General features: G+C 61.1%; 58 protein-coding genes (1 of these 58 running past the window's edge). 42 read left to right on the top strand and 16 right to left on the bottom strand.

Annotated features, from left to right (window positions below):
• Positions 1 to 492 carry the 5' portion of an allantoinase PuuE gene (gene puuE, locus FHS09_RS18275; protein ID WP_183462592.1) on the bottom strand. It extends 420 nt beyond the left edge of the window, so only the first 492 of its 912 coding nucleotides appear in the window; it begins with the start codon at positions 490 to 492; its stop codon lies beyond the left edge, outside the window.
• Between the two features lie 179 nt (positions 493 to 671).
• Here puuE and FHS09_RS18270 point away from each other — a divergent pair, with 179 nt between their 5' ends.
• The 14 genes from FHS09_RS18270 to FHS09_RS18205 all read left to right on the top strand — a co-directional run bounded on the left by FHS09_RS18270 (position 672) and on the right by FHS09_RS18205 (position 17,263).
• On the top strand, positions 672 to 2,057 hold the full coding sequence (locus tag FHS09_RS18270; protein ID WP_246395121.1) for an adenosine deaminase family protein: 1,386 nt from the start codon (positions 672 to 674) through the stop codon (positions 2,055 to 2,057).
• Positions 2,058 to 2,319: 262 nt separating this feature from the next.
• The gene (locus FHS09_RS18265) at positions 2,320 to 4,713 is read left to right on the top strand and encodes a TonB-dependent siderophore receptor (RefSeq protein ID WP_183462588.1); all 2,394 of its coding nucleotides are present in this window, start codon (positions 2,320 to 2,322) and stop codon (positions 4,711 to 4,713) included.
• Positions 4,714 to 4,880: 167 nt separating this feature from the next.
• Entirely contained in the window at positions 4,881 to 5,642 is a 762-nt protein-coding gene (locus FHS09_RS18260; RefSeq protein ID WP_183462586.1) for a DUF3450 domain-containing protein, read from the top strand.
• A complete protein-coding gene (locus FHS09_RS18255) occupies positions 5,639 to 7,048 on the top strand; it encodes a MotA/TolQ/ExbB proton channel family protein (RefSeq protein WP_183462584.1) in 1,410 nt (469 codons plus the stop codon). The genes FHS09_RS18260 and FHS09_RS18255 overlap by 4 nt, the downstream gene beginning before the upstream one ends.
• 1 nt (position 7,049) lies before the next feature.
• Positions 7,050 to 7,577: a MotA/TolQ/ExbB proton channel family protein gene (locus FHS09_RS18250; RefSeq protein WP_183462582.1), complete on the top strand. Its 528-nt coding sequence runs from the start codon at positions 7,050 to 7,052 to the stop codon at positions 7,575 to 7,577.
• 116 nt (positions 7,578 to 7,693) lie between these two features.
• The gene (locus FHS09_RS18245; protein ID WP_183462579.1) at positions 7,694 to 8,104 is read left to right on the top strand and encodes an ExbD/TolR family protein; all 411 of its coding nucleotides are present in this window, start codon (positions 7,694 to 7,696) and stop codon (positions 8,102 to 8,104) included.
• 14 nt (positions 8,105 to 8,118) lie between these two features.
• Positions 8,119 to 8,790, top strand: coding sequence for an energy transducer TonB (locus tag FHS09_RS18240; RefSeq protein ID WP_183462577.1), 672 nt, complete (start codon positions 8,119 to 8,121; stop codon positions 8,788 to 8,790).
• A 1-nt stretch (position 8,791) separates the two neighbouring features.
• Positions 8,792 to 10,021: a tetratricopeptide repeat protein gene (locus FHS09_RS18235; protein ID WP_183462575.1), complete on the top strand. Its 1,230-nt coding sequence runs from the start codon at positions 8,792 to 8,794 to the stop codon at positions 10,019 to 10,021.
• 121 nt (positions 10,022 to 10,142) lie between these two features.
• Entirely contained in the window at positions 10,143 to 11,216 is a 1,074-nt protein-coding gene (locus tag FHS09_RS18230; protein WP_183462573.1) for a purine nucleoside permease, read from the top strand.
• Positions 11,217 to 11,220: 4 nt separating this feature from the next.
• Complete coding sequence (locus tag FHS09_RS18225) at positions 11,221 to 12,780, top strand: gamma-glutamyltransferase family protein (protein WP_183462571.1); 1,560 nt, start codon at positions 11,221 to 11,223, stop codon at positions 12,778 to 12,780.
• A gap of 113 nt (positions 12,781 to 12,893) precedes the next feature.
• The gene (locus FHS09_RS18220; RefSeq protein ID WP_183462569.1) at positions 12,894 to 13,718 is read left to right on the top strand and encodes a sulfite exporter TauE/SafE family protein; all 825 of its coding nucleotides are present in this window, start codon (positions 12,894 to 12,896) and stop codon (positions 13,716 to 13,718) included.
• A gap of 7 nt (positions 13,719 to 13,725) precedes the next feature.
• Positions 13,726 to 15,015, top strand: a complete 1,290-nt coding sequence (locus tag FHS09_RS18215) for a pyridoxal-phosphate-dependent aminotransferase family protein (protein WP_183462567.1) — start codon at positions 13,726 to 13,728, stop codon at positions 15,013 to 15,015.
• Positions 15,016 to 15,020: 5 nt separating this feature from the next.
• On the top strand, positions 15,021 to 16,043 hold the full coding sequence (locus FHS09_RS18210) for an adenosine deaminase (protein ID WP_183462565.1): 1,023 nt from the start codon (positions 15,021 to 15,023) through the stop codon (positions 16,041 to 16,043).
• Positions 16,040 to 17,263 carry an allantoate amidohydrolase gene (locus FHS09_RS18205; protein WP_183462563.1) on the top strand — a complete coding sequence of 408 codons (1,224 nt, stop codon included), beginning with the start codon at positions 16,040 to 16,042 and terminating at the stop codon, positions 17,261 to 17,263. The genes FHS09_RS18210 and FHS09_RS18205 overlap by 4 nt, the downstream gene beginning before the upstream one ends.
• Here FHS09_RS18205 and FHS09_RS18200 read toward each other — a convergent pair.
• The 7 genes from FHS09_RS18200 to xdhA all read right to left on the bottom strand — a co-directional run bounded on the left by FHS09_RS18200 (position 17,260) and on the right by xdhA (position 25,433).
• Positions 17,260 to 18,447, bottom strand: coding sequence for a urate hydroxylase PuuD (locus FHS09_RS18200; protein WP_183462561.1), 1,188 nt, complete (start codon positions 18,445 to 18,447; stop codon positions 17,260 to 17,262). The genes FHS09_RS18205 and FHS09_RS18200 overlap by 4 nt on opposite strands.
• Before the next feature lie 112 nt (positions 18,448 to 18,559).
• A complete protein-coding gene (gene guaD / locus FHS09_RS18195; protein ID WP_183462559.1) occupies positions 18,560 to 19,873 on the bottom strand; it encodes a guanine deaminase in 1,314 nt (437 codons plus the stop codon).
• Entirely contained in the window at positions 19,874 to 20,206 is a 333-nt protein-coding gene (gene uraH, locus FHS09_RS18190; RefSeq protein ID WP_183462556.1) for a hydroxyisourate hydrolase, read from the bottom strand. It lies immediately after the preceding gene.
• A gap of 10 nt (positions 20,207 to 20,216) precedes the next feature.
• Entirely contained in the window at positions 20,217 to 20,705 is a 489-nt protein-coding gene (gene uraD / locus FHS09_RS18185) for a 2-oxo-4-hydroxy-4-carboxy-5-ureidoimidazoline decarboxylase (protein WP_183462554.1), read from the bottom strand.
• A 102-nt stretch (positions 20,706 to 20,807) separates the two neighbouring features.
• Positions 20,808 to 21,659, bottom strand: coding sequence for a xanthine dehydrogenase accessory protein XdhC (xdhC, locus tag FHS09_RS18180; RefSeq protein ID WP_183462552.1), 852 nt, complete (start codon positions 21,657 to 21,659; stop codon positions 20,808 to 20,810).
• Positions 21,656 to 24,010 (bottom strand): xanthine dehydrogenase molybdopterin binding subunit, encoded by a 2,355-nt coding sequence (xdhB, locus tag FHS09_RS18175; protein ID WP_183462550.1) that lies wholly within the window; start codon positions 24,008 to 24,010, stop codon positions 21,656 to 21,658. Before xdhB ends, xdhC begins: the two co-directional genes overlap by 4 nt.
• Positions 24,003 to 25,433 (bottom strand): xanthine dehydrogenase small subunit, encoded by a 1,431-nt coding sequence (gene xdhA / locus FHS09_RS18170; protein WP_183462548.1) that lies wholly within the window; start codon positions 25,431 to 25,433, stop codon positions 24,003 to 24,005. Before xdhA ends, xdhB begins: the two co-directional genes overlap by 8 nt.
• A 424-nt stretch (positions 25,434 to 25,857) precedes the next feature.
• On the opposite strand from xdhA, the gene FHS09_RS18165 reads away from it, so the two are divergent.
• Positions 25,858 to 26,529 (top strand): TetR/AcrR family transcriptional regulator, encoded by a 672-nt coding sequence (locus FHS09_RS18165; protein WP_183462546.1) that lies wholly within the window; start codon positions 25,858 to 25,860, stop codon positions 26,527 to 26,529.
• 327 nt (positions 26,530 to 26,856) lie between these two features.
• On the opposite strand, the gene FHS09_RS18160 is transcribed toward FHS09_RS18165, so the two are convergent.
• Positions 26,857 to 27,024, bottom strand: a complete 168-nt coding sequence (locus tag FHS09_RS18160) for a hypothetical protein (protein ID WP_183462544.1) — start codon at positions 27,022 to 27,024, stop codon at positions 26,857 to 26,859.
• 61 nt (positions 27,025 to 27,085) lie between these two features.
• On the bottom strand, positions 27,086 to 27,343 hold the full coding sequence (locus FHS09_RS18155; RefSeq protein ID WP_183462542.1) for a hypothetical protein: 258 nt from the start codon (positions 27,341 to 27,343) through the stop codon (positions 27,086 to 27,088).
• 71 nt (positions 27,344 to 27,414) lie between these two features.
• Between FHS09_RS18155 and FHS09_RS18150 the strand changes: the two genes are divergently transcribed.
• From FHS09_RS18150 to FHS09_RS18050, 21 genes are all read left to right on the top strand, one after another.
• The gene (locus FHS09_RS18150) at positions 27,415 to 28,140 is read left to right on the top strand and encodes a beta-ketoacyl synthase chain length factor (RefSeq protein ID WP_183462540.1); all 726 of its coding nucleotides are present in this window, start codon (positions 27,415 to 27,417) and stop codon (positions 28,138 to 28,140) included.
• Complete coding sequence (locus FHS09_RS18145) at positions 28,130 to 28,915, top strand: lysophospholipid acyltransferase family protein (RefSeq protein WP_183462538.1); 786 nt, start codon at positions 28,130 to 28,132, stop codon at positions 28,913 to 28,915. Before FHS09_RS18150 ends, FHS09_RS18145 begins: the two co-directional genes overlap by 11 nt.
• Positions 28,912 to 29,172, top strand: a complete 261-nt coding sequence (locus FHS09_RS18140; protein ID WP_183462536.1) for a phosphopantetheine-binding protein — start codon at positions 28,912 to 28,914, stop codon at positions 29,170 to 29,172. The genes FHS09_RS18145 and FHS09_RS18140 overlap by 4 nt, the downstream gene beginning before the upstream one ends.
• Positions 29,173 to 29,185: 13 nt before the next feature.
• Positions 29,186 to 29,434, top strand: coding sequence for an acyl carrier protein (locus tag FHS09_RS18135; protein ID WP_221192105.1), 249 nt, complete (start codon positions 29,186 to 29,188; stop codon positions 29,432 to 29,434).
• Positions 29,435 to 29,442: 8 nt separating this feature from the next.
• Entirely contained in the window at positions 29,443 to 29,994 is a 552-nt protein-coding gene (locus tag FHS09_RS18130; protein ID WP_183462535.1) for a COG4648 family protein, read from the top strand.
• A 4-nt stretch (positions 29,995 to 29,998) separates the two neighbouring features.
• Positions 29,999 to 31,693, top strand: coding sequence for an ApeI family dehydratase (locus FHS09_RS18125; RefSeq protein ID WP_183462532.1), 1,695 nt, complete (start codon positions 29,999 to 30,001; stop codon positions 31,691 to 31,693).
• Positions 31,686 to 32,426, top strand: coding sequence for a glycosyltransferase family 2 protein (locus FHS09_RS18120; protein WP_183462530.1), 741 nt, complete (start codon positions 31,686 to 31,688; stop codon positions 32,424 to 32,426). Before FHS09_RS18125 ends, FHS09_RS18120 begins: the two co-directional genes overlap by 8 nt.
• A complete protein-coding gene (locus FHS09_RS18115; RefSeq protein ID WP_183462528.1) occupies positions 32,423 to 33,346 on the top strand; it encodes an LpxL/LpxP family acyltransferase in 924 nt (307 codons plus the stop codon). The genes FHS09_RS18120 and FHS09_RS18115 overlap by 4 nt, the downstream gene beginning before the upstream one ends.
• Positions 33,343 to 34,905, top strand: coding sequence for an HAL/PAL/TAL family ammonia-lyase (locus FHS09_RS18110; protein ID WP_183462526.1), 1,563 nt, complete (start codon positions 33,343 to 33,345; stop codon positions 34,903 to 34,905). The genes FHS09_RS18115 and FHS09_RS18110 overlap by 4 nt, the downstream gene beginning before the upstream one ends.
• Positions 34,895 to 35,326: an acyl-CoA thioesterase gene (locus FHS09_RS18105; protein ID WP_183462524.1), complete on the top strand. Its 432-nt coding sequence runs from the start codon at positions 34,895 to 34,897 to the stop codon at positions 35,324 to 35,326. Before FHS09_RS18110 ends, FHS09_RS18105 begins: the two co-directional genes overlap by 11 nt.
• A gap of 227 nt (positions 35,327 to 35,553) precedes the next feature.
• Positions 35,554 to 36,054: an outer membrane lipoprotein carrier protein LolA gene (locus tag FHS09_RS18100; protein ID WP_183462522.1), complete on the top strand. Its 501-nt coding sequence runs from the start codon at positions 35,554 to 35,556 to the stop codon at positions 36,052 to 36,054.
• Positions 36,055 to 36,086: 32 nt separating this feature from the next.
• Positions 36,087 to 38,381: an MMPL family transporter gene (locus FHS09_RS18095; RefSeq protein WP_183462520.1), complete on the top strand. Its 2,295-nt coding sequence runs from the start codon at positions 36,087 to 36,089 to the stop codon at positions 38,379 to 38,381.
• Between the two features lie 50 nt (positions 38,382 to 38,431).
• A complete protein-coding gene (locus FHS09_RS18090; RefSeq protein ID WP_183462517.1) occupies positions 38,432 to 39,511 on the top strand; it encodes a class I SAM-dependent methyltransferase in 1,080 nt (359 codons plus the stop codon).
• Positions 39,512 to 39,640: 129 nt separating this feature from the next.
• Positions 39,641 to 40,186: a DUF3261 domain-containing protein gene (locus FHS09_RS18085; protein WP_183462515.1), complete on the top strand. Its 546-nt coding sequence runs from the start codon at positions 39,641 to 39,643 to the stop codon at positions 40,184 to 40,186.
• Positions 40,187 to 40,199: 13 nt separating this feature from the next.
• Entirely contained in the window at positions 40,200 to 41,375 is a 1,176-nt protein-coding gene (locus FHS09_RS18080) for a beta-ketoacyl-ACP synthase (RefSeq protein WP_183462513.1), read from the top strand.
• A 5-nt stretch (positions 41,376 to 41,380) separates the two neighbouring features.
• Entirely contained in the window at positions 41,381 to 41,860 is a 480-nt protein-coding gene (locus FHS09_RS18075; protein ID WP_183462511.1) for a hotdog family protein, read from the top strand.
• Positions 41,861 to 42,589, top strand: a complete 729-nt coding sequence (gene fabG, locus FHS09_RS18070; RefSeq protein ID WP_183462509.1) for a 3-oxoacyl-ACP reductase FabG — start codon at positions 41,861 to 41,863, stop codon at positions 42,587 to 42,589.
• On the top strand, positions 42,589 to 43,815 hold the full coding sequence (locus FHS09_RS18065) for a beta-ketoacyl-ACP synthase (RefSeq protein WP_183462507.1): 1,227 nt from the start codon (positions 42,589 to 42,591) through the stop codon (positions 43,813 to 43,815). Before fabG ends, FHS09_RS18065 begins: the two co-directional genes overlap by 1 nt.
• Positions 43,816 to 43,987: 172 nt before the next feature.
• Positions 43,988 to 44,521, top strand: a complete 534-nt coding sequence (locus tag FHS09_RS18060) for an acyloxyacyl hydrolase (protein ID WP_183462505.1) — start codon at positions 43,988 to 43,990, stop codon at positions 44,519 to 44,521.
• 84 nt (positions 44,522 to 44,605) lie between these two features.
• On the top strand, positions 44,606 to 44,986 hold the full coding sequence (locus tag FHS09_RS18055) for a putative periplasmic lipoprotein (protein WP_183462503.1): 381 nt from the start codon (positions 44,606 to 44,608) through the stop codon (positions 44,984 to 44,986).
• Positions 44,987 to 45,128: 142 nt separating this feature from the next.
• Positions 45,129 to 45,767 carry a sulfotransferase family protein gene (locus tag FHS09_RS18050; protein WP_183462501.1) on the top strand — a complete coding sequence of 213 codons (639 nt, stop codon included), beginning with the start codon at positions 45,129 to 45,131 and terminating at the stop codon, positions 45,765 to 45,767.
• A 147-nt stretch (positions 45,768 to 45,914) separates the two neighbouring features.
• Here FHS09_RS18050 and FHS09_RS18045 read toward each other — a convergent pair whose 3' ends face one another.
• From FHS09_RS18045 to FHS09_RS18030, 4 genes are all read right to left on the bottom strand, one after another.
• On the bottom strand, positions 45,915 to 46,520 hold the full coding sequence (locus FHS09_RS18045; protein WP_183462499.1) for a hypothetical protein: 606 nt from the start codon (positions 46,518 to 46,520) through the stop codon (positions 45,915 to 45,917).
• A 339-nt stretch (positions 46,521 to 46,859) separates the two neighbouring features.
• Positions 46,860 to 47,258, bottom strand: a complete 399-nt coding sequence (locus FHS09_RS18040) for a YgdI/YgdR family lipoprotein (RefSeq protein WP_183462497.1) — start codon at positions 47,256 to 47,258, stop codon at positions 46,860 to 46,862.
• Between the two features lie 54 nt (positions 47,259 to 47,312).
• Positions 47,313 to 47,810 (bottom strand): hypothetical protein, encoded by a 498-nt coding sequence (locus FHS09_RS18035; protein ID WP_183462495.1) that lies wholly within the window; start codon positions 47,808 to 47,810, stop codon positions 47,313 to 47,315.
• 163 nt (positions 47,811 to 47,973) lie between these two features.
• Positions 47,974 to 49,104, bottom strand: a complete 1,131-nt coding sequence (locus tag FHS09_RS18030) for a GNAT family N-acetyltransferase/peptidase C39 family protein (RefSeq protein WP_183462493.1) — start codon at positions 49,102 to 49,104, stop codon at positions 47,974 to 47,976.
• Between the two features lie 163 nt (positions 49,105 to 49,267).
• Here FHS09_RS18030 and FHS09_RS18025 point away from each other — a divergent pair, with 163 nt between their 5' ends.
• Complete coding sequence (locus FHS09_RS18025; protein ID WP_343057515.1) at positions 49,268 to 50,725, top strand: RimK family protein; 1,458 nt, start codon at positions 49,268 to 49,270, stop codon at positions 50,723 to 50,725.
• A 63-nt stretch (positions 50,726 to 50,788) separates the two neighbouring features.
• On the opposite strand, the gene FHS09_RS18020 is transcribed toward FHS09_RS18025, so the two are convergent.
• A complete protein-coding gene (locus tag FHS09_RS18020) occupies positions 50,789 to 51,670 on the bottom strand; it encodes a LysR family transcriptional regulator (protein WP_183462490.1) in 882 nt (293 codons plus the stop codon).
• Between the two features lie 120 nt (positions 51,671 to 51,790).
• Between FHS09_RS18020 and FHS09_RS18015 the strand changes: the two genes are divergently transcribed.
• A complete protein-coding gene (locus FHS09_RS18015; protein ID WP_183462488.1) occupies positions 51,791 to 52,567 on the top strand; it encodes a ferredoxin--NADP reductase in 777 nt (258 codons plus the stop codon).
• Between the two features lie 182 nt (positions 52,568 to 52,749).
• Here FHS09_RS18015 and FHS09_RS18010 read toward each other — a convergent pair whose 3' ends face one another.
• Complete coding sequence (locus FHS09_RS18010; RefSeq protein WP_343057521.1) at positions 52,750 to 53,550, bottom strand: integron integrase; 801 nt, start codon at positions 53,548 to 53,550, stop codon at positions 52,750 to 52,752.
• A 488-nt stretch (positions 53,551 to 54,038) separates the two neighbouring features.
• Here FHS09_RS18010 and FHS09_RS18005 point away from each other — a divergent pair, with 488 nt between their 5' ends.
• From FHS09_RS18005 to FHS09_RS17990, 4 genes are all read left to right on the top strand, one after another.
• Complete coding sequence (locus FHS09_RS18005; protein WP_183462486.1) at positions 54,039 to 54,395, top strand: hypothetical protein; 357 nt, start codon at positions 54,039 to 54,041, stop codon at positions 54,393 to 54,395.
• A gap of 81 nt (positions 54,396 to 54,476) precedes the next feature.
• Positions 54,477 to 54,806, top strand: a complete 330-nt coding sequence (locus FHS09_RS18000; protein WP_183462484.1) for a hypothetical protein — start codon at positions 54,477 to 54,479, stop codon at positions 54,804 to 54,806.
• A gap of 64 nt (positions 54,807 to 54,870) precedes the next feature.
• Positions 54,871 to 55,275, top strand: coding sequence for a hypothetical protein (locus FHS09_RS17995; protein WP_183462482.1), 405 nt, complete (start codon positions 54,871 to 54,873; stop codon positions 55,273 to 55,275).
• Positions 55,276 to 56,097: 822 nt separating this feature from the next.
• On the top strand, positions 56,098 to 56,873 hold a 776-nt coding region (locus tag FHS09_RS17990; protein ID WP_246395120.1), incomplete at its 3' end, for a reverse transcriptase domain-containing protein.

Below are 56,873 nucleotides of genomic sequence, written 5' to 3'. Positions count from 1 at the left end.
GGTGTACCAGCCAAGCGGGCGCTCGCCGGTCACCCGCTGGTGAATTTCTATGGCGCGGGCTATCTGCTCGCGCTCCTGTTCCTCCGGCATAAACTGGTAGTCCACCCAGCGGTAGCCGTGGCTGGCGATTTCCCACTTCGCTTCCAGCATCGCCTCCACCGCCCGCGGGTTGCGCTCCAAGGCCATGGCCACGCCGTAGACAGTGACCGGAAAATCGAATTCCCGGAACAGCCGGTGCAGGCGCCAGAAGCCGGCGCGGCTGCCGTATTCGTAGAGGGATTCCATGCTCATATGGCGCATGGGATAGGCGCGGGCGCCGATGATTTCCGAGAGAAAACTCTCCGAGGTTTCGTCGCCGTGCAGTACGCAGTTCTCCGCCCCCTCCTCGTAGTTGATAACAAACTGCACCGCGATGCGCGCGCCTCCGGGCCATTGCACCACCGGGGGCTCCGCACCGTAGCCCACCAGGTCGCGGGGGTAGTGGTCGGTCATGGTTGTGTTTATCCTCAGCTGTGGGTTAAGGCTCAATGCAAAAAGCTGTCCATTCGGTTTGAGCTTGGCACAGCGATTGCGACTTGGTACGGCAATTGGGAAACGGATAAAAATGCGGTGATCGACAGAGGGAGAAAAATCCGATGTGGTGCAAGTATATAGGTCGTTTTCTGTGTGCAATGCTTTTTTCTGGTGCGGCAACCGCGGACGACAGCTGGTTCGAAGAGTTCAAACGCGACGCCAGTGACGCGGAACTCTACCGTTTCCTGTACGCCATGCCCAAGGGCGGGGATCTGCACAACCATATTTCCGGGGCCGGCTTCTCCGAGTGGTGGTACCGGCTGGCGCTGCAGCAGGAAGAGCGGGGCTACCGCTATTACACCAAGGTGCGGATCGAAAACTGCCGGGACTACGGCACCAATGAATTCTCCGCGCAGCCCTACCTGCTGCTGTTCCAGAATATCCTCGCCGCTACCTACGACAAGCTCTCCGAATGCGAAAAGCGTGAGTACAAGCCGCTGGCGCAACTGAGCGACGAAGAGCGGCAAGCCTGGCAGAACAGCATCCGCCTGGACAAGCCTCACGAGGGCCGCGACGAATTTTTCCAGACTCACTGGCAGCGCCTGAACGAGCTGTACAAGAACCCCTATATCATCGCCGAACTGATCTACCTGAATATGAAGCACTTTGGCGAAGAGGGCCTGCTGTACTTCGAGCCCCAGGTGGGGGTGCACGGATTCCTGCGCGCAGACGGCGAAGCTTTCAGTCCCGACGAGGTGGCCGCCATCTACCGCGAGCGAATTCGCCGTGCGGACGCGCGGAAGACCGGCGTGGCGGTGCGCTTCCAGAGTTCGCTGCTGCGCTTCCACCCGCGGGCGGAGGAGATTCTCGGTACCCTCTACCGCTTTGTGCACAACAACAGCGATCTCTGGGTGGCGGTGAATATGGTCGGCCGCGAGGACAACGACAAGGGCTACCCGCTGCGCTTCCTGCCGACACTGCGCAAACTGCGCCGGCAGTATCCCGGGGTGAAGCTGTCCATCCACGCCGGCGAGGTGGACGAGCCCAACCGCCACGTGCGCGACACTTTACTGCTGGGCGCCGACCGCATCGGTCACGGCGTCAACCTGATCGATGATCCCGACACTCTGCTGACCATGCGCCACGGGCCTTACCTGGTGGAGATCAACCTGATCAGCAACCTGCTGCTGGAATACGTGAACGACTACGGCGAGCACCCCTTTCCAGAATATCTACGTACCGGCGTGCCGGTGGCCCTGTCCACCGACGACCGCGGCATGTGGGATTCCACCATGACCGATGAATTTTTCGTGGCGGTGAAGGAATTCAACCTCTCCTGGAAGGAATTGGTGCTGCTCGGTCGCAACTCCCTGGCCTACAGCTTTGCTGACGACGGGACCCGCGGGGAGCTGGTGGAAGAGTTCGAGCGCCGCATCGCCGCCTTCGAGCGCCGGGCACAGCGCGGGAACTTCGGGACGCAACGGGAAATACCCGAACCCCGGGGATTTATCTGTGCGCACTATGAACTCTGCGCACTGAACTGAAGTGCATCCGCCCTCCAACATACCGGCCGCCTGATTTTGGTGCCGGCCGACCCTTATAAGTGCGCCGCGATTCCCGTCGCGGCCGCGCAGCAATACTTTCCCGCCTCGGCACTGCCACCCCTCCGTCCACTGTCGCAGGAATTGCGCGCCTCCCCAAAAACATAACCAGTTGGACAGGATTTTGGCACGGTTGTTGCCATACCAAGAGAGATAAAGAGGTAAGCGGGACACTAAACAAAATTCTCTCAAGGGGGAGGGGACCATGAAGCCCACGCAACCAAAACACAACCTGCTCAAGCACAGCCTGCTCTCACTCGCCGTCGCTGCCGGTACCGCCTGGGCTCAGGAGGGAGCGGAAACCGAGGTGGAGCTGGACACCTATATCGCGGAGGAAGAGGTTCAGGACGACCTGGGCCTGCTGCCCACGGAGCCGGTGGAATCCGTATTCGGTTTCGGCAAGACCATTCTGGAGACGCCGCGCGCGGTCAGCAGCATCAGCGCGGACATGATCGAGGCATTCAATATTTCCGATATCGACGACCTGGTGGTGGTATCGCCGGGTGCCTTTACCCAGTCGTTTTTCGGGGTGGCGGGTGCGCTGGATGTGCGTGGCACCGCGGGGGAGGTCTACTTCCGCGGTATGCGCCGGCTGGACAACCCGGGCAACTATCCCACGCCGCTGGCGGCCTCGGACCGCATCGATATCGTGCGCGGCCCGGCCACGCCGATCATGGGCACCGCGAAAATCGGCGGCTACCTCAATTTCGTGCCCAAGTCCGCGCGCGCGGAAACCGGACAGTACCTGGATTCGGCCACCGGCGCCATCAGCGCCAGGACCGGCAGCTGGGACAAGAAAATCGTCAGCGCCGAAATGGGCGGCCCCATGCAGTTGGGCGACAGGGCCTTGGGCTATTACGTCTACGCGGAAACGGAGGACTCCGGCTCCTACTACGACAACTCGGAAACCCAGCAGGACGTATTGCAGGCCTCGTTCAACCTCGACCTGAGCGACAAGTCGCGCATCGAATTCGGCGGCATGTACCACGACTACGACGGCAACCAGGTGGCCGGCTGGAACCGCCTCACCCAGGCGCTGGTCGACGACGGCACCTACGTCACCGGCGATGCCCAGCCCCTGGATGTGGACGGCGACGGTACCATTTCCCACCAGGAGTACGACGCCTGTGCCTGTTCCAATTTCGTCAGCCTGGCCGGCGATCCCAGCGGCAGCATCTCCACGGACGTGGGCCTGGTGCCGGAAACCGTGGGCACCACCAAGCTCGATGGCAACCAGGTACTGGTGGCGGAGGACGATCTGCTGCAGAACGAGGCGCTGACCCTCTACTTCGATTACATCTATACCACCGACAGCGGCTGGACCCTGAGCAACAAGATCTTCTACGACGCCTACGACAACCTGAACGAAAACGCTTACGGCTTTTCCCAGTTCCACGATTCCTACGTGATTGAGGAAAAGTTTATCGCCGAATACGCCTTCGAAAGCAGCGCCGTCTCCGGCAGCCTGCAGCTGTCGCCGTCGATCCGCCACACGGATTTCGAGCACGGCGACGACTTCTTCAACGAATTCTTCGATCGCCGCGATCTGACCAAACCCTCGAGCAGCCTGGACGCACGCCTGCTGGCCACGCGCATCGACCGGGATTACTCGGAATACTACGTGGGCGAGTACACCGACTACGGCTTCGGTGTCATGGCGGACCTCAATTTCGCTCACGGCTTCAGCGCCATTCTCGGTGCCCGTTACGATTCCATCGAAATGGAGAGCACCACCCCCGCTGGCAAAACCCGTTTCGGCGGCGACGAGGATGTGAGCGCGTCGGATACCGAAAACGGCGTGTCCTGGACTACCAGCCTGTCGTGGGACAGTGGCTTTGGCATCACGCCCTATATCACCGCCTCCAAACAACTCACCGTGATCGCCGGCCAGGGTGCCGATATCACCGTGGACAACATTGCCGACGGCACCGCGGTGGACGACTCCAATCTGCAGGAGCTGGGCATCAAGGGCAGTTTCCTCGACGGCCGCCTGTTCATGGCCCTGGCCCATTTCAAGCAGGACCGCACCAGCTTCAACGCCCAGTCCGCCACCACCAACGAATCGGTGGAAACCAAGGGCACCGAACTGGAACTGCGCTATGTGGTCACCGACGCGCTGACCCTCACCGCCGCCGCCACCGATATCGAGATCGTCAACCTGAACACCCAGGAGAACGGCGGGCGCTTCACCTTCCTCGGTGCCGAGGACCTGGCGGAGTGGGGAATAGGGCCGGAGGATATCGCCGGCGGCGCGGTGATCGGCGTCGTCTCCGGCCCGGCGGAAAAAGCCGGGGTGCCGGAACAAAGCTACAGCTTCACCGCCCACTACAAACTCTTCGACTATTACACCGTCAGCGCCAGCTACTTCCACGCCGACGAAACCCCGTCCGGTTTCACCAACGCGGTGATGCTGCCGGCCTACGACCTGGTGAACCTGGGATTCGGTTTCAAAAAGGACGCCTGGTCCGCAGACCTGGCCCTGAAAAACGTAACCGACGAAGAGTACCACCGCTCCAACTTTCCCAACCTGTTCGGCAGCTCGGTGGTACTGCCGGAGAGGCCGTTCAACTGGGAGCTGAGTATGGCCTACAGCTTCTGATATTGGAGATTCGGGACTCGAGACTCGGGACCGCGGAGCTTTCACCTTGGAGCGCTGAAGGCTCCAGCTCCGCAACGGGCCGCAGGCCCGCTCGCTCCCCTCTCCCGCTTGCGGGAGAGGGGCTGGGGGAGAGGGTGCGGGCCGCAGGCTCGCCGTAGGAATTGAATATGTACAAAAATATTTGCACAAAAGTACTGGCTGCCGCACTGGCACTCTTTAGCGCCGCAACGATTGCACAAACCCCAGTCCTCACCGCCCAGGCGGAACAGGACAAGGCCGCCGCGCAAAGCCAAAAGCGCATCGACAAACTCGACGAACAGACCACCGATGCCTTCCAGCAATACCGCGCCGCACTCGCCCGCGCGGAGAGCCTGGATATCTACAACCAGCAGCTGCGCCGCCTGGTGGATTCACAGAAGCAGGAGATCGCCTCGGTTCAGCGGCAGACGGAACAGATCGAAGGCATCGAGACCGGCGCCCTGCCATTTATGATCACCATGACCGACACACTGGCGGACCTGGTTGCGGCGGATGTGCCCTTCCTGCTGGAAGAGCGCGAGGCACGGGTGGCGGCGCTGCGCGGCCTGATCGACCGCGCCGATGTAAGCGCAGGGGAGAAATACCGGCGCATTATGGAGGCCTACACCGTGGAGGCGGAATACGGCCGCACCATCGAGGCCTACCGCGGTGAGCTGGATCTGAGCGGAGAGAGCCGCAGTGTGGATTTCCTGCGCCTGGGGCGCGTTGGGCTTTTCTACCAGACCCTGGACGGCGGTGAAACCGGCCGCTGGAACGCCGGGCTGGAGAAATGGGAACTGCTGGGCGACGACTACCGCCGCAGCGTGCGCGACGGCCTGCGCATCGCCCGCAAACAGGCGCCCCCCGCGCTGCTGAAATTGCCCTTCAATACTCCGGAGGCCGGCCGATGAAAAGAAATATTGTTTGCGTGGCGTGCGCGGCCGCACTGCTATTGATTGCGCCTTTTGCAGCAGCCCAGGGAAGCGGCTCGCTGAACGAGCTGCTGGAAAAAATCCGCGCGCAATCCGGCGAGGAGGCGCAGCGGAACCGCGAACGCGAGGCGAAATTCCGCGCGGCGGCCGAACGGCAGCAGACGTTGCTGACGGAGGCCCAGGCGGAAGTCGCCCGCCAGGAGGCACTGCGGGATTCCCTGCGCGAGACTTTCGACAAAAACGAAGTCCTGCTCGGCGAACTGCAACAGATACTGGAGCGCCGCAGCGGCGACCTGGGCGAACTCTTCGGCGTCTTCCGCCAGACCGCCGACGACACCGAGGCGATGATCTTCGATTCGCTGGCCAGCGCGGAAAAACCCGAGCGCAAGGAAATCGTCTCCGGGCTGGCCGCTTCCACCGAAGTGCCGAGTATCGAACAGATGCAGGCGCTGTGGCAGCTGTTGATCGAGGAGATCGCCCTGTCCGGCACCGTGAGCCGTTTCCCGCATCAGGTGATCGATCCGGCGGGCAACGGCTACGACGCGGAAGTAATGCGCCTGGGCAGTTTCAACCTGGTGGCCGACGACAAATACCTGGACTATATCGCCGACAGCGGCGAACTGGTGGAGCTGGCCCGGCAGCCCGCAAGCTCGGTGCGCGCCGATGCCGCCGCGCTGAGTACTGCCGCTCCCGGGGAAAAGGTCGCTTTCACTGTCGATCCTTCCCGCGGCGCGCTGCTGGGCATGCTGGTGCAATCGCCCAGCATTACGGAGCGCATTGAGCAGGGCGGCACCGTCGGTTACGCGATTATCCTGGTGGGCATCGTCGGCCTCCTGATCGTGTGCGAGCGGCTGCTGCGTCTCATACGTATCGACACGCGCATGAAACGGCAGCTGAAAAACCTGGACAGCGCCGCCGACGACAATCCGCTGGGGCGGATCATGTCCATCTACTACGAAAACAAACACCTGGATATCGAAACTCTCGAGCGCAAAGTTCAGGAGGCGGTGATCACCGATCTGGCGGAAATCAAACGCGGCCTGCCGGTGGTCAAAGTGCTCGCCGCGGTGGCGCCGCTGATGGGGCTGCTGGGCACCGTCATCGGCATGATCGGCACCTTCCAGGCGATCACCCTGTTCGGCACCGGCGACCCGAAACTGATGGCCGGCGGCATCTCCCAGGCCCTGGTCACCACGGTGCTGGGTCTGTGTGCGGCGATACCGCTGCTGCTCACCCACAGCGTGCTCTCCGGCAAGGTCACACGTATCGGCAAATTGATCGGCGAGCGCGCTGCGGGACTGATGGCGGGCAAGGCCGAGGCGGACGCCCTGGCCGCTGCCGCGAGCACAGCGCGCCGGCCGGCACGGGTGCCGGAGGAGGCCTGAGATGGAGGCCCTAACCGCAGCCTTTGTTGGCTTGGGGGACTTTCTCGACAAAGGCGGCGACGTGCTCTGGGCCATCCTCGCGCTGGCCATCTGGCTGTGGTGGCTGATGCTGGAACGCTACTGGTACTTTACCCGCGAGCACAGACCGCTGCTGCACGGCTACCGCGAGCAGTGGGGAAAGCGAAAAGAATACCGCTCCTGGTATGCGCAGCGGCAGCGCCGGCAACTGTTGGCGGAAATCGACTGCGCCATGCACAAAAACCTGCAGCTGATTCCCACGCTGATCGCCTTGCTGCCGATGTTCGGGCTGATGGGCACGGTCACCGGCATGATCCAGGTATTCGACGTGATGGCGCTGATGGGCTCCGGCAACCCCCGCGCCATGGCGGACGGCGTCAGCGCCGCCACCATTCCCACCATGGCGGGTATGGTGGTGGCACTGGTGGCCATCCCCTTCGCGACGGCATTGGAGCGGCGCTACAAACGCGAGCTGCGCGAGGCCAATGCGGCGTTTACACAGACAGGTTGATAAAAACCACCCTGTAGGAGCCTGCTTGCAGGCGAACAGGAACGGAGCTCCGTAGCCTTTCGCCTGCAAGCAGGCTCCTACAGGTGCTATTAGGCTTTTAGCAAGAGAACAACTGCATGTCCGATCCATCCATTTTCTTCCCGGAACAGGAAGAGGAAAACCAGATCGACCTCACGCCCATGCTGGACGTGGTGTTTATCATGCTGATTTTCTTTATCGTCACCTCCACCTTCGTCAAGGAGGCGGGGGTGGATGTGAGCCGGCCGGATGCGGAGACGCGGGTGGTAAGCGAATCCAATGCGATCCAGATCGGCATCACCGCCGCCAACCAGATCTTTATGGACAAGCGCCTGATCGACAAGCGCGCGGTGCGCGCCAATGTGGAGCGCGGTCTGGCGGAAAGCCCCGGCGCCGCGGTGATTATCGTTGCCGACGCCGAGTCGAAGACCGAAACCCTGATCGAGGTGATGGACCAGGCGCGCCTTGCCGGTGCGGAAAATGTATCGGTAGCGGCGGACGAAGGTTGAGAGTGGGGATTGATATGCAGCCTGCCCAATTCTTTCTGCAACCACCGCCCCTGCTAAAACACGCCGCACTGGGGCTGGCCGCGCTGTCCATCGGCCTGCTGCTGTTTTTCGCCATGCAGCTGATGATCCGTGTCGACGGCGTACTCAGCAGGGAGGACAGCAAACGGGCCACGCTCAATTTCGTGCGCGTGGACAGCAGCGATAGCGATGTGCAGACCAAGAAACGCCAGCCTCCGCGGGAACCGCCGCCGCCGGAGACACCGCCGGAAACCCCGCAGCTGGATGCGCAACTCGCCAATGTGGACGCCAGCCTGAATATGAACATGCCCTCCATCGGCATACCGCTCAGCGCCGGCGACGGCCCCTACCTGGGCGCCCTGCAACAGGGGGGCGGCCTCGCGGGTTTCGATACCGACGTGATCCCGGTGGTGCGGGTGCCGCCCGCTTACCCGCGCCGGGCCAAGCTGGCGAAAATCCAGGGCTCGGTCACCCTGGCGGTTACCATCAAACCGGACGGCACTGTGTCCGATGCCGAGGTGCTGCAAGCGAACCCGCCGCGGCTGTTCGACGAGGCGGCGCTGACGGCCATCAAGCGCTGGAAATTCCGCCCCAAGGTGGTGGACGGCACCCCAGTGTCGCAGCGCGCGAAACAGACTATCGAATTCAAGCTGAGTGGGGGCGGCTGATATGCTGAGAAAACTGTTACCGCTCTTATTCTTGCTGTTGCCCCTTTGCGCTTTTTCCGCGGCGGACTCGGTCAGCTCCAAAACCTACAAGGAACTCACCGAAATCCAGGAAATCATGGGGCAGGGCAAAACCGGCGAGGCTTTTTCCCGCCTGAATACCCTGCTCCCGGAAGTGGAAGAGGACAGCTTGGACAAAGCGCTGATTCTGCAAACCCTGGGCTATGTGGAAATGGCCCGGGAGAATTTTCCGCAGGCGATCAGACACCTGAAGGCCTGCCTGGCATTGAACCGGCTGCCGCAAAAGGTAACCTATAACGTCGGTTATATGGTGGCGCAGTTGTACGCCGCCCAGGGCGAATACCGACAGGCACTGGAATTCGCCGAAGATTGGTTTCGGGGCCTTGAAGCGCCGCAACCCTCGCAGACGATTTTTATGGCCAATATCTACGCGCAGACCGGGCAGTACGAAAAGTCCGTGCCCTACGCGGAAAAGGCTATCGCCGCCAGTGGCAATTTTCAGGAAAACAAGCCTCAGGAGAGCTGGTACCAGCTGCTGGCCGCAAATTATTTCGAATTGAAGCGCTACCGCAAGGCCGCGTCCACCCTGGCGCGCATGCTGGAATTCTGGCCGGACAACGCCGGATACTGGGAACAGCTCGCCGGCGTCTACGTGACCCTGGACGATGAGAAGATGGCCCTGGCCACGCTGAAAAGCGCCTTCGCCGGCAATTACCTGGCAAAGGAATCCACCATCAAATCCCTGATACAGTTATCGGTGGCTCAGGGTATTCCCGAACACGGAGCGCGCTTGCTGGAGCGCAGTTTTGAACAGGAACTGCTGCCGCAAAACGAAGACTACCTGAAGATGCTCGCACAGGCCTACGCCGCCGCCCGCGAACGCGACAAAGCGATCGATGCCTACCGCCGCCTGGCGCAAGCCGCCGGAGGCGGAGAGGCCTGGGTCGCCATCTCCAATATCCATGTGGAAAAGGGCGAATGGCCGCAAGCGGAACAGGCTCTGCGCAGCGCGCTGGAGAAAAAGCTCGAATCCCCGGGCAAGGCTCGATTGTTGCTGGGTATCGCGCAGATAGAACAGGGCAAATTCGCCGAGGGCCGGGACTCCCTGCAAAAAGCGCGCGCCGAACCCAAAGTTGCGGCCTCCGCAAACCGCTGGCTGAAATACGCCGAAGATATGCAGCGCCAGGCGGAATGGCTGGCACAAAACCGCTGAGCTCGATTACGCTCCCTGTAGGAGCCTGCTTGCAGGCGAAGGATTCGGAGCACGGAAATGTTCGCCTGCAAGCAGGCTCCTACAGGGCGGTTGATGGATATGTCTTTAATAGGAAATTATCATGCTTAAAAAAATTACTGTTGCATTACTCACCCTCGGCCTCCTCGCCTGCAACGCCGAACACAAAGCCACAGCCCCAGTAGCAAAAAAAGAAACCCCGCTGCCGGTAAAAGTGGTGGTGGTCACAATGTTCGAAATCGGCGAGGACAGCGGCGATACCGCCGGTGAATTCCAGTTGTGGAATGAACGCCGCAAGCTGGACCAGGTGCTGCCCTTCCATGGACATCACGACCTGCACTACAACCCGGAATCGCAGATCCTCGGCATGGTCACCGGCATAGGCACCGCCAAATCCGCCGCCTCGGTAATGGCCCTGGGCATGGACCCGCGCTTCGACCTGAGCAAGGCCTATTGGCTGGTGGCGGGCATCTCCGGCTTCGACCCCGCAGACGCCTCCATCGGCTCCGCCGCCTGGGCCGACTACGTGGTGGACGGCGACCTGGCCCACGAAATCGACCCGCGGGAAATTCCCGAGGACTGGCCGTTCGGGTATTTCGCCCGCGACAGCAAGGGCCCAATGGACAAGCGCCCGGAACCCAGCGGCGAAGTCTTCGCACTGAACAAATCCCTGAGCGACTGGGCCTACGGGCTCACCAAGGATATGAAGCTGCAGGACTTCCCCGGCATGGAGCCTGTCCGCGCGCTCTACACCGAAACGCCAGCGGCGCAGCGCGAGCCGTTCGTGCTGAAGGGGGACAACCTGGCGGCCATGACCTACTGGCACGGCGACCTGATGAACGACTGGGCCAACCGCTGGGTGGACTACTGGACCGACGGCGAGGGCCAGTTTGTCTCCTCGGCCATGGAGGATACCGGCACCTACCAGTCGCTACTGTGGCTGAGCAAAACCGGGCGCGCGGATGTGCAACGCCTAATGGTGCTGCGCACCGCCAGCAACTACACCACACCGCCTCCCGGGATGACCGCGGTGGAAAACCTGCTCAAGGACAACGAGGGCTATCCCGGCCTGCAGGCCTCGCTTGAATCCGCGTACAGCGTCGGCTCGGTTGTGATTGACGAGTTGCTGGCTAACTGGGACAGCTATAAAGACGCCATTCCACGCTCAATAAATTAACCTGATGACTCAAATCGCCTTCACCGCCCCCCACTTCAAGGCTACCGAAGCGGGCATGAAAATACTCCGTCGCGGCGGCTCGGCGGTGGACGCGATGATCGCCGCCGCCGCGGCCATCGCCGTGCACTACCCGCATATGAACAGCCTGGGCGGCGACGGTTTCTGGCTGATCCAGCGCAAAGATGCGCAGCCGGTCGCCATTGACGCCGCCGGCTGCGCAGCTATGGCCCTGGAACCGGAAACGGCACCGCCGAGCCGCGGCGCTGGCGCGGCGCTGACCATGGCGGGCACGGTGGCTGGCTGGCAGGCGGCGCGGGAAACTATTTCGGAATTTGCCGAGCCGTTACCGCTGGAAATTCTGTTCGCCGAGGCGCGGCGCGGCTGCGAGGAAGGCATAGAAGTCACCGCCAGCTTGCGGGCGGCGCTGCGCAAACTGGCGGACGAGGGCTGCACGGATATCCGGAAACTCTATTACCCGGACGGGCGAATGCCGCAAGCGGACGAGGGGCTGCGCAACCCGCGCCTGGGCCGGCTTTTCCAGCGCCTGGCGGCGGAGGGGCTGGACAGCTTCTACCGAGGCTCCCTGGCGGAGGAGATGGCCCTGGCACTGGAGGTGGCGGGCAGCCCGTTGCGGCTGGAAGATTTCCGCAGGTACCGCGCGCAATGGCAGTCGCCCCTCAATATACAGACTTCACAGGCGCAGCTGTTCAACCTGGGCGCGCCTACCCAAGGGATTGCCTCGCTGCTGATCCTGGCCATCTACGACCAGCTGTATCAATCGCACTGGGACGAGGTGCAGCGGGTGCACCACCTGATCGAGGCCACCAAACAGGCCTTTCTGGTGCGCGACCGCGAGGTGGCGGACCCGCGTTGCCTGAGCGAACGCTGGTCCGAATTATTGCAGCCGGACCATATCCGCGAACTGGCGGGGAATATCCGCGCGGACCAGGCGCTGCCCTGGGGCAAAGAGGCGGAGCCCGGCGACACCGTGTGGATGGGCGCGCTGGATAAAGACGGCACTTTGGTGAGTTTTATCCAGAGTATCTACTGGGAGTTCGGCTCCGGCCTGGCGCTGCCATCCCTGGGGCTGGTGTGGAACAACCGCGGCCTGGGCTTCTCCCGCGATCCGGCGTCGCGCAACTGTGTAGCGCCGGGCAAGAAACCCTTCCACACATTGAACCCGGCCATGGCGCAGTTCGCAGACGGCGCGCGGGTCGCCTACGGCACCATGGGCGGCGAGGGCCAGCCGCAGACCCAGGCGGCGCTGTTTGCGCGCCGCTTTTATGACGGCAGGCCGCTGGCCGAGGCCATCGCCGATGGGCGCTGGTTGCTGGGGCGGACCTGGGGCGAATCCTCCACCGACCTGAAACTGGAAGAGGGCTTGTACCGGCGCATTGGCCCCGAACTGGAAGCGCTGGGACACGAAATTTCCGCAGTGCCGGAGCACAGCGAAATGATGGGCCACGCCGGCGCCATCCATATCGACACCGCCGGCCACATCGAGTGCGCCACCGATCCGCGCAGCGACGGTCTGGCACTGTGCGAAACCTGGCAAGAGCCTTGAAGCAACCACCCTGTAGCCTGCTTGCAGGCGAATGATTCGGAGCACAGAAATATTCGCCTGCAAGCAGGCTCCTACAAAGGAACTCCGCAGAAACCTGGATTTATCGTTAATTTATGGACTCACTCGCTCAATGGCTGCCAATCATCGCCGCCCTGATGCTGACCGGCGTAATCGCCGGCCTGCTGGCCGGACTGATCGGCGTCGGCGGCGGCATCGTCATCGTGCCGGTGCTGTTCTTTGTGTTTCAGTGGCTGGGCATCAGCGCCGCCACGGCGATGTCGGTGGCCACCGGCACCTCGCTATTGATTATCGTCGCCACCAGCCTGTCCTCGGTGCGCGCCCACCACCGGCGCGGCAACGTGGATACGGAATTGCTGAGAAGCTGGGCGCCCTTCGTCGCCTTGGGAGTAATGGGCGGGGTGCTGCTGGCTACCCGCGGCGGCGGGGTGCTGGCCAGCGGGATTTTCGGCGCGGTGGCGCTGCTGGTTGCCATCAATATGCTGTTGCGGGCCGACGCAAAAATCCTGGCGGAGAGTCTGCCCGGGCGCCTGATCCAGCGGGGCATCGCCGCGGTAATCGGCCTGCTCTCCTCGGTGATGGGCATAGGCGCCGGTACCCTGGGGGTGCCCGTGCTGACCGCGTTCAACACCCCCGCGCACCGTGCGGTGGGGACAGCCGCGGCGTTGGGTTTTGTGATTGCGCTACCCGGGGCGCTGCTGATGTTGCTGTTGGCAAACACCCCGGCGGATGCTCCCGAAGCCACCTTCGGTTTTATCAACCTGCCCGGTTTTGCGCTGATCGTTCCGCTCTCGGTGGTCATGGCGCCTGTAGGGGTGTGGCTGGGTTCACGCCTGGACGGCGCAGCGCTTAAACGGGTGTTCGCAGTGTTTCTCCTTTTCAGCGGCACGCGAATGATTTACCAGGCCGCTATCGCTTGAGTGTGCTATGCCAAATATCGACGCCTTTGTTCCGCCTCCGCGCCTGCTGATGGGGCCGGGGCCCATCAGTTGCGATCCGCGGGTGCTGCGCGCCATGTCCCACCAGCTGATCGGCCAGTTCGATCCGTCCATGACCCACTGCATGAACGAGACGATGGGGCTATATCGCGGGGTTTTTCGCACGGAAAACCGCTGGACCTTCCTGGTGGACAGCACTGCCCGCGGCGGCATCGAGGCGGCGCTGGTGTCTCTGCTCAAGCCCGGCGACCGGGTGCTGGTGCCGGTGTTCGGCCGCTTCGGTTTCCTGCTGAAAGAAATCGCCGAACGCTGCGACGCCGAAGTGCACTGCATTGAGATCGAATGGGGAAGGGTGGCGGAACCGGAGCAGATAGCGCAGGCTATCGACCGGGTAAAGCCGCAACTGGTGGCGCTGGTGCAGGGGGACACCTCTACCACCATGTGCCAGCCGCTGGCGGAAATCGGCCGCCTGTGCCGGGAGAAAGGTGTGCTCACCTATTGCGACGCCACTGCCTCCATCGGCGGCAATACCTTTCTGACCGATGAGTGGGACATTTCCGCGGTTTCCGCCGGCCTGCAGAAATGCCTGGGCGGCCCCTCCGGCATAGCGCCGATCACCCTGAACGAGGAGGCGGTGGCGCGCATCGACCGCCGCCGGCATATCGAGGCGGGTATCCGCGCATCTCACCACGTGGATGCGGCCGGCGAGCGTATCCGCTCGAATTATTTCGACCTGGCGATGATTATGGATTACTGGGGCGAGGAGCGGCTCAACCACCACACCGAGGCCACCAGCATGCTTTTCGCCGCGCGGGAATGTGCGCGCATCTGGCTGGAGGAGGGCGCGGAAAAAGCCATTGCGCGCCATCGGCAAAACGGCGAGGCCATGGCCGCCGGCCTGCAGGCCATGGGTTTGAAACTGTTTGGCGACCAGCACTACCGCATGAATAATGTAGTGGGAGTCTATATTCCTGAAGGGGCAGACGGTGAAAAAATCCGCGCGCAGCTGCTGGAGGATTTCGCCATCGAGATAGGCACCTCCTTCGGCCCCCTGCACGGGCGCATCTGGCGCATCGGCACCATGGGCTACAACGCGCGCAGGGATGCGGTACTGCAGACCCTCGCCTGCCTGGAGCAGGTATTGAAGTTGAATGGCGTCAAAATCCAAACCGGCGACGCCGTCCCCGCCGCCCTGGATAGCCTGGGACCGCCGGGAGCGCCGAGCCCCAGCTCGGCAAGCGGGCCGCAGGCCCGCCAAAAACACAGGCGACAAGAGTAAGGATGATGAGCGAACAGAAAAACTTCGAAGACTGGCTGAAAGCCGCCCCCAAATCCGAATTGCACCTCCACCTGGACGGTACCCTGGAGGCCCGTCGCCTGCTGTCTCTGGCGGAAAAAACACATGTGCCATTGTCCTACCAGACTCTTGAGGAAGTAGAGGTCGCCTATCAGTTCGAAAACCTGCAGAGCTTTCTCGACCTTTACTACCTGGGTGCCTCAGTGCTGCGCGACGAGGAGGATTTTTACCATCTGATGATGGACTATCTCCAGCGCTGCCGGGAAAACAATATCGTCCACACGGAAATAATGATCGAACCGCAAACCTATTTACCCAACGGTATCGAATTTCCGGTATTTATGGCCGGCTTCAAACGCGCAATCGCCGATGCCCGCAGCCAGTGGGGCCAGTCCGCGCTGTTGATCTTGAGCTTCCTGCGCCATATGCCGGAAGCGGATGCGCTGCACGTGCTGGATTTGGCGGAGGCCTACCGCGACGACTTCGTCGCCATAGGCTTGGCCAGCGGGGAAAGGGACAACCCGCCGCAGAAATTTACCGAACTCTACCGCCGCGCGGGGGAGCGCGGCTACCGCCTGACCGCCCACGCCGGTGAGGAAGGGCCGCCGGCCTATATCCGCGCGGCGCTGGATGATCTGCAGGTGGAACGTATCGATCACGGCGTGCGCTGTGTGGAGGACGAACCGTTGGTGGAAGAGCTGCGCGAGCGTCAGATTCCGCTGACCGTCTGCCCGCTTTCCAATGTGCGTCTGCACGTTTTTTCCGAAATGAAACAACACAATATTCTGCAATTGTTGCAGCGGGGGCTGAAGGTCACGGTCAACTCCGATGACCCCGCCTATTTCGGCGGCTACCTGAACGATAATTTCATCGCCCTGTATCGCGAATTGAATTTAAACCGCGAACAGGCCCTGCAATTGCTGCAAAACGGCTTTGAGGCCAGCTTTCTGCCCGCGGAAGCCAAACAGAATTACCTCGAACAACTGCGCAATTTCGCGGAGGGCCCGTGAGCGCCGCGCGCCTGTTACAGCGCTGCGATCAACTGGCGGCAATCAGCGTCACCGAAGGCGCCATCTGCCGCACTTATCTCACCGACGAGCACCGCCGCTGCAACCAGCAGGTGATGCAGTGGATGGAGGCCGCCGGTATGCACGCTTACACCGATGCCGCCGGGAATTGCTGGGGTCGCTATCCCGGAGTCGAGGATATGGAGCAGGCCCTGGTGCTGGGATCGCACCTGGACACGGTGCGCAACGCCGGCCGCTACGACGGCATCCTCGGCGTGCTGGCAGCGATCGAAGTGGTGGAGCGTTTCCACGCCCGCGGCCGGCGCTTCCCGTTTCATATCGATGTGGTGGGCTTTGCCGACGAGGAGGGAAGCCGCTTCGGCGCCACCCTGTTGGGCAGCCGCGCGGTGGCCGGACAGTGGGACCCGGCCTGGCTCGAACTGCGGGATGCCGATGGCATTGCCATGGCCGAAGCGTTTACCCGCTTCGGCCTGGACCCTGAGCAAATAGCGCAGGCCTCCCGCGCGGGGAACAAACTGCTGGGCTACTGGGAGCTGCATATCGAACAGGGCCCGGTGCTGGAGCAGCGCGGGTTGCCGCTGGGCCTGGTCAGTGCCATCGCCGGCGCGCGGCGCCTGCAGTTTACTCTGCGCGGCCGCGCCGGCCACGCCGGTACAGTGCCGATGGAGATGCGCCGCGATGCTTTGGTAGCCGCCGCCGGCGCGGTGCAGATTGTCGACGCGCAGGCGCGACACTTCGGCGTGGTGGCCACGGTGGGAAAAATCGAAGCGCGGCCCGGTTCCGTCAATGTGATCCCCGGCAGCTGCCATTTCACCCTGGATATCCGCAGCGGCGACGACGCCCTGCGTGACCGCGCCCTGGAGACGATACTGCGGGAGATCGGCGAGCACTGCGAGTGCGCACAGGTGGCAATGGAATATTGCGAGATCCACGGCGCCGCCGCGGTGGCCTGCGCTCCCAGCCTGCTGGATGCAGGCCGCCGCGCCCTGCAGCGCTGCGGCCTGGAACCTCTCTCCCTGCCCAGCGGCGCCGGCCACGACGCCATGGCAATGGCCGCAGTCACCGATATCGGTATGTTCTTCCTGCGCTGTAGGGAAGGTATCAGCCACCATCCGGACGAATCCGTAACCACGGAAGATGTGGCGCTGGCGCTGGATGTGCTGGAGGCGGCGGTGACGGAGACGGAAAATTCGATGATTTAATTTCCCGCTAGCGTCTTTCCCTCAAGACTCCCGATCAATTCCTGCCGCTCCTCCTTGCTCATACCGGTAATATTGCCCAACGGCATATAACCGCTGCGCAGCGCCGGCAGGATTCTGTCTTTTGCCGCCAGCACCTGCTGCATATCGTCCAGCACCAGTCCCGCGGGCGCGGCGCTGAAGCCCGGCTGCGTCGGCGCGATGGAGTGACAGCCCGTGCAGTGTTTTTCCACCAGCGGCATCGGTTTTGTAGCCGCCACCTCGGGGCCAACTGCCGGAGTTGGAGTAGAGGCCAGGCCCAGGGCCAGCAGCAGGCAACCGGAAGCGGCCAGCAGCGGAATGTGGAATTTGAGTTGTCCGCGATGGCGCAGGTTGAAGAAGTGCCGCACGTAGGCGCCCAGGGCGACGATCGCGATCAGTGCCAGCCAGTTGAAGCGATGGCCGTACAGAAAGGGGTAGTGGTTGCTGAGCATGCAGAAAACCACCGGCAGGGTGAAATAGTTGTTGTGCACCGAGCGGCTCTTGGCGGCGAGCATGGGTGCTGCCGCCGGTTCTTCACCGGCATCCAGCGCGCGTATAAAGTGTTTCTGCGCGGGGATAATACCCAGCAGTACGTTGCCGGCCATGATGGTGGCGAGCAGCGCGCCCAACTGCAGAAAGGCGGCGCGGTCGCTAAATAAACGAGTGGCCAGCCAGCAGGCGGCGGCGATAGACAACACCAGCAGGGCGGTAAACAGCCGCTGCCGCTGCGCGCGCAAAAAGTGGAACAGTAGTTCGTAGACGAGCAGGCCACCGGCGATAAAAACCAGGCTGGCGGCCACCGCCTGGGCGGGCGACGCCAGCCATTTGCCCTGCTGCCACAGAAATAGATCCGCGCGCCCGTAGTAGATCAGCACCATCAGCAGCGCGCCGCTGATCCAGGTGGTGTAGGCCTCCCATTTGAACCAGTGCAGGGTGGTGGGCATAGCTGGTGGTGCCAGCCGGTATTTGCCCACTTGATAGATGCCGCCGCCGTGAAAGGCCCAGAGCTCCCCCGCCAGCCCCTTCGCTTTTCCTTCTGTATCCGGCGGCTCCAGGCTGTTGTCCAACCACACGAAATAGAAGGAGGCGCCGATCCAGGCGATAGCGGCGACCACATGCAGCCAGCGCAGCAGCAGGTTGAGCCAGTCGAAGAGTGGTATTTCCATTGGTAATGCCATTGCTATTTATTTAAAGAATTCCCCCCCCCCTGTAGGAGCGGCCGTTGGCCGCGATCGGCTTGTCTATTCGGCAAAGACTGATCGCGGCCAACGGCCGCTCCTACAAGGATTCCGCCAGCGGGCTGAGGTAAGCCAGGCGCCCGCCCACATAGGTGCGCTCGACGATGCGCTCATCCGCCAGGGTCATATACATAAACAGCTCCTCGCGGATATCTCGGCAGTGGCGCAGGCGCTCGCGCAGCAGCGGGTTGAGGGTGCCGTTCAGCAACAGCAGGTCCGCCTCCTTGCCCGGGGCCAGGTTGCCGATATGGCGATCCAGGTGCAGGGCGCGGGCGGCGCCCAGGGTGGCCATATAAAAAGCTTCGGCGGCGCCCAGCGGGTAGTCTCCCAACTGACACACTTTGTAGGCCTCGCCCATGCTCTGCAGCTGGCACAGGCTGGTGCCGGCGCCCACGTCCGTGGCCAGGGCCACGGGGATGCCGCGCTCGCGCAGCTTTTGCAGTTTCAAAAGACCGCTGCCGAGGAACAGGTTGGAGGAGGGGCAGAAGGCCACGGCGGCACCGGCGTCGGCCATGCGCTCCAGTTCCGAATCGCTCAGGTGGATACAGTGGGCGTAGACGCTGCGCCCGCCGTGCAGGCCGTGCATTTCATAGGTGTGTAAATAGTCGCGGGCCTCGGGGAAGAGGGACGCGGTCCATTTCACCTCGTCGGGGTTTTCGCTTAAGTGCGTCTGCAGCCACAGGTCCGGGTGGTCCCGCAGCAGCTGTCCGGCAACGGCCAATTGCTCGCGGCTGGAGGTGCCGGCGAAGCGGGGTGTGACGGCGTAGCCCAGGCGCCCCTTGTTGTGCCATTTCCCGATCAGCGCGGCGGATTCGCGCCGGGCGCGTTCCGCCGTATCCAACAGGCCCGCCGGCGCGTTGCGGTCCATCAGCACCTTGCCGGCCACCAGGCGCATGCCCGCGCGATAAGCGGCCTCGAACAGGTGCTCCGCGGAGTGCGCGAAGCTGGTGGTGAACACCATGGCGCTGGTAGTGCCGCGGGCCAGTAGGGCATCGATAAAGAAATCTGACTGTCGCCGGGAGATTTCCTCGTCGGCGTACTGCAGCTCTGCGGGAAAGGTGTATTTCTCCAGCCAGTCCAGCAGCTTTTCGCCGTAACTGCCCATCACTGGCAGCTGTGGCGCGTGCACATGGGCGTCGATAAAGCCGCTTATCACCAGCGCTTCCGGCCTGTGCTCGGCGGCGGCCAGGTCCAGGCCCCGGGCGCGGGCCGCGCGCGCGTCTTCCAGCAGCGCGATGTGGCCGTCGGCAAAACCGATCACGCCGTCTTCGAAATACTCCAGCGCGGCATCGGGAGAGCCGTGCCCGTCGTCGCGGAAGTGGACAATGCGGCTGCGCAGCAGCGTCTGTTCCACTCAGCTCCCCCGGTAGGCGGTGTAGCCGTACTGGTTCAGCAGCAGCGGCAGGTGATAGCGGCCGCCGCAGTCGCCGACGCGGAATACCAGCGATACCTGTGGAAAGAGGCAGTCCCGCTGCTGTTCGGTGAACCAGCTTTCCAGGTGAAAAACCAGGATCCAGCGGCCGGGGTCGAGGACCAGGGGGCTGTCCCACTGATCGATACGGCCGTCGCCGTCGCTGCGGGCGGAGGTGAGCAGCTCGCCCTCCCGGTGGAGATCGACGGCGATACCCGCAGCCGGCTCGCCCCGGTGCAGGTCGAGGATATGGGTGGTGATGGGAGATCTGGGCATGGAGTTTTCCTCACTCTGCAAATAATTTGTCCAGCCGCAGACGGGTGATTTCCACCTGCTCGGCGGCGGCGATGCGCAGTTCCTCGGTGCGGCTGTTGCCGATACGCGTACGGATGGCGGCGAGCATTTCCCGCGCGGATTTTCCGTTCGCACAGATAATGAAAATAAAACCAAATTTGTCGAAATAGGCGTCGTTAAGCCGCTGCAGTTCACCGAGGGTGGTTTCGTCCGCCGCGGCCACCTGGCCCTGTTCGGCGCCGGCGAACTTTTCCTTCAACCGGCGCAGGTCGCCGATGCGCGGGTGGGCGGCGAAGGCTTCTAAATAGTCGCTCTCGCGCAGGTCCTGCCAGGCGTCTGCGGCGCGCTGCTGCAGTTCGGCGACGCTCTCCGCGGCGCCCTGTTCCAGCAGCCTTTCGGCCCAGCGGGTGCAGTGGCAGCAGTCCAGCAGCAGCGCCCGCCGGTGTTCGAAAGCGAGGTTGTTGAAGTGCTCGATATTCATGTTTTCGATCATTTCTCAGGGTTTGTTTTTCCTGTAGGAGCGGCCGTTGGCCGCGATTGATCCGAGCTACGAAGCCAATCCGATCGCGGCCAACGGCCGCTCCTACAAGGAGATGCCCCCCAGGCTCTCGCGCAGGGTCTTCCAATCGACACCGGTGGATTTGCCACTGACGGCGTTCGCCAGCCGGTTTTTTTCCACCAACAGCTGCGCGGCGATGGAAATTGCCACCTCCGCGGGTCTTTTGCCGCGCACTTGCGGCAGGCCCACCGGTGAGTGGAAGCTTTCGATCTGCGCCGGCGCAAAGGACTCGCCGGCGAGCCGCCGGCGGAAGCGCAGTGCCTTGGTGCGGGAGCCGATCATGCCCAGGTAGGCGCAGTCGCCCCGATCCAGCAGCGCCGCCAATAAACGGTAGTCCAGGCTGTGGTCCTGGGTCAGGATCAGCGCGAAGGCTCCGCTTGGCATCTGCGACACATGTTCCACCGGGTCTCCGAGGCAGCGGCAGTGCACCCGGCCGCCCATATCGTCGCTGAGCAGTTCGGCGCGGCTGTCGATCCAGTGCAATTGCCAGTCCAGTGGCGACAGTATCGGCAGCAGCGCGCGGGCCACGTGGCCCGCGCCGAACAGGTGCAATTGCAGTTCGGCGCCGGCGAAGCACTCCAGCAGCACGGTGACGCTGCCGCCGCAGCACTGTCCGGCGCGGGCGGAGAGCGGGAAGTGTTCCAGCAATTGGCGCTCGCGGCCGTCGGCGATCAGCTCGCGGGCGCGGGCGATCACCTGGAATTCCAGCTGGCCGCCGCCCAAGGTGTCGAAGCTGTGGCGGGCGTGGATCACCATCTTGCTGCCGCTGTCCCGGGGGGCGGAGCCGCGGCTGCTCAATACCGTCGCCAGCACCCAGGGCTCACCGCGCCGGCGGCAGTCGGCGGCGGCCTGGAACCAGGGGGTGCTGTTGATCATCGCTTTGCCTCCTCTGCGAATTGCAGCGCGGCGCGCGCGCAGAAGTACACCTGCTCCGGGGTGGCGGGCACGCCCAGGGGTGGGCTGAAGCGATAGTCCGCGAGGCTGGCACAGGCGTCGCGCAGCGCGCACCACACGGAGATGGCCAGCATCAGCGGCGGCTCCCCCACCGCCTTGGAGCGGTAGACGGTTTCCTCTTCAGCGCCCGCGGCTCCCTGAAAGAGGGGATGTTGGAAAAAATCGATATTGAAAATCTCCGGCAGATCCCCGGCGGTGGGGATTTTGTAATTGGCGGGGCTGTCGGAAATGATCCGCCCGCGCCCGTCCCACAGCAGCTCCTCGCTGGTCAGCCAGCCCATGCCCTGCACAAAGCCCCCTTCGATCTGCCCCAGGTCGATGGCCGGGTTCAGGGAATCGCCCACATCGTGGAGGATATCCACCCGCGTCACCCGGTACTCGCCGGTGTGCAGGTCCACACTTACCTCCGAAACCGCGGCGCCATTGGCGAAGTAGTGGAAGGGCCGCCCGCGGGCCGCGGCGCGGTCGTAGCCGATTTTGGGGGTGCGGTAGAAACCGGTGGCGGACAGGGAGACGCGGGCCATGTAGGCGCCTTTGACCAGCTCGGCGAAAGGGATTGCCCGCCCGTCCACCCAACAGTGGTCGTCGCGGATGGCAATGCGATCGATATCGGTGTCGTAGGTTTCCGCGGCGTATTCCAGCAGGCGCTGTTTCAACGTGTTGACCGCGTTCAGCGCCGCCATGCCGTTCAGGTCGGTGCCGGCGGAGGCGGCGGTGGGGGAGGCGTTGGGCACTTGATCGGTGGCGGTGGCGGCAACCTGTACCCGATCCAGGTCCACACCGAAACCCCGCGCCACTATCTGCGCGATCTTGGTGTGCAGCCCCTGGCCCATCTCGGTGCCGCCGTGGCTGACGTGGATGCTGCCGTCGGCGTAGATATGCACCAGCGCGCCGGCCTGGTTCAGGTGTTTGGAGGTGAAGGAGATGCCGAACTTCACCGGCGTCAGTGATAGGCCTTTTTTGCGGTATTTGCTGGCGGCGTTGAAGTCGCGGATCTCCCGGCGCCGGTTGCGGTAGTCCGAGGTTCGTTCCAACTGTTCGATCAGCTCCGGCAGCAGCTGTTCCTCGACCTTTTGCCCATAGGGCGTGGTGTTGCGCCCATCGCGATAGAGGTTGCGCTTGCGGATATCCAGCGGGTCCGCGCCCAGGGCGTGGGCGATATCGTCCAGCATGGCCTCGGCGGCGAGCATCCCCTGGGGGCCGCCGAAGCCGCGGAAGGCGGTGTTGGACACGGTATTGGTGCGGCAGCGGTGGCCGCTGATACGGGCGCTGGGCAGATAGTAGGCGTTGTCGGCGTGGAACATGGCCCGGTCCACCACGCCGTCGGACAGGTCGGCGCTGTGGCCGCAGAGTCCCACCAGGTCCATCTCCACGCCCTGAATAAGCCCCTTGCTGTCGAATCCCACTCGATAGGAATTCCAGAAATCGTGACGCTTGCCGGTCTGCACCATATCGTCCCGGCGCGGCATGCGGTATTTCACCGGGCGGCGGTTGCGCACCGCGAACACCGCCGCCATGCAGGCCAGGGATGCGGCCTGGGATTCCTTACCGCCGAAAGCGCCGCCCATGCGCCGCACCTCCGCCTGCACCAGGTGCAGGGGCTGGCCGAGCACCTGGGCCACCAGCTTCTGTACCTCTGCCGGGTGCTGGGAGGAACTGTACACCCGCGCGCCGCCGTCCTCGCTGGGCAGGGCGATGCTGATCTGGCCCTCCAGGTAAAAGTGCTCCTGGCCACGCAGGTAGAGTTCGCCGGCGAGCGGGTGTTCGGCGGCGGCGATGGCGGCCGCGGCGTCGCCCATCGCCAGGGTATGGCTCGGCAGCACGAAATCCTCCCGCGCCAGCGCCTCTTTTACCGACAGCCGCGGCTCCAATGGGCGGTAGCGAATCTTCACCAGCGCGCAGGCGCGCTTGGCCGCCGTCAGGCTGGTGGCGGCCACCGCCACCACCGGCTGGCCCAGGTAGTCCACCTTCTCCCCCGCCAGCAGCAGGTCGCCGCTGAATACCGGAGAGATATCCGGATTGCCGGGAATATCGCGCTGGATGATCAGGTCCACCACCCCCGGCGCGCTGCGTGCGGCCTCCAGGTCTACCCCTTCGATAATCGCATGTGCGTACTCGGCGCCGGCGGTGGCCACATGCAGCATATCGGGCCACTCGGGGATATCGTCCAGGTACTGTGCGCGGCCGGTGATATGCTTGGCGGCCGACTCGTGGGCGATAGACCTGTCCTCGCGGCGACGGATGGCGGTATCCGGCTCGGGCAGCCTACGCATGGCGAGCCTCCGTTTCGTTTTCGCCGTTGAATTCCAGCCAGGCCCGGCGCAGCAGGTTCTGCGCAAGCTGCCGTCGGTACTCGGCGCTGGCGCGCACATCGGAGATGGGTAGCATCATTTCTTCAATTGCCGCCAGGGCCGCTTCCAAGGCGCATTCGTCATCTGTTGCGCTGCCCCGCAGTATTTTCTCGGCGGCGGGCGCGCGCACCGGCGTGGCTGCCATACCGCCATAGGCGATACGTACCTCTGTGAAATGTCTCTCTCCACCTCGAAAGCGGATCGCCGCCATCGCGCTGGAGATATCGTCCTCGAACCGCTTGCTGACTTTGTAGCAGCGGTGGAAGTCGTTCAGGGCGATGGCGTCGAAGCTGACGCGGGCCAGATATTCGCCCGCGTCCAGGGCGGTGTCCTTGTAGCCGCGATAAAAAACTTCCAGCGGCAGTCGCCGCTCCCCGCCGCGGCTGTTGCGCAGGGTTACATCCGTATCCAGGGATAGCAGTAGCGGCGGCAGGTCGGCCACCGGCGAGGCGTTGGCGATATTGCCGCCCAGGGTGCCGCGGTTGCGGATTTGCCGCGAGCCGATGCGCAGCAGCAGGCGGCTGATTTCCGCGGAGCGGGGGGCGAAAAAGTTTTCCAGTTCGCGGTAGCTCAGCGCCGCACCCATGTGAATGCGCTCATCGCGTTCGTCGATCCGGTGCAGTTCTTCCACCGCCGACAGGTCGATCATTTTTTCGATGGACCGGTAGTGTTGGGTGACCTCCAACATCAGGTCGGTGCCGCCGGCGATCAGGCGCGCATCCGGGTGCTCTCCTAGCAATTGTTCCAGTTCCGCGAGATCGCGCGGTTGGAAATAATTTGGCAGTGAGGGCGCGGTGGCGATAGCGGCGAGTTGCTCGACCCGCTCCGGTGTGTCGAGGCGGTGCCCCGGGTCCGGCGGCTGCACCATTTTGAGGCCGGCATCGATAATGGGGCGGTAGCCGGTGCAGCGGCACAGGTTGCCGGCGATGGCCTCGCAGACCTGCGCGCGGTTTACCTGTGTTTCCCGCTGGGCCAGTTTCTGTTGGTGGAGTCCGGCCAGGGACATCACGAAGCCGGGAGTGCAGAAGCCGCACTGGGAACCGTGGCAATGGACCATTTCCCGCTGCGCGGGGTGCAGTTCGCCGTCCTCGGCCAGGTGTTCGACGGTGACCAGGTGTCTGCGGTTGGCGGCTGCCAGCGGAGTGATGCAGGCGTTGACTGCGCGGTAGTGAATACACCCTTCTCCGAGTGCCCCCAGCAGTACCGTGCAGGCACCGCAGTCGCCGGAGGCGCAACCCTCCTTGGTGCCGCACAGCCGCCGGATCTCGCGCAGGTAGCGCAAGAGAGTGGTATCCGCCGCGGGGGCGGACTCCTCGACGAGATCGCGATTCAGAACAAATTTCACCAGTCGCTCCGGCAGGCCGCTTTTATAGCGTCTGACAAATACCAGCAAAAAGCTGGCCAACTGGACAGGTTTTTTCTCGGCCGGCCTCAGTCCTTAACCGGCCTCGTGGCGGCCCTGCTATCGGTGGCTTTTTGCGGGACACGGGCTGGGCGCCCCCCTTAAATACGTCCTTGTACGCTCTCCGCGGCCATCCATGGCCGCAGACAAAACGGCAGGATAGCCGTTTTGGACGCCTAAAGGCGCCCGCAGGGTGAGGGTCATGGATGGCCCGAGTCAATGTCCCGCAAAAAGCCCCCGACATCAGGGCCTTCGTATAACGCTCCGGCATTCTGTTCGAGTCCCGAGTCCATGGCACACAAGTTGCGTCTACCGCCCCGCGGTCGGTAATCTTGTCGCCGCGGACAACTCTACGGGACCGGTGGCGATGGGCGGCAATACAGCGGAAAGAAAAAAAACCTACAAGCGCGGAAAGATCCGCGATCACAATCTGGAATTGATCCTGGGCGCCGCGCGCGAGGAATTTGTCCTGAAGGGTTTTAAGGGGGCCAGTATCCAGGCGATTGCCGATCGCGCCGGGCTGCCCAAGGCGAATATCCACTACTACTTCAAAACCAAGCCCAATCTCTACCTGGCGGTGCTGGAAGAGATTATCGGCCTGTGGAACGACCACTTCGACGAGATCAATGTTGAGGACGACCCGGCCGGGGTGCTCGACCGCTTTATCCGTCAGAAGGTCGAACTCTCTTATACCCATCCGCAATCCTCCAAGCTATTCGCTATGGAAATCATCCAGGGCGCGCCACACCTGAAGAACTATATGCGCAATAAAATGCGGCCCTGGGTGAGAAAGAGAGCCGAGGTGATTGAAGCCTGGATTGCCGACGGCAGAATGAAACCGGTGGACCCCACCCACCTGATTTTCCTGATCTGGTCGTCGACGCAACACTATGCGGATTTCGAAACCCAGGTGCTGACCATCCTCAATCGCGCGGAATACGAGCGGTCGATGATCGACGAGATTGCGGATTTTCTCAGCCGCACCATTTTGGCCGGGGTGGGGCTGGAGCCGCCGGAGCGCTCTGCGCACGATTTATAAAAAACTCTCAGTTGTGCTTGTTTGTGCGTTGAGCGTCTGGATAAACAATTCGAAGGCCTTACTCGCATCTGTCTCCCGACAGCAGCAGGAGGGCGGATCAGTCGTCGATGGCCATATCCGTATCGAAAATCACCGGCCGCGGAGGAGAGGCATGGGCGTTGGTCAGCAGGGCGGAAAGCAGCAGGAAGAGGCAGGTGTGGATAAAGAATGACATCGAGTGCTCGAGCTGGTTGCCGGTCGGAGGACCCGCCGCTGTTCGCGGCGGGTCCATACGTTCAGGCAAGCGGTATGCCAGGCGGAGCGGTATCTGCCTGAGTAGAAAACCCATTACTTGAGGGTGACCACTTCCCCCTCTAGGGTGACTCCGGCCATTACCGCGCCAGCCCCGCATTCGAATTCACTGGAGCTGTTTACTTCATTCTTTTTGTAGTAGCTGCGGATATTGACCACCGCGTTGCCGCCTTCCCGACGCGCGCGGTCCTGCAGTGCGATCATCGCGGACAGGAACACCCAGCGACAGGCCTCGATATCGGATTTGTTGAAAGCGTTGGTTTTCTTATTGGCGGTGAATTCCCCATGGTTGGGAGATAGTACCTTTGGGGGCGGCGCCGAAATGGAGCTGGATATCCCCGTCCAGTTTTGCCTTGGCGTCGGCGGTGGACAGTGCATCCGAGAGCCCGGCGATAGGAAATGGGACGCCAGTCAAGTACAGAATGTCAATTCGCTGGCGGAAATTGGTCAATTTGGGTACCATTTCCGGCTTGTTTGCCGGTGCGGTGGCAAGCCCAAAGTGGCCGAGGCTGATCAGAGCCACTGGGCTGTCCTATGAGGGGCCGCCGGTATATTGATTTCTTGGGGGATGGGACCAGGTCCCATGAGTAGCTGGTGCCAAATCATTTCACACTCTCTGCCTGGCGGGCCTGGGCACCGGGAATTGGGGATCAATCCGATTGGGTTCGATGGCGGCGCGGCGAGCTGAGCCTGGCCGGCGATGTCCTGCCGGACGTGTCATTCCTGCCCGCCATGCAGCGCCGGCGCCTGAGCGCGCTGGCCAAGGCCGCCTTCTCCACTGCTCAGCCGCTGCTCGCCGGGCGCGATATGCTCCTGCTGTGTTGTTCGGTGCACGGTGAGGCCCGGCGCACCTATTCCCTGTTGCAGGACGTGGTCGGCAGTGAGCCGCTGTCCCCCACCGCTTTCGGCCTGTCGGTGCACAACGCCATTGCCGGCCAGCTCTCCATTCTCTGCGGTATCCGTTCCCCGGCGCTGGCCCTGGCGGGTGGCGACCTGCCGTTGCAGGCGGGTTTTCTGGAGGCGGCGGGTATGCTGGCGGAGGGGTTTCCCGAGTTGCTGCTGCTGTTCTGCGAAGAGCCACTGCCGGAACTCTACCGGCACAGCGCGCAGAGCCCGCCGTTTATCTGCGCCACCGCTCTCCATCTGAGTGCCGGCTGCGCAGGAGAGATGGTGAGCTGCGAACTGGTGCAGGCCGACGCCGGCGAGCCGGAATCCGCATTCGAATCCGCCGAGTACCAGCTGCCGCTGATTGCGGCGCTGGTGGACGGCGGCGGTCGCGTGCCCCTGGGGCAGGGCTGGGAGGTGCGCATTGGCGGTTGAGAAGATTTCCGACGTGCGGAGAGACAGCTATTGGGGTCGTTTGGCGGCCACCGCCGCCGCCTTCAGCCTGTTCGGGTTCGGCGGCCTGGTGCTGGGCCTGCTGGTGTTTCCGCCGCTCAAACTGATCTACCGCGACAGCGAAGTGCGCAGGCGCCGGGCGCGCCTGCTGGTGCACCACGCCTTCAGGACCTTTATCGGCTTTATGCATATCACCGGCATTTACACCTACCGGTTCTGCGACGAAGCGCGGCTGCGCCAACCGGGGCAGTTGGTGCTGGCCAATCACCCGTCGCTGATCGACGTGGTGTTCCTGATTTCGCGCATTCCCAACGCCAATTGCATCGTCAAGGCGAGCCTGTTCCGCAATCCGTTTATGCGCTGGGTGGTGAGCGCTGCCGGATATATTCCCAACGACGACCCGGAAAAAATTATCCAGCTGGCAGCGGAGTCGCTGGAGCACGGCGAGTCGGTGGTGCTGTTTCCCGAGGGCACCCGTTCGGTGCCGGGCAGGGGGCTCAGGCTTCAGCGCGGTGCCGCCTATATGGCCCTGCGCGCCCGGGTGGCCCCCACACTGGTGACCATCCGCTGCAATCCGCCGATGCTGATGAAGGATGTTCCCTGGTACAGCATTCCGCTGTCCCGCCCGCATTTTCAATTCGAGATAGCCACTGGTGACGGTGTCCTGAAACTGCAGGACACGCAAGAGACGCCGCTGGCCGCCAGAACAATCACCAGACAATTAAAAGAGTATTTCACTGAGGAGTGTGTCGCGTGAGCGAATTGGTAGAAGAGCTTAAGGGGCTGATTATAGAAGTGCTGAACCTGGAGGATATTTCCCCCGAAGATATCCAGCCGGAGGAACCTTTGTTCGGCGAGGGCTTGGGCCTGGATTCCATCGATGCGCTGGAGCTGGGTCTCGCACTGCAGAAAAAATACAACATCACTATCGACGCCGAAAGCGAAACGACAAAAACCCATTTCGCCAGTGTAAGCAACCTGGCCAACTTCGTTGCGGACAGTCGCCGCGGGTGAGAGAGATACAAAGATGTTGAACAGTAAAGATGCGATTCTGTCGGAACTGACCGACATTCTGGTGGAGATGTTTGAAGTGGATGCCGCAGACATAACCCCCGAGGCACATCTGTCCGACGACCTGGATATCGACAGCATCGACGCGGTGGATCTGATCGTGCGGTTGAAGGAACTCACCGGCAAAAAAATCGCCCCGGAGGAGTTCAAGAGCGTGCGCACCGTGGGCGACGTGGTTTCCGCTATCCAGACGGTTATGGGCTAGGCCTAGAAGTGTCCCGCTTCGCACAGCTGTTGCTGGCCGTTGTTGCCGCACTCTATCCGTTTGCGGTGTATTTCGGCATTCAGTATCTATCGCTGGGTTCGCTGCTGCTGTTGCTGCTGGCGGTTGCCGGCCTGCGTCTCGCACTGGGCGGCCGCAGCGCAAAGATCGGGGCCAGACTGGTGGCAGTGGCGATGCTGATCGTCGCCGCCTTCGCCTGGTTGCGGGGCGATGCACAGGGTCTGCTGTGGTATCCGGTGTTGTGCAACAGCATTTTGTTTGCGGTATTCGCCTACAGCCTGCGCCAGCCGCAGACGATCATCGAGCGCTTGGCACGGCTGCGCGAGCCCGAGCTGCCGCCGGCGGGCGTGGCCTACACCCGTCGGGTGACCCAGGTGTGGTGCGGTTTCTTTCTGCTGAACGGTGGTATCGCGGCGGCCACCGCGCTGGCCGGTGATATGCAGCTGTGGACCCTGTATAACGGCCTGATCTCCTACGGGCTGATGGGAGCGCTGTTTGCCGGCGAATGGCTGCTGCGGCAGAGACTGATCCAAAAGGTGTAGGCGGATGCATTTCAAATCGGTATTCGGCTACGCCACCGATGACAGCCCCTTGTGCCACAGCCAGGACGGGGTACTGAGCTTTGGCGATTTCAAGCGGGCGCTGGCCGGCGCCTGCGACGTGTTGCGCGAGCGGCTGCCGCGAGACGCGGGCCGGCCTTCGGTGGCCCTGTACTGTGACGACAGTTACGAGTTTTGCACACTGCTGTTCGCCGCGCTGGCCTGTGATGCGCAGGTGGTGATCCCGGCCAACAACAAGCGCAGCACCGTGCAGTCGCTGCAGCAGGATGTCGACCTGTGGCTGGGGGAGTGGGATGCGGATGGGGTTGTGACACTGGGCGAGGTGCCCGCGGCCGACAGCGAACTGCCGCAGAGTTTTTCCGGCGCTATCCAGCTGTTCACTTCCGGCAGCAGCGGCGAGCCGCAGCGGGTGGGCAAGACGCTGATGCAACTGCTGCGGGAAATCGCCGCGCAGCAGCGCCACTGGGGACCGCTGGCCGACGGCGCCACGGTGCTGGCGACCGTGAGCCACCAGCATATCTACGGCCTGCTGTTCAAAGTGTTGTGGCCGCTGGCGAACGGTTGCGCTTTTGTCGGCAAGACCTACGTGGATGTAGCGGCGCTCTTGCGCGATGCGAAAAAATTCGCCCCGGCGATCTGGGTGGCCAGTCCGGCGCAACTGAGCCGTCGTATCGAAAGCTGGCCCTGGGAAGGAGCGGCTTCGCTACGCGCGATTTTCTCTTCCGGCGGGCCACTGGCGGCGGAGGATGCGAAGCAGATAGAAGCGCTCAGCGGCCTGGCGCCGATCGAGATCTACGGCAGCACCGAGACCGGTGGCATCGCCTGGCGACGCCAGGCGGAGGGCAGCCTGTGGCATCCGCTGGACGGTGTCGAGGTCGATTGCAGCGGCGAGGGCCTGCTGCGGGTGAATTCCCCCTGGCTGGACCGACCCTTCGCCGGGCAGGACCGGGTGCAGCTGGAGGCGCGGGGCTTCCGCCTGCTGGGGCGCGCGGACCGGATTGTAAAAATAGAAGAGAAACGTATCTCGCTTTCACAGATAGAGACACTGCTGTGCCGCAGCGATTGGATTGCCGCGGCCAGAGTACTGACCCTCAAGCGCGGGCGTGAGTGCGTGGCCGCGATGGTGGTGCTTAGCGAGATGGGCCGGCGTGAACTGGCGCAGCGGGGCAAGTCCGCACTGGTGCGCGCACTGCGCGGCTATCTTGCGCCGGACCTGGAGGGTGTGGCATTGCCGCGACTGTGGCGCTTCATGCGCGAGATACCCACCAATCAGCAGGGCAAGAGCCCGAGAGAATTGTTGATGCAAGTTTTCGATGCGACGCCGTCGGCGATGTTGCCGCGGGTCGAAAGCCGCGAAGCGGAGTTGAACCGCGCGCGGATGGTGATAACTGTTCCGGCAGAACTGATCTGCCTCCCCGGGCATTTTGCCAGCGCTCCAGTAGTGCCCGGCGTGGTGCAGATCGATTGGGCAATGCACTACGGTCGCGAACTGCTGGGGATTGGCGGCCGCTTCGCCTCGATGGAAGTGATCAAGTTCAAGCAGCTGATGGTGCCCGGCGAGCGGGTAGAGCTGGAGCTGGAATTCAATCCTGAAAAAAACAAACTGAAATTCCGCTTCCGCTGTGCGGGGGAAGAATCCCGCGAGTACAGCAGCGGACAATTGTGTTTCGATCATGGTTAAACCCTGTTTCGTTATCCCGGTCTACAACCACGAGCGCGCCATCGCCGGCACGCTGGATTCCCTGCGCGGCTTCGGGGTGCCCTGCGTGCTGGTGGACGACGGCTGCAACGAAAGCTGCCGTGAGGAATTGCAACGGCTCTCGCGGGAGCAGGGCGACTGGTTGCACTTGGTGGTGCGCGGGGAGAATGGCGGCAAGGGTGCCGCGGTAAAAACCGGCCTGCGGGCCGCGCGCGAACTGGGTTTTTCCCACGGTATCCAGGTGGATGCGGACGGCCAGCACGACCCGGCGGACATTCCCCAGTTTCTGCACCACTGCCGGGAGGACCCCACCGCGCTGATCTGCGGCTACCCGGTGTACGACCGCTCCGTGCCCTTGGCGAGGTTGCTGGGCCGCTACCTGACCCACGTGTGGGTGTGGATCAATACCCTGTCGCTGGAAATCAGGGATTCCATGTGCGGCCTGCGCTGTTATCCACTGGTGGCGACCGTGGCGCTGATCGACGGTGAGTACACCGGCGACCGCATGGATTTCGATCCGGAGGTACTGGTGCGCTGGCACTGGCGCGGCGGAGAGTTGGTGCAGCTGCCGGTGCAGGTGCGCTACCCGGTGGACGGCGTGTCCCACTTCCGCGGCCTGCAGGACAATATGCTGATCTCCGCCATGCACACCCGCCTGTTTTTCGGCATGCTGGCACGTTTGCCGCGCAGGTTGAAACCGGAGGCGGCGCTGTGAGCAGTGTGCACTGGTCGCGCTACCGCGAGCAGGGATTTTTCCTCGGGATCAAATTCCTGTTCTGGCTGCACCACCGCCTGGGGCCCGTGGCCTTCAAGATCGCGGTCTACCCAGTGGTGCTCTGCTACTACCTGAAATACCGCAGCGGTCGATTGGCGATCCGGCAATACCTGCAACTTTTCTCCGCCCGCTATCCGCAGGCGGGTATCAAACCCGACTGGGCCACCGGCTTCCGCATCTTCCTGAATTTCGCCGACAGCGCGCGGGAAAAGCTCGAGGCATGGTTTGTGGGCATGCCCCTCGGCCGGGTAAATTTTCCCCGGCGCGCGGCTTTGCACCAGTTGGCTCAGGGCGGCCGCGGCAGTGTGCTGATCGGCTCCCACCTGGGCAACCTGGAAGTCTGCCGAGCCCTGGCCAGCATGATGGACGTTACGGTCAATGTGCTGGTGCACACCAAGCACGCGAAAAAATTCAACCGCATGATGAAGCTGCTGAATCCGAACAGCCAGGTGCGCCTAACCCAGGTGACCGAGGTGACCCCGGCGCTGGCGATGCAGCTGTCGGAGTCGGTGGAGCGCGGCGAGTTCGTGGTAATCGTCGGCGACCGCACGCCGATCAATTCCGTCGGCCGCACCTGCATCGCGGAATTTCTCGGCCGCCCCGCACCCTTTCCCCAGGGGCCCTACATTCTCGCGGCATTGCTCAAGTGCCCGGTGTACACCCTGTTCTGCCTGCGCGGCCGCGACGGCTACGACATTTATATGGAGCAGCTTTGCGAGCAGGTGCGCATGGCCCGCGGCAACCGCGAAGGCCATATTCGCGAGCTGGTCGCCAGCTACGCGCAGCGGCTCGAACACTACTGTCGACTGGCGCCGCTGCAGTGGTACAACTTCTATCCGTTCTGGGATCAAAATCGATGAATACAGCAGTGTTACAGCGCACACCAGTGCTGTTCGACGGCTCCGAACTGAGTGTCGAACAGGTGGACGCAATCGCACGCGGACGCGCCGCGGTGCAGCTGTCGGACGACGAGAGCTTCGTCGCGCGAATCAATCGGGGCGTGGAGTTTCTCGACCGCCTGTGGCAGCAGGAGGGGGTGATCTACGGCGTGACCACCGGTTACGGCGATTCCTGCACGGTGAATATTCCTGGAGAACTGGTGGAGAAACTGCCCCGCCACCTGTACACCTTCCACGGCTGTGGCCTGGGCGAAGTGTTCACCTTGGAGCAGAGCCGCGCGGTTGTCGCCGCGCGCCTGGCCAGCCTCGCCCGCGGCAGCTCCGGAGTGCGTTACGAATTGCTGCAACAGCTGGCGCGTCTGCTGCAGCAGGATGTGATTCCGGTAATTCCGCAGGAGGGGTCGGTGGGCGCCAGCGGCGACCTGACCCCGCTGTCCTATGTGGCCGCGGTGGTGGCCGGTGAGCGCAAGGTCTGGTTCAAGGGCGAGCAGAGACCCACCGCGGAGGTTTTTGACGAGCTGCGCATAGCGCCGCTGAAACTGCGCCCCAAGGAGGGCCTGGCGATCATGAACGGCACCGCGGTCATGACCGGCCTCGCCTGCCTGGCTTATCGCCGCGCCGAGTACCTGTGCCAGCTGAGTGCGCGCATCACCGCGCTGATGAGCGTGGCGCTGCAGGGTAACGCCTATCATTTCGACAACGCATTGTTTGCGGTCAAACCGCACCCGGGGCAGAACCGCATTGCGCGCTGGATTCACGACGACCTGAATGTGGGCGAGGCGCCGCGCCAGAGCAGCCGCCTGCAGGACCGCTACTCGCTGCGCTGTGCGCCGCACGTGATTGGCGTGGTCCAGGATTCGCTGCCCTGGCTGCGCCAGTTTATCGAGAACGAACTGAACAGTGCCAACGACAACCCCATCATCGACGGTGAAAACGAACATGTGCTGCACGGTGGCCATTTCTACGGTGGCCATATCGCCTTTGCCATGGACAGCCTGAAAAATGCCGTGGCCAACCTCGCCGATCTGCTCGATCGCCAGATAGCGCAACTCGTCGATGTGAAATTCAACAACGGCCTGCCGGCCAACCTCACCGGCGCCGAAGGTGAGCGCCGGCCCCTCAACCACGGCTTCAAGGCGGTGCAGATAGGGGCCAGCGCCTGGACCGCGGAGGCCCTCAAGCAGACGATGCCGGCGAGTGTCTTTTCCCGCTCCACCGAGTGCCACAACCAGGACAAGGTCAGCATGGGCACCATCGCCGCGCGGGACTGCTTGCGCGTGCTGCAGCTCACCGAGCAGGTGGCCGCCGCCGCGCTGATGATGTCCTGGCAGGGCGTGCAGCTGCGCCTGCGCGCGGGCGGCGTGGAGGAAGACGGCCTGTCACCGGCACTGCGCGCCAGCCTGCGGCAGGTCGCCGACAATTTTGCGCTGCTGGAGGAGGATCGGGAGCTGGAAAGCGACCTGCGCAATTTCGTCCAGCTGATACAGCAAAAACACTGGCGCTTGTACGATGACTGTTAAAAAAACACTGCCGGACAACTGGCGTGCGGAAGTCGAGTTGCAGGTGCCCTTCCACGATGTGGATATGATGGAGGTGGCCTGGCATGGCCACTACGTCAAATATTTCGAGATAGCTCGCTGCACACTGCTGGACCGTCTGGAATACGACTATCCGCAGATGCGGGAATCGGGTTACGCCTGGCCCGTGATCGACCTACGCATCCGCTACGCAAAACCCCTGCGCTTTCAGCAGTGGGTTGTGGTGCGCGCGGAAGTAGCCGAGTACGAAAACCGCCTCAAGATCAACTACCAAGTGCGCGACCGCGACAGCGGTGCCCGGCTGACCAAGGGGCACACGGTGCAGGTGGCGGTGGATATGAGCAATGGTGAAATGTTGTTCGCCTCGCCGCCGGTGCTGCTGCAAAAACTGGGGGTGGCCTGATGCAGACATTAAATGTTGGAAGGGCTATTTCCGTAGGATGGGCAAAGGAGCGCAGCGACGTGCCCATCATCGGCGTCCGCGATGGGCAAGCTGCGCTTTGCCCGCCCGGCCGCTCCAGGCATTCACGGCGCCTTCGGCCCTGCAAGAAGAAGTCGCTATTTATTCGGGTGCTATTTGTTCTGTTTTTCCTATCCGCGCCGGCGGTGGCCATAGAGCCCCGCGATACATTGCAACAGATAGAAACACGCCTGCAAAAGTCGCCGCGAATGCTGGGGCGCTTCACCCAGAAAAAAACACTGCCGCAACTGTCGCGGCCGCTGCTCTCCAGCGGCGTGGTGGCGCTGTCGAAAGAACGCGGTGTCAGCTGGCGGGTGGTGCAGCCGCTGCAATCCCACCTGATCATGAGCGAGGAAGGGGCGGGTGACGACGCGCTGGCGCGCCAGATTGCCTATCCGCTATTGCAGATTTTTCGCGGCGATTTCGCCCGCCTGGACGAGTTGTTCGAGGTGCAGGCGCAATTGCGTGAGGAAAGCTGGTCAGTCACCTTGACCCCCAGGAGCGAAGTCCTGGCCGGCTTTATTGCCTCCATCGAGGTGTCCGGCAACAAGAGTATTGAAAGCATTCACCTGGCGGAGGCCAACGAGGCGATAACGGAAATGCAGCTGATCGGGCTGCAGCCGGTGAGCGAAACGGACCCGGAGTTCACCGCGGAATTCAGCGAACAATAACCAGAAATACAATAACCAGAAAACAAACAACAATGAAACGCCGTCTCGCCATATGGTTCACCCTGGCCGCCGCCTTTGCGCTGGCGGCGGCCTTGCGCTACCAGCCCGGCTGGTTGCAGACGGATATTCTCGCCCTGGCCGGCGAGGGCGCCGGCGCGCCGGCGGTGGCCGCGGCGCAGGAAAAGCTCAACCGCAAGTTGCAGCGCAGTCTGCTGTGGATGCTGGTTGCGCCCCGGGGAGAGGCCGCGGCCCTTGCCGGGGCGACGGAAACCCTGGCGCAAAAACTCGCTGCCTCCGCGGCCATCGAAAGCGTCGAATACCGTTGGGCGCAAAGCGAACGCTACCAGAGCGAGTGGACACTGCTGTTTCCCCTGCGCCAGCAACTGCTGGCGCCCGGAGACCGCGCCCTGTTGCGCGAATCACCAGACCAGTTGGTGCAGCGGCAACTGGCGGCCATCTACGGCCCCAAATCCGGGGGGCTCGACCTGCAACGGGACCCTTTCGAACTCTTCCGCCATTACTTTACCGCCGGCCCGGCGCTATCGTCGGAATTGCACGGGGACATTCCGGTGCAGCGCAGTGGCGAGCGGCAGTTTACCCTGATCCGCGCCACAGCCGGCGCCACTGAACTCAGAGGCAGAATTGAAACGCCCCTGTTGGCACTGCGGGAGGAAATGGGGCTCTGGGCCGAGGCGCAGGGGCTGGAACTGCTGGCGGTGGGCGCGCCCCTACACACCGAATATGCCGCTGCCGGCGCCCAGCGGGAAATCCGCCTGATCGGCGGCCTCTCCATTGCCGCCATCTGTTTGCTGTCGCTGCTGGTATTCCGCTCCGCAAGGCCGCTGCTGCTGTCGATTTTCGCCATCGGCTGCGGTATCGCCAGCGGCACCGCCGCGGTGCTGGCGCTGCTGGGGCAGATGCATATTCTCGCCTTTGTGTTCGGCACCACCGTCACCGGCCTGGCGATCGACTACGCATTCCACTTTATCTGCAACCGGCTGCGCGGGGATCCGGGTCGCGACGGCGATATCCTGCCGGGACTGCTGTTGGGACTGCTGTCGAGTTGCCTGGCATTTTTCGCCCTGGCGCTGACGCCCTTTCCATTGCTGCGGCAAATGGGGTTGTTTGTGGGTTTTGGCCTGATCGGTGCCTGGCTGACGGTGGTGTTGCTGTTCCCGGCACTGCTGCGCCTGAAACCCAGGCCCCTGGTGCTTGCGCAGCACCTGGCGCTGGGCAAAGAGCGCTGGTATGGCTTGTGTCTTTCAGCGCTGCTGTTATTGGCCGCGCTGGCGCTGCCGCGACTCGAGTTTGCCGACGATCTGGAGCTTTTCTACCGACCGCCGGAATTCCTGGCGGGGGAGGAGGCGCGGCTCAATCGGCTGCTGCCGTCGCGGGCGGAATCCAGCTATTTCCTGGTCCGCGGCAAAAATTGGCAACAACTGTTGCAGCGGGAGTGGCGGCTCGCGGAAAGCCTGCGGGAACAGCAGCACGCCGGCGAACTGCAGTATTTCGAGGCGCTCAGCGAAAAATTCCCGCCGCCGGAGGTGCAACGGGAGAACTGGGCGCTGATGCGGAGCTTCTACGCCAGCGCAACCGTGGAGGGCTTTTATACGCAACTCGGCTACAGCGAGACGGAAGCGGAACAACTGATCGCCGAGCTGCAACGGCCCTTCCGGGCGCTGACCCTGGAAGAATGGCTGGCGGTGGCGGGGAATAATTACCGCGATCTGTGGCTCGGCTGCAATGGCGACGGCTGTGCATCCATAGTGCGCCTCTACGGGCTGGACGGCGCACTGGAAGAGGTGCCAGCTATCGAAGGCGTCACCCTGGTGGACCCGCCCCGGGAAATAGCCGCGGTGATGTCGCAACAGCGCGACCTGCTGCTGCAACTGCTGCCGCTGGTGTTGCTGATAGCCTTCGCGGTGATCGCCCTGCGCACCGGCCCGCGCAGGGCGCTGGCCATTATCGGCCTGCCATTGGCTGCACTGGCGGGGACAATGACGGCGCTGATTCTGAGCGGCAGCGGCATCAGTCTTTTTCATGTGGCGGCGCTGCTGCTGATATTCGGCATCGGCGTGGATTACGCCGTGTTCAGCCATATGAGCGACGGCGGGGAAAAAAGTTACACCCTGCTCGCTATCGCCATGGCGGGGGTGACCACACTGCTGGGTTTTGGCCTGTTGGCCCTGTCCGGCACTCCGGCGATTGCCGATTTTGGATTGACGCTGGCACTGGGTACCTCGCTTACCTTGCTGCTGGCGGTACTGTTTTTTATTGGGGCGGAACCAGGGTATTCCCGTAGTGGAAATCATATGAAAACCGGATAAATAACAGTTGGAGGAAACTTTAGTGCGCGGTATCCATCAAGGAAATCAGAATGAGTTATTTTAATAAAGACAAGTTGAGCGCTCTTGAAGCAAAACAAGAGGCGCAGCGAATCGCTTTCGGTCCATTTGCATTTCAGGCATCAAAGGCGCTGAGAGATCTTGGTGTGTTGAGGGTAATCGAATCGAGCGGTGACAATGGATTGTCTTTATCGGAAATTCTGCAGCATGTGGATTTGTCGAGATATGCGGTGAGAGTGCTGACGGAGGCGGGGCTTGGCATCGGATTGTTGATTCTGAAAGAAGATAAATTCATTCTTACCAAGCTGGGATTTTATATCCTGAACGATCGAATGACTCAGGTAAATATGGATTTTGTCCACGATGTAAATTACCAGGGTTTCTTTCACTTTCAGGAAAGTCTTATCGAAGGCAAGCCGGCCGGATTAAAGGAGTTGGCGCCCGGGCATGAAACAATTTATGAAGCGCTTGCCACACTGCCGGAAAAGGCAAGGGAGAGCTGGTTCAACTTCGATCATTTTTATTCCGATAATTCGTTTCAGAAAGTTCTTCCTGTTATTTTCGGCAGCCCTGTCCAGTCCATCCTTGATGTGGGCGCGAATACCGGAAAATGGGCAATTGCCTGCGCCAACCATTCGCCGGATGTAAAGGTGACAATGTGCGATCTTCCAGGCCAATTGGCGCAGGCAAGGGTGCAAATCGACAAGCACGGCCTGGGTGGCAGGGTTTCTGAATTCCCTGTTGATATCCTGCGTGAAGACTCTGTGTTGCCTGAAGGGCATGATGTCATTTGGATGAGCCAATTCCTGGATTGCTTCTCGGAAGAGGAAATCGTCATGATCCTGAGAAAGGCGGCTGATGTCATGACCGGGGATTCAAGTCTATACATCATGGAAACTTATTGGGACAGGCAGAAATTCGAGAATGCGGCCTTCTGCCTGCAACAGACATCCTTGTACTTTACCTGCATCGCGAATGGAAACAGCCAGATGTACCATTCCTCTTTGATGCACAAGTGCATTGAGGAGGCCGGGTTGGAGGTGGCGGAAGAAGTAGATGATGTGGGAATCAGCCACACTCTAACCAAGGTGATCAAGCGTCGCCGGAGCTGATATGGAGCCTGTTGAACGAGAATTTTCATTACCTTGTGGCAATTCCGGCGGCGCCGGTGTTGCCGCTTGGTACCGGCAATCCCCCTATGTGGCGGGGACGGAGCACCGCCCGGGGATACTGGCGGAAGTATGCGCGGCCTGATTGCCATCGCAGTCGCTACGCTGCTGCTCACCGGCTGTGTTCTGCAACTGGGCGCGCGGCCGCCGTTGCGCCCGCTGGCGCCTTTGCCCGCGGGGGAGGAGCGCGAGCTGCTGCAGCACTTGCGGGTCGAGTTTCGCGGCGAGCGCAGGGACCTGATGGCGGCGCTGCTGTTGCTGCCGCAGAAGCTCCAGCTGTCGCTGGTCAGCCCGCAGGGTGTCAGCCTGATGGATATTCAGTACGATGGCCGCCAGCTGACTGCCGAGCGCTACCTGCCGGCAACCCGGGCGCTGCCCGCGGAGGCGTTGCTGGCGGACCTGCAACTGGTGTACTGGCCGCTGGAGCTGCTGCGAGGCGCGCTGCCATCCGGATGGTCGCTGGAAGAGCGGCGCGATGGCGGCGAATTGCAGCGCCGGTTGTACTACGGTGGCCGGCTGCACACACGGGTGGACTACAGCGGCGATAACCCCTGGACGGCACAGGTGCGACTGGTACAGGAGTCCCTGGATTACTCGCTCGCGATCAGGAATCTGTAAAAGACAAGAACCCATGGCTTCAGCGCGCTTCTATCTCAACCATCTCGGCCTCGCCTGCGCACTGGGCAGCGGCGCGCACCAAGTGGCCGCGCGCCTGTTCGCCGGCGACTGCTCGCGCATGCGCGCCGGCTCCCCCTGGCTGCCGGGTTTCGCCGGGCGCCTGGGTGTGATCGAGGAGAGCCTGCCGGCGCTGCCGCCGGAACTCGCGCAGTACGAGTGCCGCAACAATCGCCTCGCACTGGCGGTGGCGCGGCAGATCGAGCAACCGCTGGCGGCGCTGCGTGAGCGGTGCGGCTCGCGGCGCATCGCGGTGGTAATGGGCACCTCCACTTCCGGCATCGCCGCCGGCGAGGAGCATCTGCGCGGCGCGAATTCGGGGAGCTACAGCTACCGCCAGCAGCAGCAACTGGCGGCACTGGCGCAATTCGTGGCTGCCTGTTTCCGCGTGCAGGGGCCCCAGATCACCGTATCCACCGCCTGCTCCTCCAGCGCCAACGCCTTTGCCAGCGCGCGGCGCCTGCTGTCGATGAACATCTGCGACGCGGTGGTGGTGGGCGGCGTGGACACCTTGTGCGGCATGACCGTGAAAGGCTTTCACGCGCTGGGCGCACTGAGTGCCGGCCTGGCGCAACCCTTCAGCCGCAACCGCGACGGCATCAACCTCGGCGAGGCGGGCGCCATGTTCGTACTCAGCCGGGAGCCGGGGCCGGTGCGCCTGTGCGGGGTGGGCGCCAGCTCCGATGCGCACCATATGTCGGCGCCGGACCCCAGCGGGGGGGGCGCGGCGGAGGCCATGCGCCGCGCGCTGCGCGCGGCGGGCCTCGCGCCCGGCGATATCGGCTACCTGAATCTGCACGGCACCGGCACCGCGCAGAACGATGCAATGGAGGCGAAGGCGGTGCACGGCGTGCTCGGCGAAGGCGTGCTCTGCTCCTCGAGCAAGCCCGTGAGCGGGCATACCCTGGGCGCCGCCGGCGCACTGGAAGCGGCCTTCTGCTGGCTGGCGCTGCACAGAGAATTTTCCGCTGGCGTGCCACCGCACTGTTTCGACGGCGAGTACGACGAAAAAATGCCGCCGCTGCGCCTGCACCGCGGTGGCGGAAAAGCGGAGAGGCCGCGTTACGCAATGAGCAATTCTTTCGCGTTCGGCGGCAGCAACAGCACGCTGATTTTCGGCGGAGAGGAGTAGAGTTTATGCAATCTTCCATACAAGCTTCCGCAAAAGAGGGACAACACTACCCGGTGAGCGAACTGGTGCCGCATAGCGGCGATATGGTGTTGTTGGATACTGTGGTTTCGGCTGGCGAGGAGACGCTGGTGGCGAAACTGCGCGTGCGCGAGGATGGCCTTTTCGACCGCCAGGGCCGGGTGCCAGCCTATGTGGGTATCGAATATATGGCACAGGCGGTTGCCGCGTTTGCCGGCTACCACGCAAAGTGCGCGGGAGAGGCGGTAAAGCTCGGCTTCCTGCTCGGCTCGCGCCAGTTCCACAGCAATGTAGACAGCTATCAGTGCGGCGACGAACTCACGGTGAGCGTGGAGCGGCTGCTACAGGCGGATAACGGCATGGCCACCTTCGAATGCCGTGTGTGCGGCGAGGGTATTGAGCAGAGTGCGCGCCTGAATGTGTTTCAACCGGAAAATATCGAAGAATATCTGAAGGGAAAAAAATAAATGTCCGAGTGGATTCTGGTCACCGGCTCCAGCCGGGGAATCGGCCGCGCCATTGCGCTGCAGCTGGCGCAGGACGGCTACAACATAGTGCTGCACTGCCGCAGCCGCCGGGAGCAGGCGGAAGCTGTGGCGAAAGAGATTGCCGAATCGGGGCGGGAAGCGAGAATCCTGCAGTTCGATATCCTCGATCGCAGCGGCGCGCGCGAGACACTGTTGAGCGATGTGGAAGCGCACGGTGCCTACTACGGGGTGGTGTGCAACGCGGGTCTCACCGCCGACAACGCCTTCCCGGCGATGCCCGAGGAGGACTGGGACCGGGTGGTACACACCAACCTGGACGGTTTCTACAATGTGCTGCACCCGCTCACCATGCCCATGGTGCGGCGCAAGGCGCCGGGGCGCATCGTGGTGATGACCTCGGTCTCCGGGCTCGCCGGCAATCGCGGGCAAGTAAACTACTCCGCGTCCAAGGCCGGCCTGATCGGCGCCAGCAAGGCGCTGGCACTGGAGCTGGCCAAGCGCCAGATCACAGTCAATTGTGTGGCCCCCGGGCTGATTGATACCGAAATGGTGAACGAGGATCTGCCGGTGGATGAAATCCTGAAAATGGTCCCGGCCCGTCGCCTGGGCAAGCCGGAGGAAGTGGCCGCGACGGTGGCCTTCCTGATGCACGAGCGGGCCGGCTATATCACCCGCCAGGTAATTTCCGTAAACGGTGGCCTCTACTGATGAAACGCGTGGTAGTAACCGGCATGGCCGGCATTTCCCCCATCGGCCAAGGCTGGCAGCAGGTCAGGGAGTCATTGCAGCAACGCCGTTCCGGCGTGGTGTATATGGATGACTGGAATAAGTACGAGGGGCTGGAGACGCGCCTGGGTGCGCCGGTTGTGGATTTCGAAAAACCCGCGCACTACACCCGCAAGCGGGTGCGCAGCATGGGCCGGGTCTCGCTGATGGCGGTGCGCGCCACCGAGCTGGCGCTGGAGGAGGCCGGCCTGCTGGACGCCCCGATCCTGAAAAGTGGTGCCACCGGTGTGGCCTACGGCTCCTCCGCGGGCACCCCGGCGGCGATCGGCGACTTCGGCAATATGCTGATCAACCACCGCACCGACGGCCTCAACGCCACCAGCTATATCAAGATGATGTCGCACACCACCGCGGTGAATATCGGGGTATTTTTCGGCTTGTGCGGGCGTGTCTACACCACCAGTTCCGCCTGCACCTCCGGCAGCCAGGGCATCGGCTATGCCTACGAGGCGATCCGCAACGGCAGCCAGACGGTGATGGTCGCCGGCGGCGCGGAGGAGCTTTGCGCAACCGAAGCGGCGGTGTTCGACACCCTCTTCGCCACTTCCACCAAAAACGAAACGCCGAGCGTCACCCCGCGCCCCTTCGATCGCGAGCGCGACGGCCTGGTGATCGGCGAGGGCGCCTGCACCCTGGTGCTGGAGGAGTACGAGCACGCGGTAGCCCGCGGCGCGCGGATTTATGCGGAAATTGTCGGCTTCGGCACCAACTCCGACGGCAGCCACGTCACCCAGCCCCAGTCACCCACCATGCAGGTAGCCCTGCAACAGGCCATCGCCCAGGCGGGTATCGATGCGCAAGCCATCGGCTATGTCAGCGCCCACGGCACCGCCACCGACCGCGGCGACGTGGCCGAGAGCCACGCCACCCTCAACGCCTTCGGCCGTGCCGTGCCGATCAGTTCGATGAAGAGCTACACCGGCCACACCCTGGGCGCCTGCGGCGCACTGGAGTCCTGGGCCAGTATCCAGATGATGCGTGAATGCTGGTTCCACCCCACCATCAACCTGGAAAACATCGATCCGGACTGCGCCGAGCTGGACTACATTCAGGGCGACGGCCGCGCAATCGATACCGAGTATGTGATGAGCAATAACTTTGCTTTTGGCGGCATCAACACTTCGTTGATCTTTAAACGGCGGGTTTAAGGAATAAATCATCAGGGCCTTCGCGGTTTGCTAGAACCTCTTTGTAGGAGCTTGCTTGCAAGCGAACCGCTACAGAGTTCTGCACCTTTCGCTTGCAAGCAGGCTCCTACAGGGAAAGATTGTAGGATGGGCAAAGCGAAGCGTGCCCATCAATTGAATCGAGGAGAAAGCGGTGAAACAAGTTTTTTTTGTGTTGGCCCTGCTATTGCTGTGCCAATCGACATCCGCCAACGAACTGCTGCTCAGCGCCGGCGGCGGCCCGCAGCCGGACTCCGACCAGCGCAACCGCACCTACGGCATCGACTACTCTTTCAAAAAATTCGAAAAGAGCCACCGCCAGCATATCCACCTGGGAGTGAGCTACACCAAGGTGAAAACCGATACGGACGAGCACCGCTCCTTCTACGCGATTTCCATTTACCCCCAACTGAATCTCTACCCGCGCCGGCAGAGCTGGGGCCAACCCTACTTTTTTGTGCGCGCCCTGGGCCCCAGCTATATCAGTAGCAACCAGCTCGGCGACCGCCACCAGGACAACCACTTCGCCTTCCAGGCCCAGGTGGGCTACGCCGCGCGTATCGACTGGCAGGGCAGGGAGGATTTGGTGCTGATGGTGTCCTGGAAGCACTTTTCCAATGCCAATATTTTCAGTGATAACGACGGTATCGATATGCCGTTTGTGGTCAATGTAGGACTGAATTTCTGATTTTCAGGAATGGTCGCGGTTCTGCAAGGTGACTTGCCGCGATGCTTTTATTTCACCCGACCCAAGAAGCAAGGAAAATCAACAATGAAAAGGCTAATTGCATTTGCCGCAGCATCTCTTGTTCTCTCTGGCTGCTCAACTTCAACCTATCTCAAGCTACCGGAAGATTCGGTACTGAAAATCAAGCGGGGAACCGAAGAGCCCCTTGCTGAAGGCAAGGTGACAAGAACACCGCTGTCCTGGTCTTCCGCCGGCGGTATTCCATACAAGATCGAACAGAATGGCGAGGTTGTTCAGGAGGGCAGGTTGCGTTCCAGCTTTCGGCCCGCGTCCCTTTTCTGGCCGCCGGCCGGCGCTATCTATTGGCCGATGGGATTTGCCTACCCCTGCTACGACCTGACGCAGAAAGATGATCAAAGGTGTTCCGCTGAAACCCTGCAGGCGCTGAAGTCCAAGGACCAATAAGCGCATGATGCGAAGGGCACGACTATTGATATTAATGGTCGTGCCCAATCCAACAATCTCAGTCAAAAATCAGACTCTCGATACATTTATACCAAGCAGTATTTTGATCGGGCTGAATTTTGAGAACAATAAACTGGCTATCTTGAATATTCAGATTCTCGGTGCGAGTTTTGGCCGCACCGGCACCCTTTCCCTACAGCAGGCACTGGAAGAACTCGGTTTTGGCCCCTGTCTGCATATGAGCAACTTCGCCGCGGATACGGAGCGCTGTTGCGCATGGTTGGAGGAGCTCCATGCAGAGTGGATAAACTGGCCGCGCCTGCTCAGTGGCTTCGCATCGGCGGTGGACTGGCCCGTGTGCATTTTCCTCGAAGAGATCCTGGAGTGGGCTCCCGAGGCCAGGGTGATTGTTACCGAGCGAGATTTTGACAGCTGGTACCGGAGCGTCTCGGATACCGTCTTCCCGGCGTTGCGCTGGGCGGAATTGATACCCGAAAAGGTGAGGCCGGAGTTTGTGCGACTGGCCAGAGAGGTGATCGGCAACAGGACTTTTGAGGGAGAATTTGATCGGGAGTCCGCCAAGCGCCTCTATCGGACTCACCTGGAAAACATTGTTGAAACGGTACCCGCGGACCAGCTGCTGCGCTTTAGTGTCAGCGACGGTTGGGGTCCGCTGTGCGGTTTTCTCGGGAGGCCGGTGCCGGACAGGCCTTTTCCCCGGGAAAACTCTTCTGGCGAATTTTTTTCGCTGCTGAGCCGGATGCGGCGGGTGGAAAAGTAGAAGGGGCGAAGTGGACCATCCGGCAGCCGGGCTGCCGGATGGAAGTGTGGGCTCGGCTTACTTACAGGGCCAGCCGCTTGTGGATAGCGTCATCCAGGTAGCTGATCCAGCTCAATAAACACAGTTACCGACACCTGTTGAGAAAAATCAGAGCCCGTCAGAGGCTTCCAAAGTCTGCCGTGCGATTTCCTCTGGATCCTTGGAAAGCCATTTGGTGAGATAGGCATCTTTCTTGGATTCAATGCTCGCAGCGTTGTTTTCGGCCCACAGCAGTGAGGTCTCGGAGTTCTCTACCAATTTGGTACTGCTTGCCCAATCTCCGAAATCCTTTGAAGATGTGCTGAAGCTGCTGTCCGCATTCTTCTTGATCGGTTGGAAACTGAAGCGCGCCTTCCAGGCGCCCATGCGCGGGGTCACCATCGCATAATAGGTTTTGCCTGCTTCCACCTCGGCTTTCATAAAGTCGGCGGCCTCGGAAACCACCATAAAGGTATGTTCGCCGGGCTCCACTTCGTGTGAGATCTTGGTGCCATTGGCCATAATGCCGATAAATTCGTTCTTATCGTCTTTAACTTCAAACAGCGAAGCGTTGATTGCTGAACCGACGAAAGACGAGCGCATAAAAACAACTTGTGCTTTGTCCGAATTCGGAGCGGCGACAGTCTGGTTGGTGCTGACAAGCATCGGATTGCCAGCACAGGCGGCCAGCCAGATGGAGCTGGCGGCAAATACAAGTTTAACCAAGCGCAACATATTGTTATCTCCCTTTATGGTGAAAAGTGCCAGCGCAGTTTGACATTTTTTTACTTGCCTGGATAGGCTGGCGGCGGAGGGGGATAAAGAGACAGGTCAGTCCTGGATGGCACCAAGTTAAGCGATAACAATGATGCGAAGGGCCTGATGCAGCGACCTCTTTTGCAGGAGCTGGCTTGCAAGCGAACTGCTACAGAGTTCTGCACCTTTCTCCTCTGCAAGCAGGCTCCTACAGGGAAAGATCGTAATGTGTTGGTTCTGCTGTTGCCATACCAATCGGCATCCGCCAACGAACATCCGGCAGAAGCGCTGCCGGATGGAAGTGTGGGCTACCTTTATTTACAGGGCCAGACGCTTGTGGATAGCGTTATCAAGGTAGCTGATCCAGCGGTTGTAATTCCGGTGAATGGTGTTGTTTCTCTCGTTGTAGTCCAGCATAGAGCTGTTCTTGTAGAGAATGTTGTAGCTGTTTTTGTCGTAGGATATTTCAGTGGTGGCCCGGTGATTGCGCACCTTGATTGAGGCTTCGATCAGGCCGGAGCTGATTTCGCGGCAGTTCCAGCCCTTGTCCACGCAGCCGGCGAGAATGCCCTGTCTGACAGTTTCCGCGGTTTGCGGCACCCCGTTCAGGCGATTGGGTACCGGGCTGTCGTTGATATTCATTACTGAGTGACTGGTGCAGCCGGCCAAAACTAGAGTAAACAGGGCGATAAAAAGCCCATGTACAACTGAACGCATAAGAATTCCTCAAGTTCAATTAAACAAAGAGTTGATGTGATTTCGGAGGTCGATTTAACCCTGGTGCTTGCTCTTGATCCACTTGGCGACGTCATTTCCAAGCGTGTGCACGCAGCGCTCCAATATCTGGCATGACCCTTTAAAGCCGCCACCAAAGCCACCACTGGAGTTTCTGGCATTTTGAAAAGAGTCGATCAGTTCGCCGTCCCTATAAAGTTCGGCCTCAACGGTTACCGACTTGCGGTGACCGGTCCAGGCATTGCCGGAGCTGACAGCATTGAGGATGCTCAATTTGAGATTGAAGCCTTCGGTTTTCAGATCCAACTCGGGCTGCAGCGCTGCGGAAAAACCGTACTTCTCCAGGAATTGTTTCGTCGAATCGGAAAATTTGTACCCCAGATTGGTGCATTCTCGAACGATATTCGGTGCAATTACCTTGGTATCGTAGTATTCCGCTTTTTGGTTGATGGTAATCTCGGCATTGTCCTGTGCCAGCGTTGAAGTACTCAACAGAGTTCCGACCAAGAAAGCTACAACTTTCCCTGTTTTCATAATTCCCCCCAATTTGGTTGCTATTTATTCATTTGATATGTGGCTATTGAAATGTGGGCAGGTTGTTCCCACTCAAGCACGCGAGCAAAGTTACCAGAAATTGGGGAGGGGCCAAAGTGCAAGATGGCGAACGGATAGGCCCCTTAACTTGGCGGCATTCGAGTCAGGCCCCGTTGGCAGGGGATTTTCGCACCACCACCGCAGTACGCAGCCTCTCCCGCCCAAATAGCGACATCCTGGCAAAGTCCTCCCGCGCGATCGGCAGGTACTGGCTGTCGAGGGGATTCTGCTCGTCGTCGTAGTCCGGGTCGTGCACATAGAGGCACTCATCGTCGATACCGGTCAGGGTCACCCAGTGAGGTACCTTCCTGCCGTCCAGGCGGTAGGTGCTGATCAGCAGCAGCGCCAGAGCGCCCTGCTCCAGCCACTGCTGTAGCTGGTCCTGGGTGAAATCCTCCTCGATAACCGGAATATCCCGCTCGCGGGCGGACCGACGGAAGTCTGCATCCACCTGCCGAATGACCTTTTTTTTGCTTTCCGAACGCACGCCGTGGGCGAATAGTGGTGTCCCCTGGTTCAGGTAGACGGTGCAGTGGAAGCCGCGCGCGCGCATTGCCAGCGCCAGGCCTATCGGATGGCAGCCGCCGGTCCCGGAAGTCATAAAGATGGTGGTGGCCTCGCGCCACAAGGCCAGCTCCTCGCTGACCGAGGGCCGGTAGTCGGGGCGGAGCGCCGCCATCGCCATCATCGCCGCCGCCGGGCCGCAGGTGAAGTCGGTGGTCTGGCCGTACCAGGGCACTTGCAGCCTGTGCAGATTCTCCGGGCGGTAGCGGATGCGCTTCTGCATGCGCAACGCATTGGCGTCGTCTTCGTAGTAATTGGGATAGCTGCCAAAGGTGCGGTAGCCCTGCCGCTGGTAGAGGGCGATGGCGTCGTGGTTGTCCTCGGCCACCTCCAAGCGCATAAAGAGGCGACCGCTGTGGCTGCTTTCCTCTTCAGCCGCCGACAGCAGAGCGCCGCCGATTCCCTGGCCGCGCCCGGCCGGACTCACCGCCAGGGAGTAGAGCCGCGCCAGGCGGGTGCCGCGGCGCAGCAGCACCAGTACATAGCCGAGCAACTGCCCGGCCCGTTCCGCCACCAGGAAGACGCGATTGTCCGCCGCCACCCAATGGCGCAGGCGTCGGCGGGAGAGGCGGTCGCTGCTGAAACAGGCCTGTTCCAGCGTGTGCAGGGCAGGTACATCCGCCGGGCAGGCGGGGCGAATCTGGAAAGTCGGAGAGTCGGAAGAGGGCATCTGGGAGTCCGCCAACCGGCGGCCGGAAACACCGCGAAGCTGCGGCTGAGCTACATTAGCAAAAGGCGCAAAAAAAGATAGGAGCTGGACAAAATTTCTTCTATCTTTCGCGCAGTTTTTCACCCTTACCGAGACGCCTTTCCGAATGTCCCAGGTGCTGATTGTGATCGACCAACCCGCCGACTGGGCTCCCTACTATCCCAGCGAGCGGGTGATCACCTTTGCCGACTACTTACAACTGCCCGGCCGCCACCAGCGGGTGCGGGTGATCAACCTGTGTGCCAACTACGAGTACCGCAGCGAGGGCTACTACTGCTCGCTGCTGGCGGAGGCGCGCAGCCACCACGTACTGCCCAGCGTGCGCACCCTGAACGACCTGGCGGCGCCGCAGCTGTACAAGCTGCAGCTGGCGCGGGTGCTTCCGGCGTTGGGCAAGCTGCCCCGGCCCGAAGTGCCGGGGGAGACCCTGGTGGTCAAATCCTACTTCGGCCAATGCCCGGAGCCGGCGCTGCAACCCCTGGCGCGCCTGCTGTTCGATCGCTTCGCCTGCCCGGTGCTGGAGATCCACCTGGCCTGCCAGCAGCAGTGGGAGATCGTCGACCTGCGTATCTGTTCCCACCGCGAACTGAATGAGATGGAGGAGACGCTGTTCGCCGAGGCCCTGGACAGTTTCAGTAATAAAGTGTGGCGCCAGCGCAAAAACCAGGGCAGCAGCCGCTACGACCTGGCGATCCTGGTCAACCCGGAAGAGGCGTTGCCGCCCTCGGATAAGAGTGCGATCAAGAAGTTCGTCAGCGCCGGGCGCGAACTGGGTTTCTCGGTGGAGCTGATCACCCCCGCGGACTATATGCGCCTGCCGGAGTTCGACGCCCTTTTTATCCGCGAGACCACCGCGATAGACCACCACACCTACCGCTTCGCGAAAAAGGCGGAGGCGGAGGGGCTGGTGGTGATCGATGACCCCACCAGCATCCTGCGCTGTACCAACAAGATCTACCTGGCGGACCTGTTTGCCACCCACAAGGTGTCGGCGCCCCGGACCTGCATTCTGCGCCGCGGCGACGAGGACAGCCTGCAGAAGGCGCTTTCAGAGCTGGGCCTGCCGATGGTGATTAAAATCCCGGACGGCTCCTTCTCCCGCGGCGTGGTCAAAGTGAAGAGCGAGGAGGAGCTGCGGGATAAGCTGGGCGAGTTGTTCGCCGAGTCCAGCCTGCTGCTCGCGCAAGAATACCTCTATACGGAATTCGACTGGCGCATCGGCGTGCTGAACAACAAGCCGCTCTACGCCTGCCGCTACTACATGGCGAAAAACCACTGGCAGATCTACAACCACAGCAATAAGAAAAACGCCAGCGGCGGCTTCGCCACCCTGCCGACTTTCGAGGTGCCGAAAGCCGTGCTGCAGGCCGCACTCAAGGCCACCAAGCCCATCGGCAACGGGTTCTATGGCGTGGATGTGAAGGAGTCCGCCGGCCGCGGCTATGTGATCGAGGTGAACGACAACCCGTCCATCGACAGCGGGGTAGAGGACAAATACCTGGGCCGCGAACTCTACCGGCTGATACTCCAGGAATTTCTGCACAGATTGGATGCGCGGCGGGCGGGGCAGCAGCAGGGATAACCGCTGGGAAGCTCCCAAAAACGTACTTTCGTCGTCCCGGCTTGACTGGACTCGCGCTGATCATTACGGCGCCTGCCGGCACAGCTCCAGCCAGCGCTCGATCCCCGCGCTGCGGTACTTCTGCCGGTGCAGGGCGAAATAGAACTCGCGGGAGAAATCCCGCTGCGGCACCGGCAGCTCCACCAGCGAGCCGCGCTTCAGCGCGTCGGACAGGGACACCCTTGAGAGGCAGCTGATCCCCAGCCCCGCCTCCACCGCGCGCTTGATCGCCTCGGTGTGCTGCAGCTCCAGCCGTATATGCAACTGCGGCAGCAGCCCGGCGAGGGCGCGCTCGAAGGTCTGGCGGGTGCCGGAGCCGGGCTCGCGCACTATCCAGGTGGCTCCGCACAGGTCTTTGTCGCTCAGCCGTTTGCGCCCGGCCAGGGCGTGCTGCGGCGCGCAGAAGACCACCAGTTCGTCGTCGCGCCAGGGGATCATCTCCAGGTCCGGATGGTTGAGCTCCCCCTCGATCAGTCCCAGGTCCAGCTCGAAATTCAGCACCCGCTCGGCGATGGCCGCGGTGTTGGCCACCTCCAGCTCCACCCGCGCCCCCGGTTGTTCCTCCATATAAAGGGCCATTACCCCCGCGGCCAGATAGTTGCCGATGGTCAGGGTGGCGCCGATCTTCAGCCGCCCCAGGTCCTGGTGTGCGGCCAGCGTCCGCTCCAGCTCCCGCGCCCGCTCCAGCAACTCCTCCGCCCGCGGCCAAAGCTGGCGGCCCAATTCGTTCAGGCGCAGGCGTTTGCCGGTGCGTTCGAACAGGCGTAGCTCGAACTGCTGCTCGAACTCCTTGAGTGCCGTGGAGGCAGCGGACTGGGACATATTCAGGCTGACCGCCGCGCGGCTCACGTTCTCGTAGTGAGCGCAGGCGAGGAAGACTTCCAACTGGCGAAGGGAATAGCGCACGGGAAATTCTTTAATTGAGTAAATCGATAAGGAATATCGAAATATCCCATTTTGCCAATAGATATTCTAGGGCTAAAATTCAATCATTAAGAGAATTCAGGAATAAGTGGTTCTAAACTTATGTCTAATTTGAATATAGAGAAGGTGCTCGAAGTCCATCACTGGAACGAGACGCTGTTCAGCTTCAAGACCAGCCGCGATCCGGCTTTCCGCTTCGAGAACGGGCACTTTACCATGATCGGTCTGCCGCAGGACAACGGCCGTCCGCTGTTGCGCGCCTACTCTATCGCCAGCGCCAACTACGAGGACGAGCTGGAATTCTTCAGCATCAAGGTGCCGGACGGCCCGCTTACCTCCCAGCTGCAGAAGATCAAGCCCGGTGACGAGATCTTCGTCAGCCGCAAACCCACCGGCACCCTGGTGGCGGACCACCTGCTGCCCGGCAAGCGCCTGTGGCTGCTGTCCACCGGCACCGGCCTCGCGCCCTTCCTCAGCATCATCAAGGACCCGGACGTGTACGAGCGCTTTGACCAGGTGATCCTCACCCACGGCGTGCGCCACGTATCCGAGCTGGCCTACCAGGACTATATCGAAAACGAACTGCCGAACCACGAGTACTTCGGCGAGATGGTGAGCGAACAGCTGCTCTACTATCCCACGGTGACCCGCGAGCCCTACCGCAACAACGGCCGCCTCACCGACCTGATGCTCTCCGGCAAGATCTTCAAGGACCTGGGCGTGCCCCAGCCGAATGTGGAAGAAGACCGCTTTATGCTCTGCGGCAGCCCGGCGATGCTCAAGGATCTCACCACCATTCTCGATGACTGGGGTTTCCGCGAGACCCGCGCTGGCGTACCCCACGAGTATGTGATCGAGCGGGCCTTTGTGGAAAAGTAAGCAGCCGCTCTTGTAGGAGCCTGCTTGCAGGCGAACGGCTACGGAGTTGTCCGCCCGCAAGCAGGCTTCCTAGCAAAGATAAAACCACCCATCCGGGTGGTTTTCTATTTGATGTGTCAGGCACGTCGCGCAGTGCCGTAACGGGCACTGTTCCGGCTTCTTAACTCAGCAATCTGATTCCCTTAAGCTGCTACTCCATAAATCGCCACCGTTTCAGCGATCCCATGCGGCGGCTGCATTTGGTCCATCGGACTCAATACGCCTTTTCCGCCCCGGTTTACCACGTGGGTATAGATCTCCGTGGTACTGATATCCGCGTGCCCCAACAATTCCTGGATAGTGCGAAGATCATAGCCCGCCTCCAAAAGATGAGTGGCAAAGCTGTGACGAAAAGCGTGCGCGCGTGCCGGCTTGTTGATATCCGCCTTCCGTACCGCAGTTCTAATCTGGCGGGTGAGCGTGGTCGGGTGCATATGATGTCTGCGCAGCACACCGGAGCGAGGACAACGCCCGATAGCGTGGGCTGGGAAGAAGTATTGCCAGCCCAGTTCGCTGGCAGCGCGGGGGTATTTCCGTTCGAGGGCGTCCGGCAGATACACTCGACCATAGCCATCGAGCAGGTCTTGTTGGTGAAGCAGAGCCACGCGCCCTATTTGGTGCTTGAGGCTTGAAATCAACCCCTGTGGCAGCATCGTCGTTCGATCCTTGTTTCCCTTGCCTCCGCGCACAAAAATGTTGTTGCTGCCAAAATCGATATCCTTTACGCGCAGGGACAGCAGCTCAGCACTGCGCAGCCCGGAGCCATACATCAGCGCAACCTGGAGATGATGGACTCCTTGCAAATGGGCGAGAATCGCCTTTATCTCCTCTCGGCTGTAAACCACCGGCAGGCGCCGATGCTGTTTAGCGGGATTAAAATTAAGCAGATTGATATCTTTGCTGAGGAAACGCTTGTAAAGATACACCAGCGCGTTGAGTGCTATACGCTGGGTGTTGACAGAGCAAAAGCGCTGCGATGCGAGAAAGCTCAGTGGACATAGGTCTGCTCAGTTCGGTAGGCCAGTCCGTTCTGCCGAATATGTTGCCGCAACTGATCCATAAACCGTTCCGGTTTCCGAGGCAATCGGTGGCGTATGTCATCCATGAGAGGTCCTCCAGTAGGCTGTTTATCCATACAGTATTGACTCGAATCGCCACGTGTCAATGGCAGAATTCAGCAGCAGGTTCGTCTATCTACGGAAAATTCCCGCTAAGTCATTGACTTTCAAGGGGTTCCCAATATGATCAAAAGCACTTCTGTTGGAGAGATATAAAGCAGCAGTGCACTATCTATCTGTTGAAATATCCGCCAACTTGGTTTAACTCCTTGAATTTTGGCGAAATTTCCCATGGCGGTGATGCGAGAGACTTGTAGATAGAGAGCTGGGTAGATATGAAGCAGCGTCTTTTGAATTAACTGTTAGCACTTGATATGAAACCGACAGAAGACTGGATCAAAGATTGGCGTTATGGCGTAGATCCGAACTTGGAAAAGAGCGTTTCTGAGGGATTAATTGAAATCTTCAAGGACTTCTGGCTATGGGCCAACTTGGACACCAAGAGCAAGAGTACACAGCAGCGCTACTCTGCGGCCCTCCATGCACTGGGTGGATACCTTATAGAGCAAATTGGAAATAGCACGATATATTCTGGAACAACACAGGATTTTCTCGCAGGATACATAGATGCCGGAGAGGGTCCCTTGATCTACCAAGATAACGAAGGCTGGCAAAATGAACTCGATACAGTTTGCAGAAAACTTTACAAGTATCTTGGCTCGCAGTGCTAACAAGGCCAGGCAGGGCGACGCCAAAAAGCGGCGCGCCTGCTGGCAGCGTTAAGTGTCCCAATGATAACCAAGGTGCATTAGGTGGGTGACGTAATAGATTTTCCAGGCCATGGGGAGCAAGGGATAAGAAAAGCTCTCGACTACTTCCGCGTTGCGTATGCAAAAGCGGGTCTCTCACCCGAAGAAATTAACTTGGCTATGGAAGAATTTGAGCCAATTGTAAGGCAATTTCTGGTTCGCAAGGAGTTTGAATTTAATTTGAATGGGCAATTTTCCCCAGAGCAAGTTGAGGGAATCAAACGGGCTCACAACGAGGTAATGGGATCAGCTATCAGCTATTTCAGTCAAAACATCTGGTTAGCTCTATGCAATATAGGTGGTCTAATTGGTCGTAACGTGCAAAACACTTAACAAAAGCAGTCAAGGCGACGCCAAAAAGCGGTGTGCTTGCTGTTGGCGTTATGAGTGAACAATTATGAAAGATAGATTTCCTGGATCTCCAGGTGAACATCAGAGAAAAGAACTTATTGAAGTTGCTCATTCACCTGAGATACTAACGTTATCTAAGAAGAATCTTTCATTCATTTTGAAGTTGTTGAAAAATAATTATCCACATGATACCAAAGCAGGAGATCACAATCTTCTCACGTGGAAAGAAGCTTTTCTTCGCGTGAAAAGCGCTTTGGATGAAAAAAGAAAGAAGAATCACGTAAGAATATCAAACGCTATACAGGCTCTAATTCTTATTGTGTTGTTGCTAACCTTGGGCCATCAAATTTACAAAGATTCTAAACCAGCACCAGAACCAGCAGTGGATAAGGGCAGTGAAAGCAATGAAACACAAAACGCAGATGTTTCCAAGTCTACTAAGGGAGATTGAGGCTCCGTTCCTCATAACCAGGCGCTGCTCGTGCCGAGATAAATCCGAAGTCTTGGGATGAATTTTATAAATTCGGAAATTGGCTATTGTTACCCAGTGGGTGCAGGTCAGGATTTACGCCTTGACCCCAGTCCCACCAAGACCAAAGCCTAGCCAGCAGGTCAGTAGTGAAGCCCAGGTGCGATCTTGGTAACAAGGTGTGCGGAGCAAGGGTGGAGCGAGAGTGTAGGCCATCTATTGAGCCCCGAAATATTGTAGAGTCGCGGTCACTGGATAACCGTCGAACGACGGGAAAGCCGACGGACTGCAGCGTACCGGAAGGCAACAGTCTCAGCAGTGCCATGGCAAGCTGCTGCGACACCGCCGGGGTCTGGGAACATGGCATGCGCTTACAGGGGTAGCTCGGGAACTCGGGAGATCCGATTGAGTCCTGGTTCAAGCAACCGGCAATGGTGCGCCGGTCTACAAATACACCGGGCTTCGCGAACTGATCTGCTGCAAATCGCGGAGAGTCCATACAGGAAACACGAACAGACAGTAGAGAGATACCAGGTACTGGGGGCCGATAGCGAAAGTGAAGAAACCCAGGAAGCGAGATCGGAAGTCTTAGCGGATCATAGTACCGATGATCGCCGGCAATGCTGGTGATCGGTAAGGTGGGGAACGTTTGCCCCAAGGACCCACTGTAGGGAAGGTGAAGCCGGGTATGACGTGTTGATGAATTGAACGACAGGAGATACTTTGGGATCACTAACTGTCTCACTAAAACTTCGTCGACTAAGAGCGCAAGCAAGGGAGCACCCGGAATGGGTGTTTACTACGTTGCACCATCTGATTGACGTTGACTTCCTGCGAGAAGCCTACCGCCAGCTCAACAAACAGTCAGCGGCGGGTGTGGACGGGGTTACGGTCGAAGAATACTCGGCGAACCTCGAACTCAATCTGGCAGACCTCTACCAGCGCTACCGGGAAGGGAGCTACGTGGCCCCTCCCGTCAGACGAGTCTGGATCGAGAAAGAGGACAAGAGTCAGCGGCCAATCGGTATCTCCGCACTTGAGGACAAGATACTGCAAAGAGCCGTGGCGATGCTCTTGGGAGCCATTTACGAGATCGACTTCTACGATTTCTCCTATGGCTTCCGGGAAAAGCGCAGCGCGCACGATGCAATCAAGGCCTTGCGGGATAGCTGTATCCGGGAGAAAGCCAGCGTAATCATCGACGCGGACATCAGCAAGTTCTTCGACACGATGCCGCATGATCGCATCCGCGAGATACTCCGGCTGCGCATCAACGATGGGAAAACCATGCGCCTGATCGGCAAATGGCTAAAGGCCGGAGTGGTTGAAAAGGACAACATCCACTACCCGGACTGCGGCTCACCGCAGGGTGGGTCGATTAGCCCGATGATTGCGAATATCTTTCTCCACCATGTTCTTGACGATTGGTATGTAAAGCAAGTGCGCCCACGGCTGACGGGTCGCAGCTTCCTGGTAAGGTTTGCTGACGACTGTGCGCCACGAAGGCGCACTGGAGGATTCAGATCCTCCGTGCAGCCGTGCTGCACAAGAGATGAGGGCGGGCCCCTCGGAGCCGCCGT

It is taken from the genome of Microbulbifer rhizosphaerae, from assembly GCF_014191725.1.
Classification (GTDB): Bacteria; Pseudomonadota; Gammaproteobacteria; order Pseudomonadales; family Cellvibrionaceae; genus Microbulbifer; species Microbulbifer rhizosphaerae.
This window is presented reverse-complemented; position numbering and strand designations above follow the sequence as displayed.

Excerpts from the sequence above, each read along its gene's own strand:
- FHS09_RS18270 (WP_246395121.1), top strand. The coding sequence starts at position 672 with ATGCTTTTTTCTGGTGCGGCAACCGCGGACGACAGCTGGTTCGAAGAG.
- FHS09_RS18265 (WP_183462588.1), top strand. The coding sequence starts at position 2,320 with ATGAAGCCCACGCAACCAAAACACAACCTGCTCAAGCACAGCCTGCTC.
- FHS09_RS18260 (WP_183462586.1), top strand. The coding sequence starts at position 4,881 with ATGTACAAAAATATTTGCACAAAAGTACTGGCTGCCGCACTGGCACTC.
- FHS09_RS18255 (WP_183462584.1), top strand. The coding sequence starts at position 5,639 with ATGAAAAGAAATATTGTTTGCGTGGCGTGCGCGGCCGCACTGCTATTG.
- FHS09_RS18250 (WP_183462582.1), top strand. The coding sequence starts at position 7,050 with ATGGAGGCCCTAACCGCAGCCTTTGTTGGCTTGGGGGACTTTCTCGAC.
- FHS09_RS18245 (WP_183462579.1), top strand. The coding sequence starts at position 7,694 with ATGTCCGATCCATCCATTTTCTTCCCGGAACAGGAAGAGGAAAACCAG.
- FHS09_RS18240 (WP_183462577.1), top strand. The coding sequence starts at position 8,119 with ATGCAGCCTGCCCAATTCTTTCTGCAACCACCGCCCCTGCTAAAACAC.
- FHS09_RS18235 (WP_183462575.1), top strand. The coding sequence starts at position 8,792 with ATGCTGAGAAAACTGTTACCGCTCTTATTCTTGCTGTTGCCCCTTTGC.
- FHS09_RS18230 (WP_183462573.1), top strand. The coding sequence starts at position 10,143 with ATGCTTAAAAAAATTACTGTTGCATTACTCACCCTCGGCCTCCTCGCC.
- FHS09_RS18225 (WP_183462571.1), top strand. The coding sequence starts at position 11,221 with ATGACTCAAATCGCCTTCACCGCCCCCCACTTCAAGGCTACCGAAGCG.
- FHS09_RS18220 (WP_183462569.1), top strand. The coding sequence starts at position 12,894 with ATGGACTCACTCGCTCAATGGCTGCCAATCATCGCCGCCCTGATGCTG.
- FHS09_RS18215 (WP_183462567.1), top strand. The coding sequence starts at position 13,726 with ATGCCAAATATCGACGCCTTTGTTCCGCCTCCGCGCCTGCTGATGGGG.
- FHS09_RS18210 (WP_183462565.1), top strand. The coding sequence starts at position 15,021 with ATGAGCGAACAGAAAAACTTCGAAGACTGGCTGAAAGCCGCCCCCAAA.
- FHS09_RS18200 (WP_183462561.1), bottom strand. The coding sequence starts at position 18,447 with ATGGAAATACCACTCTTCGACTGGCTCAACCTGCTGCTGCGCTGGCTG.
- uraH (WP_183462556.1), bottom strand. The coding sequence starts at position 20,206 with ATGCCCAGATCTCCCATCACCACCCATATCCTCGACCTGCACCGGGGC.
- uraD (WP_183462554.1), bottom strand. The coding sequence starts at position 20,705 with ATGAATATCGAGCACTTCAACAACCTCGCTTTCGAACACCGGCGGGCG.
- xdhC (WP_183462552.1), bottom strand. The coding sequence starts at position 21,659 with ATGATCAACAGCACCCCCTGGTTCCAGGCCGCCGCCGACTGCCGCCGG.
- xdhB (WP_183462550.1), bottom strand. The coding sequence starts at position 24,010 with ATGCGTAGGCTGCCCGAGCCGGATACCGCCATCCGTCGCCGCGAGGAC.
- FHS09_RS18165 (WP_183462546.1), top strand. The coding sequence starts at position 25,858 with ATGGGCGGCAATACAGCGGAAAGAAAAAAAACCTACAAGCGCGGAAAG.
- FHS09_RS18160 (WP_183462544.1), bottom strand. The coding sequence starts at position 27,024 with ATGATCGCACTGCAGGACCGCGCGCGTCGGGAAGGCGGCAACGCGGTG.
- FHS09_RS18135 (WP_221192105.1), top strand. The coding sequence starts at position 29,186 with ATGTTGAACAGTAAAGATGCGATTCTGTCGGAACTGACCGACATTCTG.
- FHS09_RS18125 (WP_183462532.1), top strand. The coding sequence starts at position 29,999 with ATGCATTTCAAATCGGTATTCGGCTACGCCACCGATGACAGCCCCTTG.
- FHS09_RS18120 (WP_183462530.1), top strand. The coding sequence starts at position 31,686 with ATGGTTAAACCCTGTTTCGTTATCCCGGTCTACAACCACGAGCGCGCC.
- FHS09_RS18110 (WP_183462526.1), top strand. The coding sequence starts at position 33,343 with ATGAATACAGCAGTGTTACAGCGCACACCAGTGCTGTTCGACGGCTCC.
- FHS09_RS18105 (WP_183462524.1), top strand. The coding sequence starts at position 34,895 with ATGACTGTTAAAAAAACACTGCCGGACAACTGGCGTGCGGAAGTCGAG.
- FHS09_RS18095 (WP_183462520.1), top strand. The coding sequence starts at position 36,087 with ATGAAACGCCGTCTCGCCATATGGTTCACCCTGGCCGCCGCCTTTGCG.
- FHS09_RS18090 (WP_183462517.1), top strand. The coding sequence starts at position 38,432 with ATGAGTTATTTTAATAAAGACAAGTTGAGCGCTCTTGAAGCAAAACAA.
- FHS09_RS18085 (WP_183462515.1), top strand. The coding sequence starts at position 39,641 with ATGCGCGGCCTGATTGCCATCGCAGTCGCTACGCTGCTGCTCACCGGC.
- FHS09_RS18080 (WP_183462513.1), top strand. The coding sequence starts at position 40,200 with ATGGCTTCAGCGCGCTTCTATCTCAACCATCTCGGCCTCGCCTGCGCA.
- FHS09_RS18075 (WP_183462511.1), top strand. The coding sequence starts at position 41,381 with ATGCAATCTTCCATACAAGCTTCCGCAAAAGAGGGACAACACTACCCG.
- fabG (WP_183462509.1), top strand. The coding sequence starts at position 41,861 with ATGTCCGAGTGGATTCTGGTCACCGGCTCCAGCCGGGGAATCGGCCGC.
- FHS09_RS18065 (WP_183462507.1), top strand. The coding sequence starts at position 42,589 with ATGAAACGCGTGGTAGTAACCGGCATGGCCGGCATTTCCCCCATCGGC.
- FHS09_RS18055 (WP_183462503.1), top strand. The coding sequence starts at position 44,606 with ATGAAAAGGCTAATTGCATTTGCCGCAGCATCTCTTGTTCTCTCTGGC.
- FHS09_RS18045 (WP_183462499.1), bottom strand. The coding sequence starts at position 46,520 with ATGTTGCGCTTGGTTAAACTTGTATTTGCCGCCAGCTCCATCTGGCTG.
- FHS09_RS18040 (WP_183462497.1), bottom strand. The coding sequence starts at position 47,258 with ATGCGTTCAGTTGTACATGGGCTTTTTATCGCCCTGTTTACTCTAGTT.
- FHS09_RS18035 (WP_183462495.1), bottom strand. The coding sequence starts at position 47,810 with ATGAAAACAGGGAAAGTTGTAGCTTTCTTGGTCGGAACTCTGTTGAGT.
- FHS09_RS18030 (WP_183462493.1), bottom strand. The coding sequence starts at position 49,104 with ATGCCCTCTTCCGACTCTCCGACTTTCCAGATTCGCCCCGCCTGCCCG.
- FHS09_RS18015 (WP_183462488.1), top strand. The coding sequence starts at position 51,791 with ATGTCTAATTTGAATATAGAGAAGGTGCTCGAAGTCCATCACTGGAAC.
- FHS09_RS18005 (WP_183462486.1), top strand. The coding sequence starts at position 54,039 with ATGAAACCGACAGAAGACTGGATCAAAGATTGGCGTTATGGCGTAGAT.
- FHS09_RS17995 (WP_183462482.1), top strand. The coding sequence starts at position 54,871 with ATGAAAGATAGATTTCCTGGATCTCCAGGTGAACATCAGAGAAAAGAA.